Consider the following 57,359-nt stretch of genomic DNA (forward strand, 5'->3'; position numbering starts at 1 on the left):
TGGGTTCACCCTCCCTCTTTTGTGGGAGCGGGCTTGCTCGCGAAGAGGCCGGCCCAGGCAACTTCTCACCCTCAGGCACACTCAAACCTTGGCCAAACCCAAGGATGCCCAACCATGAAAGCCCTCACCCTAAGCCTGCTCTGCCTCACCGCCCTCGCCTCCCAGGCTCACGCCTCCAGTCCCGACGCCTGGGCCGCCTACGACAAAACCGTACTCGCCAGTTGCACCAAGGCCAGCGGCCTCAAAGAAGCCAAACCGGTCGGCACCCCCGCGCAATTCGATGACCGCGTCGGCTATACCGCCGTGCTGCTGCAAGGCCAATACCCGCAAAAACACATGAAAGGCCAGCAAGGCACCGAGCTGTGCCTGTACAGCAAAACGTCGAAAACCGCCTTCGTCACCGAGTGGGACTCGGTCCGTCCGACCGCGAAGCCTTGAGGGCTGGCGCACAACTTGCTTCGATCAGCCTCAGCCTGGCGACTTTACGTCGCCGTTTCACACTCTGATTGAAGATTGATCGTGCAATGAATACGACGTTTTCCTGCGTCGGTTGCGGCAAATGCTGCACCGACCACCATGTGCCTCTGACCCTCGCCGAAGCCCGCATGTGGGCGGCGGATGGCGGTCAGGTGATCGTGCTGGTGGAGGCCTTTCTCGGCAACGGCCTGGGCCTGCCGGCGCAGCAGCGTGAACACGCCGAACGGCGTTCCGCGGTAGTGCGCAGCGGTACCACCGAGGCCCACGTGGCAATCACCTTCGCCGCCTACAACGTCGGCCGCTGCCGGAATCTTGACGAAGACAACCTGTGCCGGATTTACGAACGCCGGCCGTTGGTGTGCAGGATTTATCCGGCAGAAATCAATCCGCACATCCCGCTCAATCCTGCGGCCAAGGATTGCCCGCCCGAGTCGTGGCAACAGGGGCCGCTGCTGATTGTCGGCGAGGAGTTGGTCGATCAGGAACTGCTGGAGCTGATCCAGCGTTCGCGTCAGGCCGATCGCGATGACATCCGGATCAAGGATGCGATCTGCGCCGCCCTGGGGATTCGCACCACAGCGCTCAAGGGCGATGGGTTTACCGCATATTTGCCGGAAATGGGCGCGTTTGCGGCCTTGATCGATCAGGTTTCAGCACAGCCTCTGAACACAGAATCCAGTGAATGGCTGTTTCATTTGTCCGGGGATGATGTTGCCGGGCAGTTGCTCGCAGCCGGGGCACAGGTGGTGACGGAGCCGGCGCAGACATATGCGTTTATTTCGCTGCGGGCGGCTTGATCCGAATCTCGTACTGCCTGAAGTGGCGCTTTCGGGAGCAAGCCCCCTCCCACAGGAATCTGAGTTGTACACAGAATAAATGATCACCCCATACACCTGTGGGAGGGGGCTTGCTCCCGAAGGGGCCGGGACAGGCTGCATCAATCTCGAACCTGCCGCCGCCCCCAAAACTCCCGCGCCAGCAACCGCAAATCCCCCGCCAACCCCGCCACATCCTCGGAATTGCGCTGACTCTGTCGCCCCTCATCCACCGTCAATTCCGACGCCGTGCGAATGCTGACGATGTTGCGGTTGATGTCTTCGCTCACCGCACTCTGCTGCTCCACCGCCGCGGCAATCTGCAGGCTCATCTCGGTGATCCGCTCGACCCGCTCGCTGATCCCGTCCAGTGCCCGCGCCGCGCGCTGTGCCTGTTCGACGCTGTTATCCACATGCTCGCTGCTCTGCTGCATCACCCGCACCGCATCGCGCGCGCCGTTTTGCAGGGTGCTGATCATCCGCTGAATCTCGTTGGTCGACTGCTGCGTACGTTGCGCCAGCCCGCGCACCTCATCCGCCACCACGGCAAAACCACGCCCGGCATCGCCAGCGCGCGCCGCTTCGATCGCCGCATTGAGCGCCAGCAGATTGGTCTGCTCGGCGATGCTGCGGATCACCTCCAGCACCCCGGAAATCTCGCTGCTGTGGCCTTCGAGCTGATGAATCACCTCGGTCGCCCGCCGTAATTCCTCGGCCAGACGCAACACCGCGCTGCGACTCTCGCCCACCAGCCAATGCCCCTCGCGCGTTTCCGTGCCGGCCATGTCCGCCGCCACCGAGGCCTGCTGCGCATGGCTGGCAACCTGCGCGACACTCGCGGCCATCTGATGAATCGCTGCCGCCACCTGATCGGTTTCGGCCTGCTGGGCCAGCGAACTGCTGTGGCTGCTTTGCAGATGATCAACCAATTGGGCCGCATGCCCGGCCAACTGCTGCGACGCATCCCCCATGCGCCCGACCACCGCGCCGACCTGCGCTTCGAGCATCTGCAGGGCGAACTCGATCTGGCCGATTTCATCGCGGCGCCCGGTGTAAATGCTCTGGCTCAACGGATTGTCCGCAACCTGCCGCGCCCGCTCGGTCAGGCGTTCCAGCGGCCGCAGGATCCAGCGCACGCCCAACGCACAAACACCGCTGCCAACGACAAATGCCGCCCCATCGATCCACGCCGACTCCGGGCGCAACCAGGCCTCGATCCCCAACACCAGACCCAGCAACGTACTGCCCAACGCCGTGATCCTGCCGCGCAGACCGAGATGCGGCAGCCGAAGCACCGGACGCTCGTCGCGCAACTGCGCATATGCTCGCTCCGCCGCGGCTACGAGCCGAGCATCAGGCCGGGTGCGCACCGACTGATACTCCACCGCCACACCGTTCTGCGTAACCGGCGTGACATACGCGCTGACCCAATAATGATCGCCATTCTTGCAACGATTCTTCACCAAACCCATCCACGAACGCCCGCTCTTGAGCGTCTGCCACATATGGGCAAACGCCTGCGCCGGCATGTCCGGGTGACGCAACAAGTTGTGTGGCGTGCCGAGCAATTCGTCGCGGCTATAACCGCTGATCCGGATGAAATCGTCGTTGGCGTAGGTGATCGCGCTGGTCAGATCGGTGGTCGAAAGAATGTTCGCATCGTGCGCCACATCGACGTTACGGCCGGTGACCGGGAGATTGATCTTCATGGAATAGCGCGCTCGTTTTATTGGAAGAGTCGGCAGGGCTGCTGACTCTAAGCGCACCAATTGGTCAAATATTGATCTGGCTCAGGATCTGAGCACTTAGCCATCACTGCGCCGGAAAATCGCAGTCGATGGCTGAAGGCGGGATGAAACTCAGCGCTTGCCCATCGACCGACGGGTCCCCGGCGGCGCCATGCCCGGGGTCTTGGTGTGGCCATTCTTGGCGCCGTTCTTGTACCACGGCTGATTCGAACCCTTGGCCGCCGCCAGTTCACCCGGTTTGAACGGGAACTTGAAAGCCGCAATCTCGGGTTTGCTCTCGCTGGCGTCAGCCAGTTCAGCCGGGACATCGCTCACAGCGTCGTCAACCGGCGGTTGGGTCGGGGAAGTCATAAAAGCTCCGCAAAGCAAAAAGTCGGGCCCGAACAGTGAGCCGCGAAGGCGCGCAGTATACCTGCGCGCCCAGACTCGGCACCTGAAGATTTGCACCGCTCGCCGAACGGTTTACAGGTAAGTGATGGTGACAATGCCTTTATCGCTCGACGTCTTCAGCGCTTGATAGGTCATGGAAAACGGCAGCGACTGATGGCTGCAAGCATTGCGATAGGTGTCCACATCGACCTGCAGACCCGGTTTGATTTCAACCTGCCGGGAAACATCGGCGCCCAACGCCCCGGCACGCTCCACCGCACAACCGGAGTCGACAATCTGCCCGGTGAAACGGATCTCGCCGGAAGTCGATTGCGGCGCGGCACAGACTGCCAATGGAAGCAAAACAAGCACACTCGCCAAAGCGGTTTTCAGATTCATTGCACGACACTCCCGAAGAGGCCCGCTCAATTTGACGGCCGGGCTGTACAACGTTTATCCGCGGGTGGGGGCGGATCTTTAGGAGCGTAGATGTTGCGAGGCACAAACGTTCCGATTTAGAGATATTGGGTGGTGGAATTGGGGGGATGGTCACGGTTTTGAATGGCGGTGGCTGGACTGCCGTCATCGCCAGCAGGCTGGCTCCTACAGTTGGAATGGGTGTGGTCAGGTGGAGAGTGGTCGGCTGTCAGGCCGCCTTCGCGAGCAAGCTCACTCCTACAGTTGGAATGGGTTCGGTCAGGTGGAGAGGGGTCGGCTGTCAGGCCGCCTTCGCGAGCAAGCCCGCTCCCACAGTGGAATTGGGTGAGTCAGATAGAGATTGGTCGGCTGTCAGGCCGCCATAGCGAGCAGGCTGGCTCCCCAAAAGCGCTAAAGCCGAGCGCACGCTCTTCACCACTCAAATGGCCGAGTGTCAGCTCGCCGAAAGCTCTTGATCTTGCCGTGCCGGCCCCGTCGGCAGGCTGAGTGGAGGGATTGATCCGGGGGTGGGAGCGCAGCGACCGTTTGGCGCAGCCAAACACAGCGAGAGGAGGTGCAGCGAAGCAAACCGGAGGCGCTGCGCCCGGATCAATCCCGGAGCGAAGGAACCCGAGCCTAAGCGAGGGCCGAACGTTGGGGCCAAGCCTTTTGCTTACTTTTCGGCGTCTGGAAAAGTGAGCCGCTGTAAGAGCGGAACCATAATAAGCCGTTACCGCAGCAACGGATATGTCCCCCATCAACCCACAACATGGTCGGCCCAGAGGCCGCCAAGCCAAACGAAACTGACAGCGCTGACAGCTAGCCGTCACCCTCCTGACCCCCAAACAAGCTTATAAATACCCAACCTGCCCAAACTCAACCCCTTGGCGCCCCAATCGCATGCGAATCCAGAAACGAACCGCCCTGCTCGCCACCCCGCTGATCATCGTCGCCGCTCTGGGCCTGTGGTACGCCACCAAACCGGCCCAGACCAAACTCGCCGCCCCCACCGCCATCCCGGTCCGGGTTGTGGCAGTCAGCGAAAAGGACGTCCCCCGCTACGTCAGCGGCATCGGTTCGGTTCTCTCATTGCACAGCGTCGTGGTACGCCCGCAGATCGACGGCATTCTGACAAAGATCCTCGTCAAAGAAGGCCAACTGGTCAAAGCAGGCGACCTGCTCGCCAGCATCGACGACCGCTCGATCCGCGCCAGTCTTGATCAGGCCCGCGCACAACTGGGCGAAAGCCAGGCCCAACTGGAAGTCGCCCTGGTCAACCTCAAGCGCTACAAACTGCTCAGCGTCGACGACGGCGTCTCCAAGCAGACCTACGATCAGCAACAGGCGCTGGTCAACCAGTTGAAGGCCACCGCCCAAGGCAACCAGGCCTCGATTGACGCCGCGCAGGTACAACTTTCCTACACCCAGATCCGCTCCCCAGTCACTGGCCGCGTCGGTATTCGCACAGTCGATGAAGGCAATTTCCTGCGCATGACCGACACCCAGGGCCTGTTCACCGTCACCCAGATCGACCCGATCGCCGTCGAGTTCTCGCTGCCGCAACAAATGCTGCCGACCCTGCAAGGTCTGATCAACGACCCGCAGCACGCGCAGGTCAAGGCCTACATCGGCGCCGACACCGACGGCGAAACCGGCAACCTGCTTGGCGAAGGTCATCTGACCCTGATCGACAACCAGATCAACGCCAACACCGGCACCATCCGCGCCAAGGCCGAATTCGACAACGCCAGCCAGAAGCTCTGGCCGGGCCTGCTAGTGACGGTAAAAATTCAGACGGCACTGGATAAGAATGCGCTGGTGGTGCCGCCTACCGTCGTACAACGCGGCCTCGACCAACACTTCGTTTACCGCGTGAACGGCGACAAGGTCGAAGCCGTACAAGTGCAGATGGTTTATCAAGGCAGCGGCCAGGACATCATCAAAGGCGTGAAGGCGGGTGATCAATTAGTCAGTGACGGCCAGTCGCGGCTCAAACCCGGTTCGACCGTGCAGGTGATGACCGAGCCGCCGCAGGTGGTCGAAGCGGAGCCCAAGCCATGAAGGAGCACAAAGGCGTCTCCACATGGTGTATCGACCACCCGGTCGCGACCATTCTGCTGACCTTCGCCCTGGTGCTGCTCGGGGTGATTGCCTTCCCGCGCCTGCCGATTGCGCCACTGCCGGAAGCGGAATTTCCGACGATCCAGGTTTCCGCGCAGTTGCCCGGCGCCAGCCCTGACACCATGGCGTCCTCCGTGGCCACGCCGCTTGAAGTGCAATTCAGCGCCATCCCCGGCATGACCCAGATGACCTCCAGCAGTGCGCTCGGCTCAAGTCTGTTGACCCTGCAATTCACCCTCGACAAAAGCATCGACACCGCCGCCCAGGAAGTTCAGGCAGCGATCAACACTGCCGCCGGCAAACTGCCCAAAGACATGCCGACGCTGCCGACCTGGAAGAAGGTCAACCCGGCCGACAGCCCGGTGCTGATCCTCAGTGTCAGCTCCACACAAATGCCCGGCACCGAACTCAGCGATCTGGTGGAAACCCTGCTCTCGCGTCAGATCAGTCAGATCGACGGTGTAGGCCAGATCAACATCACCGGTCAGCAACGTCCGGCGATCCGCGTGCAAGCCTCGGCCGACAAACTGGCGGCCATCGGCCTGACTCTGGCCGACATTCGCCTGGCGATCCAGCAGACCAGCCTGAACCTCGCCAAAGGTGCGTTGTATGGCGAATCGAGCATCTCCACGCTGTCGACCAACGACCAGTTGTTCCATCCCGAGGACTACAGCCAGCTGATCGTTTCCTACAAGGACGGCGCCCCGGTTCACCTGCGGGATGTCGCCAAAGTCGTCAACGGTTCGGAAGATGCCTACGTGCAAGCCTGGGCCGGAGATCAACCCGGGGTGAACCTGGTGATCTCGCGCCAGCCCGGTGCGAACATCGTCGAAACCGTCGACCGTATTCAAGCGGCGCTGCCGGGCCTGGAAGCCATGCTGCCGGCCTCGGTGCAGGTCAAAGTGCTGATCGACCGCACCCAGACCATTCGCGCGTCGCTGCATGAAGTGGAAATCACCCTGTTGATCGCCATTTTGCTGGTGGTGGCGGTGATGGCGCTGTTCCTGCGCCAACTGTCGGCGACGCTGATTGTCTCGGCGGTACTCGGCGTGTCACTGGTGGCCAGTTTCGCCCTGATGTACATCCTCGGTTTCAGCCTGAACAACCTGACACTGGTGGCGATTGTGGTGGCCGTGGGGTTTGTGGTCGACGATGCGATTGTGGTGGTGGAGAACATCCACCGGCATCTGGAAGCCGGCGACGGCATGCGTGAGGCGGCGGTCAAGGGCGCCGGCGAGATCGGCTTCACCGTGGTCTCGATCAGCTTCTCGCTGGTGGCGGCGTTCATTCCGCTGCTGTTCATGGGCGGTGTGGTCGGGCGGCTGTTCAAGGAATTCGCCCTGACCGCGACTTCGACCATTCTTATTTCGGTAGTGGTATCGCTGACGCTGGCGCCAACTCTGGCCGCGCTGTTCATGCGCAAACCGGTGCATCATGCCCATGACAAACCGGGCTTCAGTGAGCGTCTGCTGGCGTGGTACGAGAAAGGCCTGCGCCGCGCCCTCGCCCATCAGAAACTGATGATCGGCGTGTTCTGCCTGTCCCTCGGATTGGCAATTGCCGGTTACATCTTTATTCCCAAGGGATTCTTCCCGATCCAGGACACCGGGTTCGTGCTCGGCACCACCGAAGCCGCTGCGGATATTTCCTACGGCGACATGGTGAAAAAACACCTGGCGATGGCCGAAATCGTCGCGGCCGACCCGGCAGTCGAAGCGTTTTCCCACTCGGTGGGCGTGTCCGGCAGCAACCAGACCATCGCCAACGGCCGCTTCTGGATCGCCCTGAAAAAACGCGGCGACCGCGACGTCTCGGCCAGCCAGTTCATCGACCGTATCCGTCCGAAACTGATGAAAGTCCCGGGCATCGTCCTGTACCTGCGCGCCGGCCAGGACATCAACCTCAGCTCCGGCCCAAGCCGCGCCCAGTACCAATACGTACTCAAGAGCAATGAAGGCGCGACCCTGGCCACCTGGACCCAGCGCCTGACCGAGAAGCTGCGCAGCATCCCGGCGTTCCGCGACATTTCCAATGACCTGCAACTGGGCGGCAGCATCACCCACATCAGCATCGACCGCAGCGCCGCCGCGCGTTTCGGCCTGACCGCAAGTGATGTCGACGAGGCGCTGTACGATGCGTTCGGCCAGCGCCAGATCAATGAATTCCAGACTCAGGTCAACCAGTACAACGTGATTCTGGAGCTCGATACCAAACAGCGCGGCAAGGCCGAAAGCCTCAACTATTTCTACCTGCGCTCGCCGCTGAGCGGGGAAATGGTGCCGCTGTCGGCGCTGGCGAAATTCGACGCACCGACCATCGGCCCGCTGTCGATTGCCCATGACGGCATGTTCCCCGCCGCCAACCTGTCGTTCAACCTGGCCCCCGGCGTGGCCTTGGGCGACGCGGTGATCCTGCTCAACCAGGCCAAGGCCGAGATCGGCATGCCGACCGCCATCAGCGGCAACTTCCAGGGCGCAGCGCAGGCATTCCAGAGTTCGCTCGCCAGTCAGCCGTGGTTGATTCTCGCGGCGCTGGTGGCGGTGTACATCATTCTCGGCGTGCTTTATGAGAGCTTCGTGCATCCGCTGACGATCATCTCGACCCTGCCGGCGGCCGGGCTCGGTGCAGTGATCATGCTGTGGATCTGCGGTCAGGACTTTTCGATCATGGCGTTGATCGGGCTGGTGCTGCTGATCGGTATCGTCAAAAAGAACGGCATTCTGATGATCGACTTCGCACTGGAAGCCCAGCGCAATCGCGGACTGGCGCCGCAGGATGCGATTTTCGAAGCGTGCCTGACGCGGTTCCGGCCGATCATCATGACCACCCTCGCCGCGCTGCTCGGCGCGTTGCCGCTGATGCTCGGTTACGGCACCGGCGCGGAACTGCGCCAGCCGCTGGGGATCGCGGTGGTGGGCGGCTTGCTGGTCAGCCAGATGCTGACGCTGTTTACCACCCCGGTCATATACTTGTGGCTTGAGCGGCTGTTCCACAGGCCCAAACCAATGCCCACGACGGCACTGGCGACTACAGACTGAGGCAGGGTCATGCGCGTTCTGATTATCGAAGACGAGGAAAAAACCGCGGATTATCTGCACCGCGGTCTGACGGAACAGGGTTACACCGTGGATCTGGCCCGCGACGGCGTCGAGGGCCTGCACCTGGCGCTGGAAAGCGACTACGCGGTGATCGTCCTCGACGTGATGTTGCCGGGCCTCGACGGCTTCGGCGTGCTGCGCGCCTTACGTGCGCGCAAGCAGACCCCGGTGATCATGCTCACCGCCCGCGAGCGCGTCGAAGACCGGATCAGGGGCCTGCGTGACGGCGCCGACGATTACCTCGGCAAGCCGTTTTCCTTTCTGGAGCTGGTAGCGCGCTTGCAGGCGCTGACCCGGCGCAGCGGTGGCCACGAACCGGTGCAGGTAAGCATCGCCGACCTGTGGATCGATCTGATCAGCCGCAAGGCCACCCGCGCCGGCACCCGACTGGATCTGACGGCAAAAGAGTTCTCGCTGCTCAGCGTGCTGGCGCGCCGACAAGGTGAAATCCTCTCGAAAACCGCGATTGCCGAGATGGTCTGGGACATCAATTTCGACAGCGACGCGAACGTCGTCGAAGTCGCGATCAAGCGTCTGCGGGCCAAGCTCGACGGGCCGTTCGACGAGAAACTGCTGCACACCATTCGTGGTATGGGTTATGTGCTGGAGAGCCGTGGTGTCCAGTAACTCGATTGCCCTGCGCCTCAGTGGGATGTTTACGCTGGTGGCGTTGCTGGTGTTTCTGTTGATCGGCGGCGCGCTGTATCAGCAGGTCGACAAGGGCCTGGGCCTGCTGCCGGAAGCCGAGCTGGATGCGCGTTACAGCGTGCTCGAATCCACCGTCGGTCGTTACGGCACGCCCGATCATTGGGTGAAGATCAACAACAAACTCAAGCTGCTGGGCGAGGAAGACAAGCGCATCAGTTTCTGGATCAGCAGCGGTGACCCGCAGTATGAGTTTGGCAACCTGACCCCGCAGATTCGCGAGTTCGCCAACGGCCCATTGGGCATGCGCGACCTGCAATTGCCCGACCAGCCCTATCCGCTGAAAGTGCTGGTCAGCCAGTTTCCGGCCAAGGACCAACGCCCGCCGCTGCGCTTCATGATCGGCATCGACACCGATACGTTTCACCAGACGCAACATCAGTTGCTGATTGCCTTGATCGGTCTGGCGATTATCGGCGTGGCGCTGGCCTCGGCGCTCGGGTACTGGGTGGCACGGATTGGCCTGCAACCGCTGATCAAACTGTCCCACGAGGCGCAGCGTCTGGCGCCGCCATTGCGTTCGGGGCGCTTGCGTCTATCGCCGTTGCCGCCGGAACTGGAACAGTTTGTCGACTCGTTCAACTCGACCCTTGAGCGGGTCGAACAGGCGTACTCACGGCTGGAATCGTTCAACGCCGACGTGGCCCATGAGCTGCGTTCGCCGCTGACCAACCTGATCGGTCAGACCCAGGTCGCGCTGACGCGCGGACGCTCCGCCGAACACTATTTCGAGGTGCTGCAATCCAACCTCGAAGAGCTGGAACGCCTGCGTTCGATCATCAACGACATGCTGTTCCTTGCCAGCGCCGACCAGGGCAGCAAGGCGACCAAACTGACCGAGACCTCGCTGGCGGATGAAGTTGCAACCACGCTGGATTACCTGGATTTCATCCTCGAAGACGCGCAAGTGCAGGTGCATGTGAGTGGTGACGCACAGGTGCGAATCGAGATCGCGCATCTGCGTCGGGCATTGATCAATCTGCTGAGTAACGCGGTGCAGCACACCGAACCAGGCAAGGTGATCGAGGTGCGCATCGAAGTTGAAGACCATCAGGTCAGCATCGGCGTGGCCAACCCCGGATCGCCGATTGCCAGCGAGCACTTGCCGCGTCTGTTCGAGCGCTTCTATCGGGTCGATGCCTCGCGCAGCAACAGCGGCAACAACCATGGGCTGGGGTTGGCGATCGTCAAGGCGATTGCGCTGATGCACGGTGGCGATGTGTTTGTGCGCAGCGACCGGGGGATGAATACGTTCGGCATCCACCTCCCGGTTTAACTGAAAAGCAAAATCACTGTGGCGAGGGAGCTTGCTCCCACTGGGCTGCGAAGCGGCCCCAAAATCAGCCTTCAGATCAATCGCATCCACATTGTTTACGACTGCTGCGCAGCCGAGCGGGAGCAAGCTCCCTCGCCACAGGTTTGTGGTCAGGCAAGTAGCGCGCGGTGAAATCCCACGGGTTATCTTTGCTTGTACTGCAACAGTCATTTATGAAAATCAGGCTGTTTCCCAACGCCCGGCAACCTTATCTTTGCCCGCACCAAACAGCACTTGCCAAGCAAGAAGGTTTTCCAGATGTCCAACAGTATGGGTATTGCCAGCGCTTTCGTTTTGTCCTCATTGATCCTGTCGCCCATGGCGATGGCTGAAGAATCGCAGGCGTTCGTCGCGCAGAATGCCGCGCGCGCTCACGCCTTCGAGCAGTCTCAGGCAGAAGTGATGGTCAAGTCGCAGGACGCCTCGCAAGCCCCTCAGGCCGCCACTTCCCAGGCTCAAGCAGCCGAGAAAGACAGCTGAGTCGCGCACCGCGAAAAATTTCCCTCGACGCGGTTGTTTGGCTCTTCCCGTTCAACCGTCGTCCTTCCAGGCCGCTGCCTTTCAGCGGCCTTTTTTCGTTGTGGTCTGAAAGCGGTTTGGTTCGTCTGTAAAAACAAGAAACATCCCGCACCTCAAGACATTGAAGTGTCAGTTGACCCAAGGAGCTCCATCGCAAGTGCGTTACCCAGTCCGCGTCACCCCGCTGTTCATTGCAATTGCCGCAACGATTGCCCCCGCCGCCCATGCCGACGAAGCCGCCAAGGAAGGTTTCGTCGAAGGCTCGAGCCTCAACCTCAACGCTCGCAACTACTACATGAATCGCAACCGTCTGCAGCAGACGGACGACAACATCGAGTGGGGCCAGGGTTTTCTCGGGATCTTCCAGTCGGGTTACACCGAGGGCACGGTCGGCTTCGGCATCGACGCCCACGCCATGCTCGGGTTGAAGCTCGACGGCGGTGGCGGCACCGATGGCTCGAGCATCCTGCCGGTCAGCGATGGCAATGGCAAAGCGCCAGGCTCGTTCTCGACCGCGGGCGGCACGTTGAAAATGCGTGCGTTCGATACCGAGTTGAAGGCCGGTGACCTGTTCCTCACCAACCCGGTGATTGCCGGCGGTGAGTCGCGCATGCTGCCGCAGACCTTCCGCGGTGTCAGTTTGACCAACCACAGTTTCGACGGCTGGATGTTCGAAGGTGGCCAGGCCAGTTTCACCAAGCCGTACAACCAGAGTGGCCACCAGCGCATCGGTACCTCCTACGGCAAACTCGCCGAAGGTGACGCAAGCCAGCACCTGAACTGGGCCGGCGTGTCCTGGAGCGGCGTCGAAGGGCTGACCAGCAATCTGTACGCTGCCGAGTTGAAGGACATCTGGAACCAGTACTACTACGACCTGGATTACACCTGGCAGTTGAACGATCTGGTCAGCCTCAACCCGGGCCTGCACTTCTATCACACGCAGGACACCGGCGACGCGCTGCTGGGCAACATCGACAACAACACCTACAGCCTGCATTTCACCGTCGGCATCGGCAGCCACAGCATTACTGCCGCGTATCAGCGCGTGAACGGCAACACGCCGTTCGACTACATCAGCCAGGGCGACAGCGTTTACCTCGACAACTCGCAGCAATACTCGGACTTCAACGGCCCGAACGAACGTTCGTGGAAGCTCAAGTACGCCTATGACTTCGCCGGGCTGGGGATGCCGGGTCTGACTTCAGCGGTCTCCTATTCGCGCGGCACCGTGGACTTGACCAAGGTCGATCCGCACAGCAAAGGCTATGCTTCGTGGTACAGCGCCGACGGTCGCAACGCCCAGCATTGGGAACGCGACATCGATCTGAAATACGTGGTGCAGAGCGGCCAGGCGAAAGATCTCGCGGTACGCCTGCAATGGGCGACCAACCGGGGCGGCAACGGTTATGGCGCGATTGATACGGATACCGATGAATACCGGGTGATTGTCGACTACCCGATCAACGTCTTCTAAGATCACCCCTGCGCCACGCTCTTGAATTGAGAGATATACCCTGTGGGAGCGGGCTTGCTCGCGAATGCGCTGCATCAGTCGACAACAATGTTGAATGACACGGCGCATTCGCGAGCAAGCCCGCTCCCACAATGGAATACCGTCACTGACTTGATGCAACTACGCTAATAAGATCCTCTCAACCGACAGCCCCCATCATGATCGCGAGCCGTACCCCACCTGTGGCGGGCAAGACCGGACGCCCCGAATTGCTGCTGATCTGCGGCAGTTCGCTGACTGTGATCGCGATTCTGTGCATCGTCACTTTTCTGCTGATTCGTGAGCACGCCAACGCTCAGGAGTCGGCCACCCGCAGCGCCACCACCATCGCCCAGTTGATCGACGCCGATGTCCTGCGCACGGTCGAGTTGTATGACCTGACCCTGCAAGGCCTGATCGCCGCCGCCCAGCGCGATGACTTGCGCGACGTCACCCCGCAGATCCGCCATCTGGCCCTGTTCGACCGCTCGACCACCGCGCGCTTCAAGGGCGACATCCTCCTGCTCGACAAACATGGCGATGTGGTCGCCGACTCATCGCGGGTCGAACCCAAACCGGGCAACTTCGCCGACCGTGATTATTTCCTCGCCCATGCTTTCAACCGTGACATGGGCATGTTCATCAGCCGCCCGTTCAAGACCCGTTGTGATTGCGACGAAGCCAACCAGTGGCGCATCAGTTTCAGTCGGAGGATATCCTCGGACACCGGTGAGTTCGCTGGCGTGGCGGTGGCGTCGATGAAGCTCGACTACTTCGATCAGTTGTTCAACAGTCTCGACATCGGCAAAGGCAGCACGCTCAATATCATCAACAGCGACGGCGTCCTGCTGGCGCAGAAGCCGTATCTGCAAAGCGACTCCATCGGCAAGAGCTTCGGCAACCGGCCCAACGTGCAACGGATTCTCGGCGACAAGGATGGCAGTGGCAGTTTCTCCAGCACCTCGAGCATGGACCATCAGCAACGGCTCTACACCTATTCGCGGGTCGGCAATCTGCCGCTGACAGTGATGGTTGCGCTCTCCAGTGATGAAGTGTTCGGCACCTGGCGCCGCACGGCGCTGTTGATCAGTGGCGCCACCGGCGTGCTGTGTGTCGGGCTGCTGTGGCTGACCTGGCTGCTGGCCCGTGAGCTGCGCTTGCGCCAGCGCGCCGAACGCGAACTGGCGCAACTGGCCGCCACCGATGCGCTGACCGGCGTGGCCAACCGGCGGATGCTCGATCAGGCGCTACGCCACGAATGGTTCCGCGCCCAGCGTTCGGGCAAGCCGTTGTCAGTGATGATGATCGATGCCGACCACTTCAAGGCGTTCAACGACCGCCACGGGCATCAGGCCGGTGATCAGGCGCTGCGTGAATTGGCCAAGGTGATCACGGCGAACGTGCGACGACCAGGGGATCTGGTCGCCCGTTACGGCGGCGAAGAGTTCTCGGTGATCCTCGCCGAAACCGACAGCAGCGGCGCGCGACAGATTGCCGAACATATCCGCCAGGCGGTCGAGCAGATGCCGAGGGTCGAGGGTGCAGGCGTGGCGATGACCGTCAGTATCGGCATCAGCACCTGGACAACTGCGGTCGAGATGTCGCTGGAGCAATTGTTATTTGCCGCAGACAAGGCCCTGTATCAAGCCAAGGAAGGGGGGCGGAACCGAGTGGTGGTGGCTGGCTGATTTTTGCGGCGATTGAACTGGCCTCTTCGCGAGCAAGCCCGCTCCCACAAGGGAACGCATTCCAAATGTGGGAGCGGGCTTGCTCGCGAAGAGGCCAGAACAGACAACATCAAATTCAGGGCATAAAAAAAGGCCATCCAAGGATGGCCTTCAAAAAACTAGAGAGGTTTTTTACTTACACCGCCGCAACCGGGCGCATGTAAGAGATCGGTGCAGTGCTGGCGTCTTCGAACGTCACGACTTCCCACGCATCTGTCTGCTCAATCAACTTGCGCAGCAGCTGGTTGTTCAGTGCATGACCGGACTTGAAGCCTTTGAACTCACCAATCAGGCTGTTACCCAGCAGGTACAGGTCGCCAATCGCATCGAGGATCTTGTGCTTCACGAATTCGTCTTCGTAGCGAAGGCCGTCTTCGTTCAGTACACCATCGGAATCAACCACGATCGCGTTTTCAACGCTGCCGCCGAGTGCGAGGTTGTGCTTGCGCAGGTACTCGATGTCACTCATGAAACCGAAAGTACGGGCGCGGCTGACTTCTTTTACGAACGAAGTGCTGGAAAAATCCACGCTTGCACTTTGGGTGCGGTCCCGGAAAACCGGGTGATCGAAATCGATCTCGAAGCTCACCTTGAACCCTTCGAAAGGGACGAAAGTGGCGCGCTTGTCGCCGTCTTCCACTGTCACTTCACGCAGGATGCGGATGAATTTCTTGGCGGCGTCCTGCTCTTCCAGGCCAGCCGATTGAATCAGGAATACGAACGGTCCAGCGCTGCCATCCATGATCGGGACTTCGGACGCGGAGAGCTCGACGTAGGCGTTATCGATGCCCAGGCCAGCCATGGCCGAGAGCAAGTGCTCTACCGTGTCCACTTTGACGTCGCCGTTGATCAGCGTCGTCGACATAGTGGTTTCACCAACGTTTTCCGCGCGGGCAGGAATCTGCACCACAGGGTCGAGGTCAGCGCGACAAAACACAATGCCAGTGTCGACAGGCGCAGGCTTGAGGGTCAGGTAGACCTTCTCCCCGGAGTGCAGGCCTACACCTGTGGCACGGATAATATTTTTCAGTGTGCGTTGTTTAATCATGGCTTGGGCCGCTTCAGCGCAAATTGCGAACTGGTATCAACAAAGGCTGGCGATAATAGCAGACCGAGCCTTTGCTGAACACCAATCACCGTCATAGCCCTGATACATTCCATCAATCGGCCTGACGACGCAGGAATGCCGGGATGTCCAGGTAATCCAGATCGTCCTGCGGGTTCATCTTCGCGGCAGTCGCAGCACCGGCCTGAGCCTGGTTGCGCATGACGGTCGGACGGTCCAGGTCACGGTAGTTCACCGCCGGAGCTTCCTGACGCGCAGAAGCCGGTTGTTGAACCTGAGCGGAAGCCATGGAAGTGTGAACGGTGTTGTCGATGACCTTCACAGGCTTCTCGATTTTCGCGCCCAGACCGGTGGCAACCACGGTGACGTGCAGTTCGTCGCGCATGTCCGGATCGATAACGGTACCGACCTTGACCATCGCGTGCTCGGAAGCGAAGGCTTCGATGATGCTACCCACGTCGGAGTACTCACCCAGGGACAGGTCAGGACCGGCGGTGATGTTCACCAGAATGCCGCGTGCGCCTTGCAGGTTCACGTCTTCCAGCAGCGGGTTGCGGATGGCCGCTTCGGTCGCTTCACGTGCACGGTTCGGACCGCTGGCGCAGCCAGTGCCCATCATCGCCATGCCCATTTCGCTCATCACGGTACGCACGTCGGCGAAGTCGACGTTGATCATGCCCGGACGCTTGATGATGTCGGAGATACCACGAACGGCACCGGCCAGTACGTCGTCAGCCTTGGCGAAAGCCGACAGCAGGCTGGCGTCTTTACCGAGGATGGTCAGCAGCTTCTCGTTAGGAATGGTGATCAACGAGTCGACGCTTTCGGAGAGCATGCGGATGCCTTCGTCGGCGATCTGCATACGCTTGCGGCCTTCGAACGGGAACGGACGGGTCACGACCGCAACGGTCAGGATGCCCATTTCCTTGGCCACTTCGGCGATGATCGGCGCAGCACCAGTACCGGTACCACCGCCCATGCCCGTGGTGATGAACACCATGTTGGTGCCGGCCAGCACTTCAGCGATGCGCTCGCGATCTTCCAGCGCAGCCTGACGGCCGACTTCCGGGTTGGCGCCGGCGCCCAGGCCTTTGGTCACACCAGTGCCCAGTTGCAGGATGGTACGCGCGCCGATGTTTTTCAGCGCTTGAGCATCGGTGTTGGCGCAGATGAATTCAACGCCTTCGATGTTGCTCTTGACCATGTGGTTGACAGCGTTGCCGCCGCCACCGCCGACACCGATAACTTTGATTACCGGGCTTGCGGGGATGTTGTCTACGAGTTCGAACATTTTCCCTCTCCTTACATTCTCTAGTTTTTTCGCCTACTGCATTTTTGTTGCGGTGTTGCGGTAAAGCTTTAGAAGTTGCCTTGAACCCACTTCTTCAATCGGTCCAGCAACGGCGCCTGTGGCTCATCGTTGCTGTAGCTGTCGCGGCTGCCGATGCCCGAGAACGAGATCCCGTCGGACTGCTTTTGCAGGCCGTACATCAACAAGCCAACGCCAGTGGAATAAATCGGGTTGCGCACCACGTCATCCAGGCCTTTCACGCCGTGCGGCACGCCCAGACGAACCGGCATGTGGAAGATTTCTTCGGCCAGCTCGGTGGCGCCTTCCATCTTCGAAGTACCGCCGGTCAACACGATGCCCGCCGGGATCAGGTCTTCGTAGCCGCTGCGACGCAGCTCGGCCTGGATCAGGGTGAACAGTTCGTCATAACGCGGCTCGACCACTTCGGCGAGGGCCTGACGCGACAGTTCGCGCGGTGGACGGTCGCCAACGCTCGGCACCTTGATGGTTTCACCGGCACCGGCCAGTTTGGCCAGGGCGCAGGCGTAGCGAATCTTGATCTCTTCGGCGTACTGGGTCGGGGTGCGCAACGCCATGGCGATGTCGTTGGTCACCTGATCACCGGCAATCGGGATCACCGCGGTGTGGCGGATCGCGCCTTCGGTGAAGATCGCGATGTCGGTGGTGCCGCCGCCGATGTCGACCAGGCACACGCCCAGCTCTTTTTCGTCGTCGGTCAGCACCGAGTAGGCCGAGGCCAATTGCTCGAGAATGATGTCGTCGATTTCCAGACCGCAGCGACGCACACATTTTTCAATGTTCTGTGCAGCATTGACGGCGCAGGTGACCACGTGAACCTTGGCTTCCAGACGGACGCCGGACATGCCCAGCGGCTCGCGGACGCCTTCCTGGTTATCGATCACGTAATCCTGCGGCAGGGTGTGCAGCACGCGCTGGTCAGCCGGGATCGCCACGGCCTGGGCGGCGTCGAGTACGCGCTCCAGGTCAGCCGAGCTCACTTCGCGGTCACGAATCGCCACGATGCCGTGGGAGTTCAGGCTGCGGATGTGATTGCCGGCCACGCCGACGAACGCCGAGTGAATGCGGCAGCCCGCCATCAGTTGGGCCTCTTCGATCGCGCGCTGGATCGATTGCACGGTCGACTCGATGTTCACCACCACGCCCTTCTTCAGGCCGCGGGACGGGTGAGTACCGATACCGACGATTTCCAGCGTGCCGTCGTCCGCGACCTCGCCTACCAGCGCCACCACCTTGGAGGTGCCGATATCCAGACCGACGATCATTTTGCCGCTTTGCACGTTTGCCATGGGTCCTGCCTCTTCTTAATTCTTTGCGACAGCGGGTTTGTCTGTCGTCGGCGCTGCAGGTTCCCGCCAGCCAACAGCGAGGCCGTTGGCGTAGCGCAGATCGATGCGCGCAATGTTCGTAATCTGGTCTTTAAGCGTCTTGTCATAGATGGCAATGAAGCGGCGCATCTTTTCCACCAGGTTGCCGCGTCCCAGCAGCAACTCGATGCCGGGGCCGGAACTGCCGGCACCGGTGGTCAGGAACCAGCTGCCACGTTCACGCAATTCCAGGCGCGCGATCGAGAAGCCCAGCGGCCGGAGCATCTGGCTCAGCACCTGATACTGCTGCATCACTTGCTGCTGGGCCCGTTGTGGACCGAACAGCTGTGGCAGGTGTTCGTAGTTCGCCAGTTCCTTTGGCGTAAATGCCTGGCCCTGGTTGTTGAGCAGCGACTCGTCGCCCCAACGGGCCACCGGCAGTTGCTCTTCGAGGCGGATCACCACTTGATCCGGCCACACCCGGCGTACTTCGGCGTGGGCGATCCATGGCATCTGTTCAAGCTCGGTGCGCATCCCGGCCAAGTCGATGGTGAAAAAGCTCGACGCCACGTACGGGGCGATTCGCTGCTGCACCGCCTGCTGGCTGATGTAGCTCAGGTCACCCTGCACGGCGATCTTGGTGATCGGCCGGTCGGCGTACGGCAGCAAGCGCTGCGCACCTTCGTAGGTACCGAACCCGAGCACCACCAGCAGTACCGGCCAGAACAGGCTTTTCAGAAAGCCGAAATTGGCTTTCGGCAGGCGCGCGGACATCGGCTCTTTGGCCACCATTCGGCTGGCACCCCGCGGCACCGGCTTGCGGCCGGGTGCGGGTGGCTGATGTCTGAGCTGAGCGCCTTGCATGGTCTTAACCTCGCGCCTCTGTATGACCGGAGCCTTCAACACTGGCGGCCAGAATGGCCAGAACCAGTTGCTGGAAGTCCAGACCGGCAGCACGGGCCGCCATCGGCACCAGGCTGTGATCGGTCATGCCCGGTGCGGTGTTCACTTCCAGGAACCAGAACTGCCCGTCGGCGTCCTGCATCACGTCCGCCCTGCCCCAACCGGCAATACCCAGCGCCTCACAGGCCTTGGCCGTGAGATCCATGAGTTCCTGTTCCTTGGCGGCATCCAGCCCGCACGGAATGCGGTACTGGGTATCGTTGGCGATGTACTTGGCGTCGTAGTCGTAGAACGTGTGCGGTGTACCCAGGGCGATAGGAGGCAACACCTGGTCACGCAGGGTGGCGATGGTGAACTCCGGACCTTGAATCCATTGCTCAACCAAGACTTGCGAATCGTAGGTACTGGCCGCTTTCCATGCGTCGATCAACTCGGACGCAGAACTCACTTTGGCCATCCCGATACTTGAACCTTCATGCGCCGGTTTGACGATCAAAGGGAAGCCCAGTTCCGTCGCCGCGGAAATACAATCGGCTTCGCTGCACAGCACGGCGTGACGCGGCGTCGGAATCCCGAGACTGTGCCAGACCTGCTTGGTGCGCAGCTTGTCCATCGCCAGTGCCGAGGCAAGGATGCCGCTGCCGGTGTACGGAATGCCGGCGCATTCGAGCAGGCCCTGCATCGAGCCGTCTTCACCGCCACGACCGTGAAGGATGATGAACGCGCGGTCGATCTTTTCGTTCAGCAGACGCTGCAGAAAATCCTCGCCGACGTCGATCCCGAACGCGTCCACGCCAGCGCTTTGCAGCGCGTCGAGCACGGCGTTACCGGATTTCAGCGAAACCTCACGCTCGGCACTCATGCCACCGAACAGCACGGCGACACGGCCGAAGTCTTTCGGCGCAATGGTGGAGAACAGGTTGGCGTAGGCAGCAGTCATTTCAACTTCCCCTCGACCGACGCAGCCACGGCGCCGGCGAACAACTCACTTTTCAACAGTTTTGGTGCGAGACCACCGATATCCCCGGCGCCCTGGCACAGCAGAATGTCGCCGGCACGCAGCAGCGGCTTGACCAGCGGCGCGAGGTCGACACCGCGTTCGATGTAGATCGGGTCGAGCTGACCGCGCTGACGGATGCTGTTGCACAGTTTGCGGCTGTCTGCGCCCGGAATCGGCTCTTCGCCGGCCGGATAGACTTCCATCAGCAGCAGCACGTTGGCGTCGGCCAGTACATTGACGAAATCGTCGTACAGGTCACGGGTGCGGCTGTAGCGATGCGGCTGGTAGACCATCACCAGACGGCGATCCGGCCAGCCACCGCGCACGGCTTTGATCACCGCAGCGACTTCGGTCGGGTGGTGACCGTAGTCGTCGACCAGCATCACATTGCCGCCGTCCACCGGCAGTTCGCCGTAGACCTGGAAGCGTCGGCCGACACCCTGGAACCCGGACAGGCCCTGGACGATGGCTTCGTCGCTGACGCCTTCGTCGCTGGCGATGCAGATGGTCGCCAGCGAGTTGAGCACGTTGTGGTTGCCCGGCATGTTCACGGACACGTCCAGCGGCTCGCGATCCGGGCGCAGCACGGTGAAGAAAGTCTGCATGCCTTGCTGGCGCACATTGATCGCGCGCACGTCGGCGTCTTCGCTGAAGCCGTAGGTCACGGTCGGACGTTTGACCAGCGGCAGGATTTCACGCACCACCGGATCGTCCAGGCACATTACCGCCAAACCGTAGAACGGCAGGTTGTGCAGGAACTCGACGAAGGTTTTCTTCAGCTTGTTGAAGTCACCGTCGTAGGTCGCCATGTGGTCGGCGTCGATGTTGGTGACCACGGCCACCAACGGTTGCAGGTGCAGGAAGCTCGCGTCGCTTTCGTCGGCTTCGGCGATCAGGTAGCGGCTGGTGCCGAGCTGGGCATTGGTGCCCGCGGCATTCAGACGGCCACCGATAACGAAAGTCGGGTCCAGGCCACCGGCGGCGAACACCGAAGCGATCAGGCTGGTGGTGGTGGTTTTGCCGTGGGTACCGGCGACGGCGATGCCGTGGCGATAGCGCATCAGCTCGGCGAGCATTTCGGCACGTGGCACCACCGGAATGCGGCGTTCAAGAGCGGTCGCCACTTCCGGGTTGGAAGTGTTGACAGCACTCGAGACCACCAGCACGTCAGCGGTGGCGGCGTTCTCGGCACGGTGGCCGATATAGATGTGCGCACCGAACGATTCCAGACGCTCGGTCACTGGCGAAGCTTTCAGGTCGGAACCGGACACTTCATAGCCCAGGTTCAACAACACTTCGGCAATCCCGCACATGCCCACGCCGCCGATACCGACGAAGTGGATGCGACGGATGCGGCGCATTTCCGGTTGTGGCATGGCTTTCTGATTCTCAACCATGGGCCACCTCCAGGCAGGTATCGACCACGCTACGGGTGGCATCGGGTTTGGCCAGACGGCGGGCCGCTTGGGCCATTTCTTCGAGTCGTTGCGGTTGCATCAAGACCTCTGTCAGGCGCGCGGCAAGGTCCGCGGCACCAGTCGTTCTTTGCGGCATCACGAAGGCTGCGCCTTCACGGGCCAAATAATCGGCGTTGCGGGTCTGGTGATCGTCGATCGCGTGGGGCAAAGGCACCAGCATCGAGGGCAGACCAACGGCAGCCAGCTCACTGATGGTCAGCGCGCCAGCGCGGCACACCACCAGGTCAGCCCAGCCATAGGCCTGGGCCATGTCTTTGATAAAGGGCTGCACCTGCGCATCCACGCCGGCGGCGCGGTAGCGCTCTGCAGTCACTTCATCGTGGTTTTTGCCGGCCTGATGAAACACTTCCGGACGCAAATCGGCAGGGACTTGCGCCAGGGCTTCAGGCAGCAACTTGTTCAACGGTTCTGCGCCAAGGCTTCCGCCGAGGATCAGCAAACGCGCTTTGCGCCCGGCCAGAGCCGGTCGCGATGTTTCGAGGAACAGCTCGCTGCGCACCGGGTTTCCGGTGGTACGGCGGGTGTCCGACAGAGTAAAGGTGTCGGGGAACGCTTCACACACCCGGGCGGCGAACGGCACCAGCAACCGATTGGCGGTGCCGGCCACAGCGTTCTGCTCGTGAACGATCACCGGCACACCGGCCAGTTTCGCGGCAATCCCGCCCGGGCCAGTCACATAACCACCGAAGCCGACCACGCAGACTGGACGCAGCTGGCGAATCACTGCCCGCGCCTGCCACACCGACTTGAGCAGCATGAACGGTGCCTTGAGCAGCGACAGCTTGCCCTTGCCACGCAATCCGGTGGCGTTGATGCGATGCAGTTCAAGACCTGCAGCCGGCACCAGTTCGTTTTCGATTCCGCGCGGCGTGCCGAGCCAGTGCACGGTGTAGCCGCGCGCCTGAAATTCACGGGCACAGGACAGCGCCGGGAACACGTGGCCGCCGGTGCCGCCGGCCATGATCAATACGTTAGCGCCCATGGTTCGGCTCCTCGGCGAAGTCGCTCTCATGGAACTCCATCTCTTCACTGCCCAGGTGGGTCCGACTCTCCCACTCGATCCTCAGCAACAAGCCGAGGCAGGCACAGCAGATCACCAGGGAACTGCCGCCATAGCTGAGGAACGGCAGGGTCAGGCCCTTGGTCGGCAGCAGACCGACGTTCACCCCGATGTTGATCAGGAACTGACCGATCCACAGGAACGACAGGCCGTAGGCCACATACGCGGCGAAGAACTGCTTGGCTTTCTCGGCCCACAGACCGATGTACATGCCGCGAATACACACGAACACGAACAGCGCCACGGTGCACAGCGAACCCACCGCACCCAGCTCTTCGGCAAGTACGGAGAACACGAAGTCGGTATGCGCTTCAGGCAGGTAGAACTGTTTCTGCACGCTGTTGCCCAGGCCGACGCCCAGCCACTCACCGCGACCGAAGGCAATCAATGCCTGCGACAACTGATAACCGGCGCCGAACTGGTCGGCCCACGGGTCGGCGAAGTTGGTCAGACGCGCCATCCGGTAGGGCTGCATCTGAATCAGCAAGACCACGGCCCCGACTGCGAGTACCACCATCAGCGAGAAGCGGAACAGCCCGACCCCGCCGAGGAACAGCATCGCTGCCGCAGCGCCCATCATTACCACGGTGGCACCGAAGTCCGGCTCCATCAGCAACAGCCCCGCCATCGGCAGCAGCACGATGAACGGCTTGAAGAAGCCCATCCAGCTCTCGCGCACTTCTTTCTGACGACGTACCAGATAACCGGCGAGGTAGATCACCACAAACACCTTGGCGATCTCGGACGGCTGAACGTTAAAGAAGCTGAAACCGATCCAGCGCATCGACCCGTTCACTTCACGGCCGATCCCGGGGACGATCACCATCACCAGCAGACCGAAGGCGCCGATCAGCATCATCCAGCCCAGACGCTGCCAGGTGGCGATCGGAATCATCATGGTAATGATGCAGGCACCCAGGCCCAGCGCCACATAGATCAGGTGGCGAATCATGTAGTACAGCGCGCTGCCCGACTGCGCCGCCGCCACTTCGGTGGAGGCCGAGGCGATCATGATCAGGCCCAGGCCCAGCAGCGCCAGGCAACCGGCGAGCATCGGGAAGTCGAGGTCGATGCCACGGCCGGTGATGATCGGCGACGGGTACGGCTTGATGATATTGCGCAGGCTCATGCCAGATCCTCCACGGCGCGGACGAACTGGTGACCACGGTCTTCGTAATTCTTGAACATGTCGAAACTGGCGCAGGCTGGCGACAGCAGCACCACGTCACCCGGCTGGGCGACCGCGCGGCATTGCTCGACGGCTTCAACCAGCGAACCGGCGCGAATCAGCGGCACCGCGTCGCCGATGGCTGCGCCGATCTTGTCGGAGTCGCGGCCCATCAGGATCACGGCGCGGCAGTTGGCCGCCACTGGATCGCGCAGATCCTTGAACTCGGCACCCTTGCCGTCGCCACCGGCGATCAGCACGACCTTGCCGTCGATGTCCGCGCCCAGGCCTTCGATGGCGGCCAGTGCGGCGCCGACGTTGGTCGCCTTGGAATCGTTGTAGTAACCCACACCGTCGAGATCACGCACCCACTGGCAGCGGTGTTCGAGACCGGCGAAATTGCGCAGGGCATCGAGCATGGCGTCGAACGGCAGGCCGACCGCATGCCCCAGCGCCAGCGCCGCGAGGGCGTTGGCCTGGTTATGCGCGCCGCGCACTTTCAGTTCGCGCACCGGCATCAGGTTCTGGAATTCGAAGGCCAGGTATTTCTCGCCATCTTCTTCGCGCAGGCCAAAAGCCTTGAAATCCGGTTTGTTCAGGCCGAAGGTCCAGCACGGCTGGCCCTCGCCGATCAGCGGACGGCTGAGTGCGTCCTGACGGTTGACCACAAACTGCTTCGCGCCACGGAAGATCCGGTGCTTGGCCAGGTGATAAGCCGGCAGGCCGCTGTAGCGGTCCATGTGGTCTTCGCTGATGTTGAGCACGGTGGCCACTTCAGCGTTGAGCTGGTCAGTGGTTTCCAGCTGGAAGCTCGACAGCTCCATCACGTACAGCTCGACGTCGTCGCTGAGCAACTCCAGCGCTGGCGTACCGAGGTTGCCGCCCACCGCCACGCGTTTGCCGGCCGCAGCCGCCATCTCGCCGACCAGGGTGGTGACGGTGCTTTTCGCGTTGGAACCGGTGATGGCCACGATCGGCGCCCGCGCGTTACGCGCGAACAGCTCGATGTCGCCGGCCATTTTCACACCGCGGGCGGCAGCGGCTTGCAGGGCCGGGGTCGCCAGCGCCAGGCCGGGGCTCACGTAGAGCTCGTCGGCACGGCACAGGAATTCGACGTCCAGCTCGCCACAACGCACTTCCACGTGCGGATAGTCACGCTTGAGCGTGGCCAGTTCCGGTGGATTGTCCCGCGTATCGGCGACGGCAAACGACACACCCCGGTTCGCCAGGAAGCGAACCAGGGACATGCCGCTCTTGCCGAGGCCGACAACGATGCGGAAGTGGTCAGAAGCGATCAGAGACACTCGTTCTACCTCAGCTTCAGGGTGGCAAGGCCGATCAGCACGAGAATCACGGTGATGATCCAGAAACGGACGATCACGCGTGGCTCGGGCCAGCCCTTGAGTTCAAAGTGGTGATGAATCGGTGCCATGCGGAACACTCGGCGACCGGTCATCTTGAAAGAAGCAACCTGGATCACCACCGACAGGGTTTCCATCACGAACACGCCGCCCATGATGAACAGGACGATTTCCTGACGGACGATGACCGCGATGGTGCCCAGTGCCGCGCCGAGCGCCAGCGCACCGACGTCGCCCATGAACACTTGCGCCGGATAGGTGTTGAACCAGAGAAATCCGAGGCCGGCACCGATCAGCGCGCCGCAGAACACGATCAGTTCGCCCGCGCCCGGCACGTAAGGGATCAGCAGGTATTCAGCGAATTTCACGTTACCCGACAGGTAACAGAAGATCCCCAGACCGCCCCCGACCATAACGGTTGGCATGATCGCCAGACCGTCGAGGCCGTCAGTCAGGTTGACCGCGTTGCTCGAACCGACGATCACGAAGTAGGTCAGCACGATGAACCCGGCGCCCAGCGGAATGCTGTAGTCCTTGAGCATCGGCAGGATCAGCGTGGTTTCCACCGGCGTGGTCGCGGTCATATAAAGGAAGATCGCCGCGCCCAGACCGAACACCGACTGCCAGAAATACTTCCAGCGACTTGGCAAGCCACGGGAGTTCTTCTCGATCACTTTGCGGTAATCGTCGACCCAACCGATGGCGCCGAACAGCAGGGTCACCAGCAGCACGACCCACACGTAACGGTTGCTCAGGTCAGCCCACAGCAGGGTGCTGACACCGATGGAAGACAGAATCAGTGCGCCGCCCATGGTCGGCGTACCCGACTTGGACAGGTGCGATTGCGGGCCGTCATTGCGCACGGACTGGCCGATCTGACGGTTCTGCAGGGTGCGGATCATCCACGGGCCATAGCACAGCGACAAAACCAGCGCGGTCAGCACACCGAGGATCCCGCGCAGGGTCAGGTACTGGAAGACCGCGAAGCCTTTGTAGAACTGTTGCAGATACTCCGCTAGCAGCAGCAGCATTAATGTTTCTCCAGACTGGACCCGCACAGAGCCGCAACGATGTTTTCCATCGCTGCACTGCGCGAACCCTTGATCAAAATGGTGGTGTTTGTGTCCTGCTCGGCGTCGAGGGCCTGGATCAGTTCGGCTTGCGTGCCGAAGTGATGCGCCTCTTTGCCGAATGCGTTCACGGCGTGGACCATGTTCGGTCCGACCGCGTAAAGCGCGGAAACCTTGCCCCGGGCATATTCGCCCACGTCGCGGTGCCCCTGCTCCGCCCAATCGCCCAACTCGCCGATATCTCCGAGCACCAGGACGGTGCGGCCGGAAAAGCCGGCGAGTATATCAACGGCAGCGCACATGGAGGTGGGGTTTGCGTTGTAAGTGTCATCGATCACGCGCATGCCGTTCTTCGCCAGTTGCGCGACGGTGCGACCCTTGACCGGTTGTACCGCGCCAAGCCCGGTGGCGATGCCGAACAGCGACACGCCCAGAGCGTGCGCGGCAGCAGCGGCGGCCATGGCGTTGGCGACGTTATGGGTGCCGAGCAGGTTCAGTTGAACGTGCTCCACACCTTCAGGTGTATGCAGGTTGAAGGCCGGGCAACCCCGGGCATCGGTGCTCAGGTCGCTGGCGTAGAAATCTGCCTGAGGATTGCTCAGGGAGAAGGTCAGCACCTTGCGTGCGCCGGCGCGGAGCTTCCAGATGCCAAAGGCCTTGTCATCGAGGTTGAGCACGGCGACGCCATCCGCCGCCAGCCCATCGATGATCTCGCCTTTGGCTTCGACGATTTTTTCCGGCCCGCCGAACTCGCCAACGTGGGCGGTGCCGGCATTGTTGAGGATCGCCACGTGCGGCTTGGTCAGCCCGACGGTGTAGGCGATTTCGCCCAGACGCGAAGCGCCCAGTTCGATCACGGCGGCGGTGTGTTCCGGCGCCAGTTCGAGCAGGGTCAGCGGTGCGCCGAGATCGTTGTTCAGATTGCCACGGGTCGCCAGCACCGGACCGCGAGTACGCAGGATGCTCGCGAGCATTTCCTTGACCGTGGTCTTGCCGCTGGAGCCGGTGATGGCCGCCACTGGCTGAGTGAACGCGGCACGGTTCAACGCCCCCAACTGGCCGAGGGCCTGGCGGGTGTCCTTGACCAGCAGTTGCGGCAGGGTGCTGTCGGGCACTTCACGCTCGACCAGCGCCGCGACCGCGCCTTTGCCGGCGACGTCGTTCAGATAGTCGTGACCATCGAAGCGCGGGCCAGTCAGGGCAATAAACAGTTGGCCAGCGGTGATCGCCCGGCTATCGATGCTGACGCCATCGAAACTGGCATCGCTGCTGATCAGACGTGCGTCGAGCACATTGGTCAGTTCGCTCAACTTCAGGGCCTTAAGCATGAGCCACCTCCCATGCGGTGAGGGCATGATCGGCTTCGACCAGATCGGAGAAAGCGTGACGCTCGCCGTTGATTTCCTGATAGTCCTCATGGCCTTTGCCCGCCAGGACGATCACGTCATCCGCCGAGGCAGCGGCGATCAGCTGGGCGATCGCCTGACCACGACCGGCAACAAAAGTGACTTTATCCACAGCGGTGAAGCCGGCACGGATGTCGTCGAAAATCTGCGCCGGATCTTCCGTACGCGGGTTGTCATCGGTGACCAGCACGCGGTCGGCCAGACGCTCGACCACTTCGGCCATCAGCGGACGCTTGCCACGATCACGATCACCACCGCAGCCGAACAGGCACAGCAACTGGCCTTTGACGTGTGGGCGCAACGCGGTCAGAACTTTTTCCAGCGCATCCGGGGTGTGGGCGTAATCGACCACCACCAGCGGTTGAGTGCCGCCACCCAGACGCTGCATGCGTCCGGCCGGGCCTTCGAGTTTCGGCAGCACCTTGAGAATTTCGTCGAGGGCGTAATCCAGACCGAGCAAGGCGCCGACCGCCGCCAGTACGTTGCTCAGGTTGAAACGACCGAGCAGTGTGCTGCGCAGGTGATGCTCGCCCTGCGGCGTGACCAGCGTGGCGCGCACGCCGTGGTCATCGAACTGCGCTTCACGGCAGAACAGGTAGGCGCTGTTGTCGAGCAGGCTGTAAGTGATCAGGCGCGAATCGCGTTTTTCGGCGGCCAGTTGCCGACCGAAATCGTCGTCGAGGTTGACCACGCGGCACTTCAGGTCATTCCAGGCGAACAGCTTGGCCTTGGCCTCGGCGTACGCCTCCATGGTGCCGTGATAATCCAGGTGATCGCGGGACAAGTTGGTCATTACCGCGACGTCGAATGCCAATGCGGTAACGCGGCCCTGGTCCAGACCGTGTGACGAAACTTCCATGGCCACAGCTTTGGCCCCGGCCTTTTTCAGGTCGCCCAGGGTCGCTTGCACGGCAATCGGATTCGGCGTGGTGTGCAGACCGCTTTCCAGCGCGCCATAAAAGCCGGAGCCCAGCGTACCGACGATGCCGCAGTGCTGACCGAGCAGATCCAGAGCCTGCGCAACCAGTTGGGTCACGCTGGTTTTGCCGTTGGTGCCAGTGACACCGACCAGGTTCAGGTGATGGCTTGGCTCACCATAAAAACGCCCGGCGATATCGGACAGCTGCGAAGCCAGGCCTTTGACCGGGATCAGCGGCACTTCGGTGATCGGCAGCACGGTGGCGCCTTCCACTTCGTAGGCAACCGCCGCCGCGCCGCGCTGCAAGGCATCGGCGATGTGCGCACGGCCATCGAATTTACCGCCCGGCACGGCGAGGAACAGGTCACCGGCGCGTACGTTGCGACTGTCCAGCGCCAATTCACGGATCAGCAGATCGTGGCCGGCGTGGGGGAATATCTTGTTCAGACTAAGAGACATCAGCCGCGCCCTCCATTGGCTTTCAGCGGAACGGCCGGCGTAGCGTTGGCCTGTTGGGTGGTCGGCAGGTTGTCCGGGGTCACGTTCATCAGACGCAGAGTGCCGGACATCACACGGCTGAACACCGGCGCCGAAACCAGACCACCGAAGTAACCGGCCTTGGACGGTTCATCGATCACTACCACGATGGCGTAGCGCGGATCGCTCATCGGCCCGAAACCGGCGAACAGCGAGCGGTAGGAGTTTTCGGCGTAGCCCTTGGTGCCCACCGAAGTCTTACGCGCAGTACCCGACTTGCCGGCCACGTGATACGCCGGCACCTGCGCACGGAACACGCCGCGCGGTGCTTCGATCACTTGCTGCAACATGCCCTGCATGGTTTTCGCGACCGCTTCCGGCAGCACCTGGGTGGTCTGCGGCGGCTTGTCGGTTTTGATCAGGGTCAGTGGTGCGAGACGACCGTTGTTGGCCAGCGCCGAGAACGCGTGAACCAGCTGGATCGCGGTCACGGAAATACCGTAGCCGTACGACAGCGTCGCGGTTTCAGCCTTGCGCCAGTCGCGGTAGTTCGGCAGGTTGCCGACACGCTCGCCCGGGAAGCCGAGACCGGTGTCCTGGCCGAGGCCGACTTTCTGCGCGAGACGGTAAATGGTTTCACCGCCGATATCGAACGCGACCTTACTCATGCCGACGTTACTGGAATTGATCAGGATGCCGGTCATGTCGAGCACCGGACCTTCAGTCTTCGAAACGTCCTTGATGGTGTACTTGCCGATCTGCAGCGAGCCCGGGTACACCTCGACGGTGTCGGTCGGTTTCCAGCGGCCGGATTCGATCGCCGCGCTCATCGAGATCGCTTTCATGGTCGAACCCGGTTCGAACACGTCGATCATCGCGCGGTTACGCATCATCGCTGGCTGCAGGTTGCGACGGTTGTTCGGGTTGTAGGTCGGCTGGTTGACCATGGCGAGAATCTCGCCGGTCTTCACGTCCATGATCACCAGGCTACCGGCCTTGGCGCCGTTCTCGATGATCGCGTTGCGCAGCTCGCGGTTGGCCAGGTATTGCAGACGCAGGTCAATCGACAACGCCAAGGGCTTGCCGGCCTTGGCGTTCTTGGTGACCTGGACATCCTTGATCAGCCGACCGCGCCGATCCTTGATGACCTGCCGTTTGCCCGGCACCCCGGCCAGCCACTCGTCGTAGGCCAGCTCGACGCCTTCGCGCCCGTGATCGTCAATGTCGGTAAAGCCGACCATGTGTGCGGTGACTTCACCGGCCGGATAGAAGCGGCGGAACTCTTCGATGCCGTAGACGCCCGGCACTTTCAGGTCAAGCACGGCCTGGCCCTGCTCGGGGGTCAACCCGCGCACCAGGTAAATGAATTCTTTGTTGGCCTGGGCTTCAAGACGTTCGGCCAAGGCTTTCGGATCCTGCCCCAGCGCAGCGGCGAGTGCTGGCCACTTTTCTTTGGCCAGTTGCATTTCCTTGGCGTTGGCCCACAGCGTGGTCACCGGCGTACTGACGGCCAGGGGCTCGCCGTTACGGTCAGTAATCAGACCACGGTGTGCAGGAATCGGGATATGACGAACACTGCGCGCGTCGCCCTGCCCCTTGAGGAAGTCTCGGTCGATCACTTGCAGGTCGATGATGCGCCAGCAGATCGCGGCCACCATGACACCGAGCAGACCAACGACCAGACGGAAGCGCCACGGAAAGAGTGCCCCTTCGAGTTTCATCATGGCGCCACCATCTTCACGTCAGCCGCGCCAGGGATGTGCATTTTCAGCTGTTCGGTGGCCAGCACTTCGATGCGGCTGTGCGCGGTCCAGGTGCTCTGTTCGAGAATCAGCCGCCCCCACTCGGCCTGCGCCTTGTCGCGCACGCTGAGTTCGTTGTAAAGGGTGTTGAGCAACTGGCGGTTCCAGTGCGCGCTGTAAGACACGCCGATGGCCGACACGAGCACGCCGATAAACAGCAGCAACATGATAAAGCTGCCGCCAGGCAGGGGCTTGGCGAAAAGCTTGCTCACCGCAACTTCTCCGCGACACGCATCACAGCGCTACGGGAACGTGGGTTGGCTTTGAGTTCGGCGTCGGAGGCCGTCTGCGCTTTGCCATGGATTTTGATTTTCGGTTCGAACGCCACGTGGCGCACGGGCAGGTTGCGCGGCAGGTTGTCGGCTTCGCCTTTCACCAGTTTGCGCATGAACAGCTTGACGATGCGGTCTTCCAGCGAGTGGAAGCTGATGACCACCAGACGGCCACCGACCTCCAGAGCCTCCAGCGCGGCTTCGAGGCCGGCCTCCAGATCGCCCAGTTCGTTGTTGACGTGAATACGCAGGCCCTGGAATGCACGGGTCGCCGGGTTCTTGCCCTTCTCCCACGCCGGGTTGGCGACTTTGAGGACCTCGGCCAGATCAGCAGTGCGCTCGAACGGCTTGATGTCGCGGCGCTCGGCCACGGCACGGGCCATGCGGCCGGAGAAACGCTCTTCGCCGTACTCCTTGAACACCCGGGCGATTTCTTCCACCGGCGCGGTGTTGACGAATTCGGCGGCACTGATGCCACGGGACGGGTCCATGCGCATGTCCAGCGGGCCGTCATTGAGGAAACTGAAGCCGCGCTCGGCGTCATCCAGCTGCGGCGAAGACACGCCGAGATCGAGCAGGATACCGCTGACCTTGCCGCTCAGACCTTGCTCGGCAACCACCGAACCCAGCTCGGCAAAGCTGCGCTGCACAACGACAAAGCGGCCGTCTTCGGCCGCTAGCGTTTGCCCGGTGGCAATCGCTTGAGGATCCTTGTCGAATCCGATGAGCCGACCGTCCGTCCCAAGCTGGCTGAGGATCAGCCGACTGTGCCCGCCGCGACCGAACGTACCGTCCAGATAGCAGCCATCAGGACGTACGGCGAGAGCCTCGACGGCTTCGTCAAGCAGTACGGTGATGTGGTTAAAGCCGCTATCAATAGTCACAGGATCAAATCACGCAGTTCGTCAGGCATGGCGCCCGGTTGTTGAATAGCAGCAAGGTCAGCGGCAGACACCGCGTTCCATGCATCCTCGTCCCACAATTGGAACTTGTTCAGTTGGCCCACCAGCATCGCTTTCTTATCAAGCTTTGCGTATTCGCGCAGACGCGGTGGAACCAGAAAACGACCACTGCCATCGAGTTCGAGGTCGACGGCATTACCAATCAATAAACGCTGCAGGCGACGGTTCTCTTCGCGAAGCGAAGGGAGTGCGCGCAACTTGGTTTCAATAATTTCCCACTCGTCGAGCGGGTAGACACACAGGCACGGATCAACGGCATCAATGGTCACGATCAATTGACCGGAACTACGCGAAACGAGCTCGTCACGGTACCGGCTCGGCATGGCGAGACGGCCCTTTGCATCGAGACTGATAGCGTTAGCTCCGCGAAACACGTCAGCGTTTCTCCAATTTTTATCGTTTTGAGCTCAAAAAACCCACTTCATGCCACTTTCCGCCACTTGCGCACACTATAGGAATGCGCCCACCACACCGTCAAGGCGCGGATTAAAGGAAAACCCTTACAGAACGGAGATTTAGGAGCTTAAAAGGAGGGGTAACGACAATTTGGCAGATACTTTCGACCAATAACTTGATGCAGCACTGAAAGCTGCGCTCGGAAGTTAAAGTAATTTGTTAAGAGTAAGATTTTTTCGGTATTACAAAAGCGCTTCTGCTGTTGATTGAAGCAAGGTGGGAAATGGCTATTACCGCATTTGCCGCTGCCGGACTTTAGCGCAGGCCTGCCGATAATAACCAGCCCTGATGCCATTGATTCAAGCAGGGAAAGAAAAAGGTGGAGAGTCGATCTGTAAGCCGGGTTCTGTCTTGAACAGTCATTCGTCTACGATGGCCATCACTGGACATCTTTAGCAACCTACCCGGTCCCAGCGCGGGCCACGCCTTGGGACCCTATTTGGTCTTGCTCCAAGTGGGGTTTACCTAGCCACGAACTGTTGCCAGACGTGCGGTGCGCTCTTACCGCACCTTTTCACCCTTACCGGCGCCGAAGCGCTTAGGCGGTTATTTTCTGTGGCACTTTCCGTAGGCTCACGCCTCCCAGGCATTACCTGGCACTTCGCCCTATGGAGCCCGGACTTTCCTCCCCCCCCTAATTTTCATAGAGGGCAGCGACTGTCCGATCGACTCTCCGCCGCGAAGGTTAACGGCAGAGCGCCCGAAGAACAAGCGCTAATAGCCGTGAAACCTGTCTGCGCGACGGCTTACTCGCCCTTCTGCTGATCCAGTGCGACCTGATAAAGCACGTTTTTGCGCTCACCGGTGATTTGTGCGGCCAGGGCGGCGGCACGCTTGAGCGGCATCTCTTCGAGCAGCAGATTGAGGACGCGCATCGCTTCGCTGCTGACGGCGTCTTCGGACTCCGGTGCAGACCAGCCTGCGACCAGCACCACACACTCGCCCCGCTGCTGATTGCTGTCGGCCTCGACAAACGCACGCAGCTCAGCCAACGGCAACCCTTTAAGCGTTTCGAACGTCTTGGTGATTTCCCGGGCCAGCAATGCCTGACGCTCGCCACCGAACACGGCTTCCATGTCCTGCAGGCATTCGAGAATACGGTGCGGGGCCTCGTAGAAAATCAGCGTGCGCGGCTCTTCCTTGACCGCCTCCAGACGCGCCTTGCGCCCCACCGACTTGGCCGGCAGGAAACCTTCGAAGATGAATCGGTCGGAGGGCAGACCCGCCGCTGACAGTGCTGCAATCAATGCACACGCACCCGGCACCGGCACCACATTGATCCCCGCTGCCCGCGCCTGACGCACCAGGTGATAACCCGGATCGGAGATCAGCGGCGTCCCGGCATCGGAAATCAGCGCGACGTTATCGCCCGCCAGCAAACGGGTAATAAAGCGGCTACCTTCATCACGTTCGTTGTGTTCGTGGCACGCGGCCAACGGCGTCGAAATGCCGAAGTGCTGCATCAACCGCGCCGAGTGCCGCGTATCCTCGGCGGCAATCAGCGCCACTTCGCGGAGGATTTTCAGGGCCCGGGCGCTGATGTCGTCCAGGTTGCCGATGGGCGTCGCCACCACATAAAGCGAGCCAGCAGCGGAATTCAAAGGACCTGGAGCAGTCAAAGCGCACACCTCATGATCGGTAAAAGCCGGCATTGTAGCGCGTCACGAGGCTTGCGATGCGTTCCGGCCGAAGCCGGTTTTGCGCGTCTTTGTGCCGCACAGCAACATTTGCTCCAGCTAAATTGACGGTTTCACACCAGTAACATCGCGCCCCGGCCAGCGCTTGGGTACAATTCCACGCTAATTTGATCGAGTATCAGGAACACTTACATGATCGCTTGCCTGCGGCTGTTCACTGCCCTCTGCCTCGCTGCCTTGCTGGCGGCCTGCGCCAGCTCCCCTTCCTCCAGCCTTGGCGAACTTCCACGGACCCCGGATGCCAGCATCGAGCAACTGCTCGAACAGGCTACCCAGGCCAAGACACCGGAAAAAGCCGCCCTGTTGCGCTTGAGCGCGGCAGACCTGGCTTACCGCCAGGGTAATGCCGGCCAGTCCGCGCAGATCCTGCAACAAGTGCCGATGGAGCAACTCAAGCCAGGCCAGCAGATCTTCGCCAGCACCCTGTCCGCTGAACTGGCGATGACTCGCAATCAGCCGAAAGCCGCGCTGACTGCCCTGAGCCATCCGAGCCTGCAGCATCTGAGCGAAATGCCGGAAGACCAGCAAGTGCGCACCGGCACCGTGCATGCCCGCGCGCTGGAAGCCGATGGCCAGACCCTGGCGGCCGCTCGCGAGCGCGTCTTCATCGCGCCAATGCTCAAAGGCGAAGCCGCGAGCAAGAACCACGAAGCAATCTGGACCCTGATCGCTTCGCTGCCAACCGATCAACTGCAACCCAATACCTCCGACGACCTCGGTGGCTGGATGGGCCTGGCCCTGGCAGTGAAAACCGCCGGCACCCTGGAGCAGCAGCAAGCCGCGATCGATACCTGGCGCGCACAAAACCCGAAACACCCGGCTGCTATCAACCTGCCGCTGCCCCTGACCAAACTCAAGGAGCTGGCCAGCCAGCCCCTGAGCAAAATCGCCCTGCTGCTGCCGCAAGACGGCCCACTGGCCTCGGTCGGCAAGGCCCTGCGTGAAGGCTTCATGGCGGCGCACTATCAAGCGCAACAGGCCGGCCAGAAGCCGCCCGCCATCGAGTTCTACGACAGCTCCAAGCTGACCTCGATGGACGAGTTCTACCGCAAGGCCCAGGCTGATGGCGTGCAACTGGTGGTCGGCCCGCTGGAGAAACCACTGGTCAAACAACTGAGCACTCGTCCGCAACTGCCGATCACCACCCTCGCATTGAACTACAGCGAAGGTGATCAAGGTCCGGCGCAACTGTTCCAGTTCGGCCTGGCGGCTGAAGACGAAGCCCGCGAAGTTTCGCGTCGTGCCCGCGCCGACGGCCTGCACCGCGCGGCGATCATGGTGCCGAAAGGCGAATGGGGCGACCGCGTACTGCGTGCGTTCAGCCAGGACTGGCAAGCCAACGGCGGCAGCATCGTCGCCACCGAGCGTGTCGATCAGCCAGTGCAACTGGCCCAGCAGATCGCCGACATGTTCCAGCTGCGTCAAAGTGAGGCCCGCGCCAAGAGCCTGCAGAATGCTGCCGGCACCAACGTAGCCGCACAGCCTTCGCGTCGTCAGGACATCGAGTTCATCTTCCTCGCCGCCACCCCGCAACAGGCGCAGCAGATCAAGCCGACCCTGAATTTCCAGTACGCGGGTGACGTTCCGGTATACGCGACTTCCCACGTCTACAGCGCCAGCGGCGATGTGAACCAGTACAACGACATGAACGGCGTGCGTTTCTGCGAAACCCCATGGCTGCTCGAAGCCAACGACCCGCTGCGCCAGCAAGTCACCGCACAGTGGCCACAAGCCGCCGGCAGTCTTGGTCGCCTGTACGCGATGGGCGTCGATGCCTACCGTCTGGCACCCCGCCTGGGTCAATTGAAAGCTCTGCCGGACAGCCGCATCGAAGGTCAGTCGGGCAGCCTGGGCATGACCCAGACCCAACGTGTAGTGCGGCAGTTGCCATGGGCGCAGTTCGTCAACGGTCAGGTTCAACGCCTGCCGGACACCCCGCGCTGATGCCCGACAGCTCGCACCTGCAAAGCGGTAAAGATGCCGAGCGCCAAGCGCTCGAGCATCTGCAACACCAGGGTCTGCGCCTGCTGGCGCAGAACTGGTCATGCAAACGGGGCGAGCTTGATCTGGTCATGCTTGATGGCGATACAGTAGTATTCGTCGAAGTCCGCTACAGAAAAAACACTCAATGGGGTGGCGCGCTCGCTAGCATCGATGAGCGCAAACGGCAAAAACTGATTTTCGCCGCACAGTATTTTCTTCAGCGCGAGTCACGCTGGGCCGATTCCCCTTGCCGCTTCGACGTGGTGGCCATCGACAGGCACCCGGATCAATTGAACTGGTTGCAGAATGCGTTCGATGGTTGATTCTCTGCACACCACCCCGGACACTTTCACCGACAATTTTTGCTCTTTGCTTTGCGGGCTGCACATTCACGTGCCGAACAGCCGCGCCACTTAAGGTCACACAGATGGACATGCAATCCCGAATTCGCCAGCTTTTCCAGGCCAGTATCGACACCAAGCAACAGGCGATGGACGTACTTGCACCGCACATCGAGCAAGCCAGCCAGATCATGGTCAACGCCCTGCTCAACGAAGGCAAAATGCTTTCGTGCGGCAACGGTGGCTCTGCCGGCGACGCCCAGCACTTCTCCTCGGAGCTGCTCAACCGCTTCGAACGCGAACGCCCGAGCCTGCCGGCCATTGCCCTGACCACCGACAGTTCGACGATCACCTCGATTGCCAACGACTACAGCTACAACGAAGTGTTCTCCAAGCAGATCCGCGCACTCGGGCAACCGGGCGACGTACTGCTGGCGATTTCGACCAGCGGTAACTCGGCGAACATTATTCAGGCGATCCAGGCCGCACATGATCGCGAAATGATTGTCGTAGCATTGACCGGACGCGATGGCGGCGGCATGGCGTCATTGCTATTGCCCGAGGACGTCGAGATTCGCGTACCGGCCAACGTCACTGCACGTATTCAGGAAGTCCACCTGCTGGCGATCCATTGCCTTTGCGATCTGATCGACAGCCAACTGTTCGGGAGTGAAGAATGACCCCTAATCGCCTTGGCCTGCTGGCCGTGACCCTGTGCCTGGCCATCAGCGGCTGCACCTCGGTGGTGAGCGCCAGTCGAGAAGCGCCAATTGATGATGACCGCGGTACCCGCACGATCGGCAGCAAGATCGATGACTCGCTGATCGAAACCAAAGTCGGCGTTAACGTGGCCAAGGTCGACCCAGGCCTGGACAAGGACTCGCATATTGTCGTCACCAGCTTCAACGGCGTGGTGCTGCTCGCCGGCCAGACGCCGCGCGAAGACCTCAAGGCCAAGGCCGAACAGGCCGCCGCCAACGTCCAGCGCGTGAAGACGGTGCACAACGAGCTGCAAGTGATTGCGCCGTCGAGCTTCCTCGCCCGCCAGAACGATGCCTGGCTGACCACCAAGATCAAGACCCAGATGCTGACCGATGCCAGCATTCCCGGCTCGCGCATCAAGGTCGTGACCGAGAATGGCATCGTCTATCTGCTGGGCCTGCTGACCAAGCAGGAAGCGCAACAGGCGACCAACCTGGTGCAGAGCGTTTCCGGTGTGCAGAAAATCGTGAAGCTGTTCGAATACATCGACTGAGGTGCACTTCTGTAGGAGCTGTCGAGTGAAACGAGGCTGCGATCTTTTGATCGTCAAAAACAAGATCAAAAGATCGCAGCCTTCGGCAGCTCCTACGTAATAAAAAAGGCGACCCTTTCGGATCGCCTTTTTTATTACTTCACCACTTTCAAACTTGGCCGACCGCTTGGGCGCGGCGGCTCGCTGTCCGGTGGCGGCAAGTCGTCATCGGGTTCGATATCGTCTTCGTCATCCATCGGCGACTCGAGATCGAAGACCATGCCCTGACCATTCTCCCGGGCATAGATACCCAGAATCGCACTGATCGGCACATACAGACTGTGCGGAACGCCACCAAAGCGACCCTCGAAGGTCACCACGTCGTTGTCCATGTGCAAGTGACGCACGGCGCTGGGCGAAATGTTCAGGACGATCTGCCCGTCACTGGCAAAACCCTGCGGCACCTGCACCGCCGGGTATTCGGAATTGACCAGCATGTGCGGGGTGCAATCGTTATCCACAATCCACTCGTAGAGCGCGCGGACCAGATAAGGTCGACTGGAGTTCATAGCGGCTCCTTAAGCCTTAGCGCATATCGCGTTCGACGCCAGACAGACTCGCCTGGAAAGCCTCACGCGCAAACTGGCGCTCCATATAATCAAGCAGCGGCTTGGCCGGCCGCGGCAGTTCAATACCCAGAATCGGCAAACGCCAGAGTATTGGCAATAGGCAGCAATCCACCAGACTTTGTTCCTCACTGAGGAAAAACGGCTTGTCGGCAAACAGCGGCGACACGCCCGTCAGGCTTTCACGCAATTCCTTGCGCGCCACGACACGCGCGGCCTCCTTGGTTTTCGGATCAAGAATCAGATCCACAAGACCACACCAGTCACGCTGAATACGGTGAATCAGCAGACGGCTGTTGGCACGCGCCACCGGATAAACCGGCATCAGTGGCGGATGCGGGTAACGCTCATCCAGATATTCCATCACCACGGTCGACTCCCACAACGCCAGGTCGCGATCGACCAGCGTCGGGAGACTGCCGTAAGGGTTCACCTCAATCAGTTTAGGCGGCTGGCGACCAGCTTCCACGTAAATGATTTCGGCGCTGACACCCTTCTCTGCAAGCACGATGCGCACTCGGTGGGAATAGTGGTCGGCGGGGTCGGAGTAACAGGCCAACCGATTGGTCACGCCCATGGCGATCCTCCTCGCTTGTTGAAATTATCGGAACCGGAAAAACGCGCGCGCCCAGAGGGCGCCTCACGCACTGCCTGGCGAACCAGGCGTTGCGTTTTCAGAGGCACCCTTGGGCGCGCGCGATTAACAGCAATGCTTGAAGCGTATCAGTGCACGTCTTTCCAGTATTCACGCTTGAGCAGATAGGCGAACACAAAGAAGAACGCCAGGTACAGCAAGACGTAAGTACCGATGCGCTGATGTTGCAGCTTAACCGGGTTAGCCGAGTAAGCCAGGAAGGTTACCAGATTCTTGACCTTCTCATCGAACTGCTCTTCGTTCAGAGCACCGGTTTTCGGCACGATGGTCAACTGATCGCACGCTTCATGCGTCAGCGGCGTACCGGTCAGCGGATCGTATTGCTTCTTGCCATCCTCGACGATCTGCACTTGCTTGCAGCCCACGACCTGGCGACCTTGCAGGCCGACCAGCACGTTAGGCATGCCGACGTTCGGGAAGACCTTGTTGTTCACGCCCCATGGGCGCGCAGGATCTTCGTAGAACGAGCGCAGATAACCGTAGAGCCAGTCGGTGCCACGCACGCGCGCCACCAGGGTCAGGTCCGGCGGTGCTGCACCGAACCAGGTCTTGGCGTCAGCCGGTTGCATACCGATGTTCATGTGGTCACCGATCTTGGCACCGGTGAAGACGAGTTTTTCCAGCATCATGTCATGCGGGATCCCCAGGTCATCGGCAACGCGCTCGTAACGCTGGAACTTGGCACTGTGGCAACCCATGCAGTAGTTGGCAAAGGTACGCGCACCATCCTGCAGGGCAGCCTTGTCGGAAACGTCGATGTCGACTTTTTCCAGATCCGGACCATGTTCGGCAGCAAAAGACAGCACAGGCAGAGCAGCAAAAATCAGAGCAAAAAATAACTTTTTCATCAGCCAGTCACCCTTTCCGGAACCGGTTTGGTCTTCTCGAGCCTGGTGTAGAAAGGCATCAGAATGAAGTAAGCGAAGTACAGAAAGGTGCAGACCTGCGAGATCAGCGTGCGCTCAGGCGTCGGAGCCAGAACACCGAGAATGCCGAGGATCACGAACGCGACGCAGAACACCAACAGCCAGACTTTGCTCATCCAGCCCTTGTAGCGCATCGATTTCACCGGACTGCGATCAAGCCACGGCAGCACGAACAGCAAGGCAATCGACGCCCCCATGGCGATAACGCCCATGAGCTTGTCCGGGATTGCCCGCAAGATTGCGTAGAACGGTGTGAAGTACCAGACCGGTGCAATGTGCTCTGGAGTCTTGAACGGGTTGGCTTGCTCGAAGTTTGGCTTTTCGAGGAAGTAGCCGCCCATTTCCGGGAAGAAGAACACAATGAAGCAGAAGATGAACAGGAACACCACTACGCCGACGATGTCTTTCACGGTGTAGTAAGGGTGGAAGGCGATGCCGTCCAGCGGGATGCCGTTTTCGTCTTTGTGCTTCTTGATGTCGACGCCATCAGGGTTGTTCGAGCCAACTTCGTGCAGCGCCAGAATGTGCAACACCACCAGACCGAGAATCACGATCGGCAGGGCCACGACGTGCAGGGCGAAGAAGCGGTTCAGGGTGATCCCGGAAATCAGGTAGTCACCACGAATCCACTGGGTCAGGTCGTTGCCGATGACCGGAATCGCACCGAACAGCGAGATGATCACCTGAGCACCCCAGTAGGACATCTGACCCCACGGCAGCAGATAACCCATGAAGGCTTCAGCCATCAGCGCCAGGTAGATCAGCATGCCGAACACCCACACCAGTTCACGGGGTTTCTGATACGAACCGTAGAGCAGGCCACGGAACATGTGCAGATAGACCACGATGAAAAACGCCGAAGCGCCGGTGGAGTGCAGCAGGCGCAGGATCGAGCCGTACTCGACGTCGCGCATGATGTATTCGACGGAAGCGAACGCCTCTTCTGCCGACGGCGTATAGCTCATCGTCAGCCAGACACCGGTGACGATCTGGTTGACCAGCACCAGCAGCGCCAGCGAGCCGAAGAAATAGAAGAAGTTGAAGTTTTTTGGCGCGTAATACTTGCTGAGATGGTCTTCCCACATTTTGGTCGCGGGGAAGCGCGCATCAACCCAATCCATGAACTTGCTCATCACGCTTTCTCCGTATCGACGCCAATGACAATCAGGTCATCGGTCTCATAGGAATGCGGGGGAACTGGCAGGTTCAAAGGCGCAGGTTGCGACTTGTAGACGCGGCCAGCCAGATCGTAGTGGGAACCGTGGCAAGGGCAGAAATAGCCACCGACCCAGTCTTTACCCAGATCCGCAGGTGCCACTTCGGGACGGAAGGTTGGTGAGCAACCCAGGTGAGTGCAGATACCGATCAGCAGCAGAATTTCCGGCTTGATCGAACGCACTTCAGGGTCGACATAGGTAGGTTGCGTGGAGTTTTTGGAAGTCGGATCGGAGAGCTGGCCCTCGATCTTCTTGAGATTCCCCAGGATTTCCGCAGTACGGCGGACAATGAACACCGGCTGGCCGCGCCACTCGGCAATCATCTGCTGTCCTGGCTCGATCTTGCTGACATTCACTTTCACCGGTGCACCGGCGGCTTTCGCCTTGGCACTGGGAAACCATGACCCCACGAACGGGACCGCAGCCCCCACCGCTCCTGCAGCACCCACCACGGATGTGGCTGCTACCAAGAAGCGACGCCGGCCTGCATTCACGCCGTCATTGCTCATTCAGTCCTCTCCCATCAGCTTTTGTGGCCTGTTAAATCAGGCATCTACTAAATAAATCAATGTTACTTATAAAAATTTTGCCGAGATGGTAATGAAAAGCCCCAATTCTGACAAGGGAATTACCCGGAGCTCCCACCCTCAAGCCTTGTAGTATAGGGGGTCTACGAATGTGGCAAGTTGTCACAGCGCAATTCTTTAATAAATCGCAGGCATAAAAAAACGCCCGGTTCCGTGAGGAATCGGGCGTTCTTTTTTGAACGTGGAAACGAATTAACGCTTCGAGTACTGCGGACGCTTACGCGCTTTACGCAGACCAACTTTCTTACGTTCAACTTCACGGGCGTCGCGAGTAACGAAGCCAGCTTTGCGCAGAGCGCTACGCAGGGTTTCGTCGTAGTCCATCAGAGCGCGAGTGATGCCGTGGCGGATTGCGCCAGCCTGACCACTTACACCACCGCCGATCACGGTGACGTAGATGTCGAATTTCTCGACAGTCTCGGTCAGCTCCAGCGGCTGACGAACTACCATGCGGGCAGTTTCGCGGCCGAAGAAGTTATCCAGCGAACGGTTGTTGATGGAGATGTTACCAGTACCCGGACGCAGGAAAACGCGTGCGGTTGCGGTCTTGCGACGGCCAGTGCCGTAATTTTGAGTCGCCGACATAATGAACTATTCCGTTAAATCTTCAGTTCTTGGGGCTGCTGAGCAGTATGAGGGTGTGCAGCGCCCGCATAGACTTTCAGCTTACGGTACATGTCGCGACCCAGTGGGTTTTTAGGCAGCATGCCTTTAACCGCGGTCTCGATCACGCGCTCAGGGGCTTTGGCGATCAGCTTTTCAAAGTTGATCGACTTGATGCCGCCCGGGAAACCGGAGTGGGAGTAGTACATTTTGTCAGTGGTTTTAGCGCCGGTAACACGGATCTGCTCGGCGTTGATTACGACGATGTAGTCGCCAGTGTCAACGTGAGGAGTGTATTCAGGCTTGTGCTTGCCACGCAGACGGCTCGCGATTTCGGTGGCCAGACGACCCAGGGTCTGACCAGCAGCGTCGACGACAAACCAGTCGCGCTTTACTGTTTCCGGTTTAGCAGTAAAAGTTTTCATTCTTTATAGCCTCAGGGGCCGCCTGTAAATAAGACGGCGGATCTTACTGAATAGTGCGTACTTTGACAAGTCAAAGGCAGCCGGATACAGACGCTTTCGGGGGCTCGGGTCGGCGCGTCCGTTCAACGGCAAGATTCTTCGGCGGCGGCGCATCACTTCCACTGCAGAAAGAGGTCGGCAATTATGCAGATTGCGAAAAATTTTTCAACCTGCTTTTATGATTGTTTTGCCCAAGGAGCACCCGATGGACTATCGCCAGCTAGGCCGGACCGACCTGAACGTGAGTGCAATCTGCCTCGGCACCATGACCTGGGGCGAGCAAAACACTGAAGCTGAAGCCTTCGCCCAGATCGAACGGGCCAAGGGAGCCGGGATCAATTTCATCGACACCGCCGAGATGTACCCGGTGCCGCCGAAAGCCGATACCTACGCCACCACCGAACGCTACATCGGCAATTACTTCAAAACTCGCGGCGACCGCGCCGACTGGATCCTCGCCAGCAAGATCGCCGGCCCCGGCAACACCATCGACTACATCCGCGACAAGAACCTGCGCCACAATCGCCAGCACATTACCGCTGCGGTGGATGCCAGCCTTGAGCGCCTGCAGACCGATTACATCGACCTCTACCAACTGCACTGGCCGGAGCGCAGCACCAATTTCTTCGGCCAGTTGGGTTACAAGCACAAGATCGAAGCCAACCTGACGCCGCTCGAAGACACCCTCGAAGCCCTCGACGAACAAGTGAAGGCCGGCAAGATCCGTCACATCGGCCTGTCCAACGAGACGCCGTGGGGCACCATGCGTTTTCTCGCCCTGGCCGAAGCCCGTGGCTGGCCGCGCGCGGTGTCGATCCAGAACCCGTACAACCTGCTCAACCGCAGCTTCGAAATCGGCCTGGCGGAAATCGCCATTCGCGAACAGTGCGGCCTGCTCGCGTACTCGCCGCTGGCGTTCGGCTTCCTGTCCGGCAAGTACGAAGGTGGCGCTCGCCCGCCGAAAGGCCGCCTGAGCCTCTACAGCCGCTTCAGCCGCTACTTCAACCCGCAGTCGGAAGCTGCTTGCAGCCGTTACGTGGCACTGGCCCGGGAACACGGTCTGGATCCGGCGCAGATGGCGCTGGCATTCGTCACCCAGCAACCGTTCGTCACCAGCAACATCATTGGTGCGACCACGCTGGAGCAACTGGACAGCAACATTGCCAGTTTTGATCTGAAACTTTCCGATGAAGTGCTGGCCGGGATTGAGGCGATTCACAAGGATCATCCGAATCCGGCGCCTTGATCGACCGCTAAAAGCTTCGCGAGCAAGCCCGCACCCACAAAGATCACTCCGTACCTGTGGGAGCGGGCTTGCTCGCGAAAGGGCCTGTCAATTCACTGCAAAACTCACAGCGAGCGCGCAATGATCTCCTTCATGATTTCATTGGTGCCGGCATAGATCCGCTGCACGCGCGCATCCGCCCACGCCCGGGCCACCGGGTATTCCCACATGAAGCCGTAGCCGCCATGCAACTGCACGCACTCGTCGAGCACCTTGCATTGCAGGTCGGTGCCCCAGTATTTGGCCATCGCTGCTGTCGGCACGTCGAGCTTGCCCTGCAGATGCAATTCCAGGCACTTGTCGACAAATACTCGACCGATCTGAATTTCCGTGGCCATTTCCGCCAGTTTGAAGCGGGTGTTCTGGAAGTCGGCAATCGCCTTGCCGAACGCCTTGCGATCACGGGTGTAATCGAGCGTCCATTTCAGCGCGGCTTCGGCTGAGGCCAGGCCACCAATCGCCACCGTAAGACGTTCCTGCGGCAATTCCTGCATCAGGTAGGCAAACCCTGCGCCGGCCTGACCCAGCAGGTTTTCTTTCGGTACGCGCACGTCCTGGAAGAACAATTCCGACGTGTCCTGAGCCTTCATTCCGACCTTCTCCAGGCGTTTGCCCTTCTCGAAGCCCGGCGTATTCGCTTCCACCACAAACAGGCTGGTGCCCTTGGCGCCGGCCTTTGGATCGGTCTTGGCGACCACGATCACCAAGTCAGCGAGGAAGCCGTTGGTGATGAAGGTCTTGGAACCGTTGATCACATACTCGTCGCCATCCAGCACTGCGGTGGTCTTGACTCCCTGCAGATCGGAACCGGCGCCCGGCTCAGTCATCGCAATCGCGCTGACCATCTCGCCCGAGACCAGTTTCGGCAGGTACTTGTGCTTCAGCGCTTCACTGCCGTAATGCAGGATGTACGGCGCAACGATGTCCGAATGCAGCGAGAAACCGATACCGGTCAGGCCGAGACGACCGACCTCTTCGATCACCACCGCGCTATACAAAAAGTCCGCGCCCAGGCCGCCATACTCCTCCGGCAGGTGCGAGCAAAGCATCCCCGCCTCTCCTGCCTTGTTCCACAAATTGCGGTCGATGTGGCCTTGTTTCTCCCATTGCGCATGGAACGGCACGGCCTCTTTTTCGAGGAAGGTTCGTACGCTGTCGCGGAACAATTCGTGCTCGGAGCTGAACAAGGTTCTGGGGATCATGCGGCACCTTTCATTCTTGTTGGAGGGATATGACCTTCAGAGACTAAGCCTCACCTCCGATACAGGACACTGGACACATCCGACAAAAAATAAGACGATCCAGCCGTCTGGTGACCACTTTCCCTTATAAAAACAAAACAAAAGTTGAATTATGTCCAAGCAAGTCTCCACGCCCTTGCGGCGCGTCAGCATCCTGGCAATCGACCGGGTTTTCGCCTCCACCCTCATGCAGGCCAAGGATTTTTTCCATCTGGCCAGCCTGCGTTACGGCAAACAACTGGGCCACGGCCTGACTCCGGCGTTCGAAACCCGCCTGGTCAGCCCCGACGGTAAACCGGTGAACAGTTTCAGTGACGTGATGATGCCGGTGGACGGCGCCCTGGAAAACGCCGACGTGATTATCCTCCCGGCGTTCTGGGACGATTTCGATACGCTTTGCGGCCGTTATCCGCAGATCCTGCCATGGCTGCGCGAGCAGCACGCCCGCGGCGCCGTATTGTGCGGCGAAGCCACCGGGGTGTTCTGGCTGGCCGAGGCCGGTCTGCTCAATGGCAAGGAAGCGACCACTTACTGGCGCTTCTTCAATGCCTTTGCCGAGCGCTTCCCCAAGGTGTACCTCAATCAGGACAAGCACCTGACCGACGCCGACAACCTGTATTGCGCCGGCGGCACCACCTCGGCCTGCGACCTCTATATTTACCTGATCGAACGCTTCTGTGGCGCCAACGTCGCCCAAGCCGTGGCCCGCGACATTCTGTATGAAGTGCAGCGCAGTTACTCGCCGGGACGTATCGGTTTCGGCGGCCAGAAGCTGCACCAGGACGTGATCATCCTGCAGATCCAGCACTGGCTCGAAGAGCACTTCGCCGACAAGTTTCGCTTCGAAGACGTGGCCCGCGAGCACGGCATGAGCATCCGCAACTTCATGCGCCGCTTCCAGACCGCCACCGGCGACAAACCGCTGCACTACCTGCAACGCCTGCGCATCGAGACCGCCAAGGGCTTGCTGTCCGGCAGCCGCAAGAGCATCAAGACCATCAGTTATGAGGTCGGCTACGACGATGCGAGCTTCTTTGCGCGGCTGTTCCGCCAGCATACGGAGCTGTCGCCAAACCAGTATCGGCAGCAGTTTCAGCAGGCTGCATAACTCCCTGCCCACGCACAAAACCACTGTGGGAGCGGGCTTGCTCGCGAAAGCGTACTTTCAGTTGGCATCTATTTAGCTGACACACCGCATTCGCGAGCAAGCCCGCTCCCACAGGGGTACTGCGTCGCATAAAAAAAGGCCTGCAATTGCAGGCCCTTTTTCTTTGCCGAAGCTGTTTAAGGCTTGTGCGCCCGCGACAGGAATTCGTGCGATTGCATCTCCAGCAGACGGCTGAGCGTACGCTGGAACTCGAACGTCAGGCGCCCGCCGGTGTACAAGTCTTTCAACTCGACTTCGGCAGAAATGATCAGCTTGACGTTACGGTCGTAGAACTCGTCGACCATGTTGATAAAGCGACGGGCGATGTCGTCGGTGGTGACGCTCATCTGCTCGACGCCACTGAGCAGCACGGCGTGGAAGATCTTGCCCAGCTCAATGTAATCGTTCTGGCTGCGCGGGCCGTCGCACAGTTCGCGGAAGTCGAACCAGGCCACGTCGTCGCAAGTGCGCAGGGCACGGATTTCGCGGTTCTCGATGATCAGCACATCGTTTTCCACCGCGGCGGTGCATTCCGGCGTGAGGGCCTTGAAGCTCTTGCGCAGGCTTTCGTGCGCCGCTTCGTCAAGCGGATAGTGGAACAGCTCCGCTTGTTCGAGGTGACGCAAACGGTAGTCGACGCCGCTGTCGACGTTGACGATTTCGGTGTTCTGCTTGATCAGCGCGATCGCCGGCAGGAAGCGCGCACGTTGCAGGCCATCCTTGTACAGACCGTCTGGAACGATGTTCGAGGTCGCGACCAGGGTCACGCCGTTCTTGAACAGCTCTTCCATCAGCGTGCCGAGGATCATCGCATCGGTGATGTCCGAGACGAAGAATTCATCGAAGCAGATCACTCGCGACTCGGTGGCGAAGCGCTTGGCGATGATGGTCAGCGGGTTTTTCTCGCCGCCGAGGGTTTTCATCTCTTCGTGCACACGCTTCATGAAGCGGTGGAAGTGAGTGCGGGTCTTTTCCTTGAACGGCAGCGCTTCAAAGAAGGTGTCGACCAGGTAAGTCTTGCCGCGGCCCACGCCGCCCCAGAAGTACAGACCCTTGACCGGCGTCTGATCCTTTTTGCCAAACAGCTTGCCCAGCAAACCCGGCTTGTTCTGCTCGGCCGCGATCAGATCGGCGTACAGGCGCTGCAGATGACGCACAGCAGTTTCCTGCGCGGCGTCATGGAAGAAGTCCGGGCGTTTCAGATCAGCTTGGTATCGTTCTAGGGGCGTCATAATTCGTTAGCAAGGCAACAAAAACGGGCCGTCACTGTAGCGACGGCCCGTAGGAATGGCAATCAGCCCTTGGTCGGGCCGCGCCGCGGATTAGTCCTGAACCGGGGTCAGCGCAACGCGCAGAGCCTCGATGGCCGCGTCCCGCGCAGCAGCATCGGCGAACGTCGGGCTGTCGCCAACGCACTCGCCTTCCAGCCACACGCTGAAGCTCAGGTCTTGATTGCGAATGTCCAGCGCCTGACCGGCCTGCAGTTGCTTGGTCACTTGGCCGGCGGTTTTGCCGTCGGCGAAGTTGCGCGACAGCAGCAGTTGCTCGCCATCAGCCGCCAGCAGACGGAAACGGAAGCTGCCGTCGTCTTCACGGAAGCTGACGAAACGTGCGGCTTTCGCGGCCTTCTTCTTGGTGGTCGCAGCAACTTGTACCTGATTGACGAAAGAACGCAGACCGACCGCTTCGCGCAGCTCGTTGAGGAACGGCGTCGCCACCGCACGGGCCTTTTTCGCGCCGTGTTGCAGGATGTCTTCCAGATCCGCCGGGCGCTCGATCAACTGGTGGTAACGCTCGCGGGACTCGCCCAGCTCGTTATCCAGCAACTGGAACAGACGGTTCTTCGCCTCGCCCCAGCCCAGACCACCGAGCAGTTCGCTACGGAACTCGTCAGCCTGCGCCGGTGTGGCGAACGCCTGAAACAGAGTGAACAGGTGCGAGTTGTCCGGATCTTTCGCCTCGCCCGGCGCCTTGGAGTCGGTGACGATCCGCGAGATCGCGTCCTTCATCTCTTTGGCGCTGGAGAACAGCGGGATGGTGTTGTCGTAGCTCTTCGACATCTTGCGCCCATCGAGGCCTGGCAACGTAGCCACGCTTTCCTCGATCAGCGCTTCGGGCATGGTGAAGAACTCCTTGCCCTGGCCGAAAAGATGGTTGAAGCGCTGACCGATGTCGCGGGCCATTTCCACGTGCTGAATCTGATCACGACCGACCGGCACCTTGTGCGCGTTGAACATCAGGATGTCCGCCGCCATCAGCACCGGATAGCTGTAGAGGCCCATGGTGATCCCGGCATCCGGGTCTTCACCGGTCTCGACGTTCTTGTCCACCGAGGCCTTGTAGGCGTGCGCACGGTTGAGCAGGCCCTTGGCCGCGACGCAGGTCAGCAGCCAGGTCAGCTCAGGGATTTCCGGGATGTCGGACTGGCGATAGAAGGTCACACGATCCACATCCAGGCCACCGGCCAGCCAGGTCGCGGCGATTTCCAGACGCGAGCGCTGGATGCGCAGCGGGTCATCGCATTTGATCAGGGCGTGGTAGTCGGCCAGGAAGTAGAACGAATCGGCATTGCTGTCGCGGCTGGCGAGGATCGCCGGGCGAATGGCGCCGGCGTAGTTGCCCAGGTGCGGCGTGCCGGTGGTGGTGATGCCGGTGAGGATACGGGTACGGTTCGTCATGGGTAATCGCTTGTCAGACTGCAATCAATTCGAGAGACGCGGCAGGATCAGATCCTTGAGATCGGTCAGCTTGCCATGAAAAAAGTGTCCGCATTCTGCCACTTTCAGCAGCTCATGGGGGCGCTGGAGTTTTGCCGACCAGTCGTAGACCAGTTGCGGGTCGATCACTTCGTCGGTTTCCGGCTGGATCACGGTCAGCTCGCCGTGCTGTGGCAGTTGATCCTGATCGCCCAGACGCATCACTGCTGGCGCGACCATGAACAGCTGCTTGAGCTGCACGCCTTCGGCTTCGAGACGACCGCCGAGACTTGCTGCAACAAATCCGCCGAAGGAAAAACCGAACAGGGTCAGCGGCAGATCCGGGTGTTTTTCCCGCAGCCAGGCGGCGGCGGCCTGAGCATCGTCGACTTCACCGCTGCCCATGTCGTGCGTACCTTCGCTGGCGCCAACGCCGCGATAGTTGAAGCGCAAGGTAATCAGACCGGCGTCGCGCGCGGTGCGCTGCAGGGTCGAGACGACCTTGTTGAGCATGGTGCCGCCCTGCACCGGGTTGGGATGGCAGATCAGCGCGATGCCGATTGGCTGCTCGTTATCCAGGTACAGCGCTTCAATCTGGCCGACTGGGCCAGCAATCACTACAGGGGTTTCACGCATCAGCAAGGAAGGAACTCCGTGACCTCGAATCGGGTCGACTCGTCTAGCAAATTGTCTGTGCCAATCTATTGCGAGTGAATCGCGGTATACAGCGCAGGTTCGAGCCGTTAACGTAAAGCAAAGCCGTTTATAGAGGAAGGACTCGTGGAACACTCGCTCTTAGTTTGGTTGTTACCGACTCTTGCCCTGGTTGTGGGTGTCGCCATTGGATTCCTGATCGCTCGCGTCGCACCGAATGCCGCGCCGAGCCGCACGCAGCGTCAACTGGATGATATCCAGGAGCGTTTCGACAGCTATCAAAACGAGGTGGTCACCCACTTCAACAGCACCGCGACGCTGGTCAAGAAGCTGACCCAGAGCTATCAGGAAGTGCAGGATCATCTCGCCGAGGGCGCCAACCGCCTGGCCCTGGACGAGCAGACCCGTCAACGCCTGATCGCCGCTTTGCACGCCGATGCCGCCCAGGCACCGCGCGAACGCCTGACGCCGCCGCGCGATCAGGAGCCGCCACGCGACTACGCGCCGAAAAACCCGAACTCGCCGGGCATGCTCGATGAGCACTATGGTTTGAAGAAATAATCGGGTTTCGCGCCCAACAAAAAGCCCCCGGACATTCGGTTGTCCAGGGGCTTTTTTGTATCTGATGATTTGATGGTGATTGGCCCGGCCCCTTCGCGAGCAAGCCCGCTCCCACAGGGTTATGTGTTGAACACAAATTCTGTGAACAACACCCATCCCTGTGGGAGCGGGCTTGCTCGCGAAAAGGCCAGCACGGGCGACCCAAAAAAATGCCCGGTCACAGGACTGGGCATTTCTTCACTCAAGCATTCACTTACGGATACTGCTGCACTGTGCCCGGCTGCGGCTGCGGCTGCTGCTGACCACCATACTGCTGACCCGGAATCGCTTTCAGATTGACCTCGACGCGGCGGTTCTGCGCACGGCCATTGACGTCGCCGTTGCTGGCAATCGGGTTATCCGGGCCGGCACCACGGGCGCTCAGGTTGGCACCGCTGACACCTTGCGACGTCAGGTAGGTCGCCACGCTCTGCGCACGACGCTGGGACAGGTCCATGTTGTGCTGGCGGCTGCCGGTACTGTCGGTGTAGCCGACGATTTCGATCTGGTTCTGGTTGAACTCTTTCAGCGAGTTCGCCAGGTTGTTCAGCGGCTGGTAGAAGCTTGGGGCGATGTTCGCCGAATCGGTGGCGAAGGTGATGTTGCCCGGCATGATCAGCTTGATCTGATCGCCCTGACGCTGCACTTCAACCCCGGTGTTGGCCATGCTGGCGCGCAATTTTTTCTCTTGCTGATCGGCGTAATAGCCGTAGCCGGCGGCCGAAGCACCGACGACAGCTGCGCCGATCAACGCGCCCTTGCCACGGTTGTTGTGGTCGATGGCAGCACCGGCCAAGGCACCGGCCAAAGCGCCGAGGCCGCCGTATTTGGCGGTCTTGCTCACACCGCCGCCATCGGCCTGGCCCTGATTGTCATACGGGTTGGGCGAGGCGCAGCCGGCCAACATGGCCACAGCGGTAGCAACAATAATCAAACGAGGCGTGGTGAACATGAAGAGCTCCTGGTTTTCGCATTCTGTGTGGCAGCGGCCCTAGGCAATAGACCTGTGCGGGCGTTGGATCATGACAATGCACAAAAATTCCGCTGCACACTCGTGACAAAATGTTTAGGCGCGCACGAACGGGTTTTCCCGCATTTCATCCCCAAGACGCGTATCCGGGCCATGCCCGGCAACCACGATTGCGTCTTCGTCGAGCGTGTACAGCCGCTGCTTGATTGATCGCACGATGGTCGCCTGATCGCCGCCCCACAAATCCGTGCGTCCTACGCCACGACGAAACAACGTGTCGCCGGCAATCAACAGCTTAGCCTCGGAAAACCAAAAGCTCATGGAACCGGGTGTATGTCCCGGCGTATGCAGCGCCACACCGCAGCCGCAAGCCAGTTCTTCATCGTCGCTCAACCAGCGATCCGGCGATGGCACCGGGGTGTACGGCACGCCGAACATCTGGCATTGCATCTCGAGGTTGTCCCACAGGAACTGATCCTCTTTGTGCAGATGCAGCGTTGCGCCGGTTCTCTCTTTCATCTGTCCGGAGGCGAGAAAATGATCAAGATGCGCATGAGTGTGGATAATGCTGACCACTTTCAGACCCAGTGCATCGAGGCGCGCCATGATCAGATCGGGATTGCCGCCCGGGTCGACGACGATGGCTTTTTTCGTCAGCGGATCGCCGATGATCGTGCAGTTGCACTGGAGCGGGCCGACGGGGAAGGTTTCGCGGATGAGCGCAGGTGCTGTAACAGTCATGAGGCAATCCTGTTCAATATTCGACGGCGGTGGAAACCGCTGATGCCGAAGATTTTACCGGCACTAGATCATTAACCCCAGCGCCTTGGCCCGCGCCACCGCCTGCGTACGCCGCTCAACCCCCAACTTGCTGTTGATATGGCTGGCATGGGTTTTCACGGTATGCAGCGAAATGAACAGCTGTTCGCTGATTTCCTGATTGGAACAGCCTTGAGCAATCAAGCGCAGCACCGCCAGCTCCCGGCTGCTGAGTTGTTCAGCAGCGGCGGACTCAACCACTGGCCGAGTCGCCACCAGCGGAAAATGCGCCAGTAACGGCTGTCCTGCCAGCGCTGGTGAGTTGTGCAATTGGCTGCGTAACCAGTCCGGATATTCTCTGATCAGCGCGTCAAACGGCTGTATCACGCCGCCCGCCGCTGCTTCCAGCGCCTGACTCAATGCCTTGCGCGCCTCCGGTTCGCGGCCGGTGCCCAGCAACAAGGCGACCTTCTGCGCCAGCGCCATGACACATAGCAACTGGCGTCCGGTTTGCTGACCGTTTTCCAGCAGCACGTTCAGTCGCCCTTCGGCGAGCATCGGCTGGCCTTTGATCACATCAAGCAACGCCTGCTGCAGTTCGACGTGCAGCGGCAACTGAGGATGAAATTCCGGTGGCGCCGCTGCACGCTCGCCGGTATAGGTCTGACCAAGACGCGCCAGCCATGCCTCGGCCAGATCGGTACGGCCCTGCGCCAGCCACAGTTCGCATTTGACCAGGGTGATCATCGCCAGATAGTAGATCGGCGGCACGTCCCAGATGTGCATCAGGCGCTCGGCTTCAGCGAGTTCGGCGAAGGCCTTGGCAAACTCGCCGGCGCTGCCGTCCAGACGGGCGATCACGCAGTGACCGATCAATACGCTGATATCGCGGCAGGCCCGCGCTTCGGCCAGACCGCTCAGCAATCGGGCCCGGGCCTGCTGCGGTTGCAGGCGCATCGACAGCAGAAAACCTTCATACAGCGTCAGCCGCGCACGCACCGCGTACAGACGTTGCGCCGACAGCCCGCGCAGACGATCAAGCCCCTGGTGCACTTCATCGAGCGCACGCAGGATTTCTCCGCGCGACTGCAACACCCGCGCACGATCGTAATGCGCCAGCGCTTCAAACAACGGGTTGCCGACCCGCTGCGCCAGCTCAAGCGACTCGCGATTCAGGCCCCGCGCACGCCACAGGTCACCGTCGGCAATCGCCAGGTTGGACAGGGTCGACAGGCACATCAGGCGCTGCCCGTAGCGCTTGGCCGGCAGGCTTTCCAGCGCTTCGCTGCAATACTCGATGGTCTGCTCGCGATGGCCTCGCCCGCGGGCGATGATGCCCTTGAGCGCCAGCCATTGGGCCAACATCGATTTCTGTGCGGTGGCCGAAGGTGCCGGCAGAAAACGGCTGAGATGACTGGCGAGTTCTTCGGCCGCATCAAGCTGACAGGCCAGCCCCAGCGCCCAGCTGTACAGCACGATCAAGCGTGGCGTGCTGATCAGCAGGCTGTCGGGCAAGTCCATTTTCCAGCGCAGCAGCATGCCGACGTTCTGCTCGGCGAGCAGTTGTTCCTCGGACAGGTTCTGCACCAGATTGGCCGCCACATCCAGATGCCCGGCGCGCAAGGCCTGTTCGACCGCTTCGTCGAGCAGGCCTTGCGCATTGAACCAGCGACAGGCGCGCAGGTGTAACGTCGCGGCGGGCACCAACGGTCGAGCAACGGGCCGGCTGCGCAGCAGATCGGAAAACAAATGGTGATAGCGATACCAGTGACCGTGTTCGTCCAACGGCACCAGAAACACTTGATGAGCCAACAGAAACCGCAGAATTTCGGCGCTGTCGTGGGCTTCGCGCACCGCGTCGCATAGCTCGCTGCAAAAGCGCTCCTGAGGAGCGGTGTCGTAGAGAAACGCCTGCACCTCGGCGGGCAGGCAGTCGATGACTTCTTCCAGCAGGTAGTCGCGGATCAGCCCTTCCCCGCCGTTCAGCGCTTGCGGCAACGCGGCCTCGCTACCGGCTTCGGATGCCGCCAGCAACCAGAAACGCAGCCCGGCCACCCACCCCTCGCTGCGCTGGATCAGGTTTTCCAGCGCCTCGCCACGCAATGAACTGCTGTGTCGGTCGAGCAGTGTCAGCGCCTCATCGTGGGTCAGGCGCAGATCCTGTTCATGCAGTTCCAGCAGTTGCCGCGACAGGCGCAGGCGCGCCAGATGCCAGTCAGGGCGCTGGCGACTGGTGACCATGACCAGCAAGCCGTCAGGCAAATGATTGAGGAAAAACTGCAGGCAACGATCGAGCACCGGCCCTTGGGCGAGATGGTAATCATCGAGCACCAGCAGCAACGGCGCGGTGGGTTGCAGTTGCAGCGCCAACTCGTCGAGCAAGCCGTCGAGCCATTCTTCGAACGCAAACGGCTGATGGCGCTGACGCATCTTCAACAGGCCGAGCGCGCGACTGCCCAGATCCGGAAAGTAGTCCTGCAGCCCTTCCAGCAAGCGCTCGAGAAAGCGCCCCGGATCGTTATCCCGCGGGCTCAATCCCAGCCACAGGCTTTGCCAGTGCGCTGGCAGGCTTTGACAGAACTCCACCGCCAGCGAGCTCTTGCCGAAGCCGGCGGGGGCGCAAACCAGCAACAGACGTCCACCGAGCCCGGCGCTCAGGCGTTCACACAGACGCGGTCGCAACACATAGCCGTCGGGCAGTGGCGGACGAAAAAAACGTCCGTCCAGTGTCGCGACGGCAACGCTTGCAGGACCCGGAAGCGGGGACAGATCAGTCATGGCCGGCTCTTGTTTGAATGGCTGTTGGCGGCGTAGCAGATGTCCGCAGCCTAGCCTTAAACGTAGCGGTTATGAAGGTTGCTGCTACAAATGGCTACAAAAAGGTTCAGCCAATTACGCCGGGCAAAAAAACGCCCCGAACCAGTCGGGGCGTTTTTTCGAGGATGCGGCCTCGGGTCAAAGCTTAGCGGATACCGTCCTGGCCCAGGTTGCCTGGCTGGAATTCGCTCTTGGTGGCAGAGAACCCGAAGTCATACGCCTGCTTCTCTTCGTTCTTCATGCCCAGCGCCAGGTAGCGGCCCGATTGCAGGTCGTACAGGGCTTCCAGCGCGTACCACGGCACTTGCTTGTCGTAGTAGTCCTCGGCATGCGCCTCGGCCACACGCCACAGCTGACCGCGACCGTCGTAGTGGTCGATGACCGCTGCCTGCCAGGTGTCTTCGTCGATGTAGAAGTCACGTTTGGCATAGATATGGCGCTGACCCGGTTTCAGGGTGGCGACCACGTGCCAGACACGACGCAACTCGTAACGGGTCAGGTCCTGGTTGATGTGACCGGCCTTGATGATGTCGGTGTACTTCAGGTTTGGCGAATCGATCTTGTAGCTGTTGGAGGCAATATAGATCTCTTTCTTGCCATCCAGCGCCCAGTCGTAGCGATCCGGTGCACCGTTGTACATGTCGAGGTTGTCGGAAGTACGCAGACCGTCCGCCGCAGTACCCGGGCCGTCATAGGACACTTGCGGTGCCTGACGGACACGGCGCTGGCCAGTGGCATAGACCCAGGCCTTGCGCGGTTCTTTCACCTGATCGAGGGTTTCGTGCACCAGCAGCACGGTACCGGCCAGACGTGCCGGCGCAGTCACTTTCTGCTTGAAGTAGAACAGGATGTTGCCAGGGTTGGCCGGATCGTAGTCCTTCATCTTGTCGCGGAACACGAACTGGTCCTGGAAGTACACCAGGCTGAACGAGCCGTTGGTTTGCGGAGTTGCCTGGGTCACCAGACGGGTCACGCTGCCACCGCGATAGCGAGTGATGTGATTCCAGATCACCTCCAGACCGCTTTTAGGAATCGGGAACGGCACGGCGGTGTCGAAGTTTTCCAGACCGTTGCCGCCGGCGACCAGATTGGTGGTCGTGGCGTTCTTCTTGATCGCGGCGAATACATCATCCGGCACGGTCGAACCGCGATGGGACGGATACACCGGCATCTTGAAGGTGTCCGGGTAACGTTTGAACATCGCGTACTGGCCCGGAGCAAGCTTGGCCTTGTACTGCTCGACGTTCTGCGCGGTGATGGTAAACAGTGGTTTTTCACCGGCGTACGGGTCTGACAGGAAGCCCTTGCTGTCGACCGTGCCGGCATTCTTCGGCAGCGGTTTCCAGGCCGGGATCGAACCGTCGGCGTTGCCGGCCATTTCGGCGCCCATCGGCGTCAGGCTTTTGCCGAGCTTGTCGGCTTCGGCAGCAGGCACTGCCGCCATGACGCCGGTCGCCAGCAGCGAAAGCCCCAGAACACCCGCGTGGAACAGACTCTTTGTTATTTTCATATGTGTGTTCGTCCTGAAAAAACTGTGCTTAGAAGTTCACGCCAACGCTGAGTGCAACGAAGTCGCGATCATCCACCGTGCTGTAGCGACCACCAAAGAAGTTGGTGTAGTTCAGACTCGCGGTGTAGGTGTTCTGATATTCGGCATCCAGCCCGAGGCTGACGGCCTTGCGACCTTCCTCGAAGTTGCCGCCAGGGCCAGGCGAGTAACCTTTGACGTCATGGGACCAGGCCACGTTCGGCTTGAGGTTCACGCCGGCGAACACGTCGCTGTAATCCCAGATTGCCCGACCGCGATAGCCCCACGAGGTCGCGGTGGTGAAACCGTCGTTGTTGCAGTTGCTGGCCACGTTGCTGTTCGAAGCCCCGGCCCCCGCGCCATTGATGGTCGAGGTGTTGAGGATTTGCGAGCAGGTGTTGAGGCCGCCAGTCGACGGCAGTTCACCCGGACCGAACACCGGATCACGGCCGTAACGGGCTTCGGATTTGCTTTCCAGACCACCAACGT

At 60.6% G+C, this 57,359-nt stretch carries 52 protein-coding genes, 1 other RNA gene and 1 pseudogene (1 of these 54 running past the window's edge); 16 read left to right on the forward strand and 38 right to left on the reverse strand.

Annotated elements, in window-relative coordinates:
* Positions 1-114 precede the first annotated feature (114 nt).
* Together NTD85_RS22550 and NTD85_RS22555 are read left to right on the forward strand one after the other, a co-directional pair.
* Complete coding sequence (locus NTD85_RS22550) at positions 115-438, forward strand: hypothetical protein (RefSeq protein WP_262143260.1); 324 nt, start codon at positions 115-117, stop codon at positions 436-438.
* An 86-nt stretch (positions 439-524) separates the two neighbouring features.
* Positions 525-1,274, forward strand: a complete 750-nt coding sequence (locus NTD85_RS22555; protein ID WP_262143261.1) for a YkgJ family cysteine cluster protein — start codon at positions 525-527, stop codon at positions 1,272-1,274.
* 140 nt (positions 1,275-1,414) lie between these two features.
* Here the strand turns inward: NTD85_RS22555 and NTD85_RS22560 are convergent, their stop codons facing one another.
* The 4 genes and pseudogenes from NTD85_RS22560 to NTD85_RS22570 form a co-directional block, all read right to left on the reverse strand.
* Complete coding sequence (locus NTD85_RS22560; RefSeq protein WP_410017546.1) at positions 1,415-2,521, reverse strand: methyl-accepting chemotaxis protein; 1,107 nt, start codon at positions 2,519-2,521, stop codon at positions 1,415-1,417.
* A gap of 198 nt (positions 2,522-2,719) precedes the next feature.
* Positions 2,720-3,001, reverse strand: a pseudogene (locus tag NTD85_RS27815) (PAS domain-containing protein); the annotation flags it as partial.
* Between the two features lie 150 nt (positions 3,002-3,151).
* Positions 3,152-3,391, reverse strand: a complete 240-nt coding sequence (locus tag NTD85_RS22565; protein WP_003228000.1) for a hypothetical protein — start codon at positions 3,389-3,391, stop codon at positions 3,152-3,154.
* 111 nt (positions 3,392-3,502) lie between these two features.
* Positions 3,503-3,808, reverse strand: coding sequence for a type 1 fimbrial protein (locus NTD85_RS22570; RefSeq protein WP_262143263.1), 306 nt, complete (start codon positions 3,806-3,808; stop codon positions 3,503-3,505).
* Between the two features lie 918 nt (positions 3,809-4,726).
* Here NTD85_RS22570 and NTD85_RS22575 point away from each other — a divergent pair.
* From NTD85_RS22575 to NTD85_RS22605, 7 genes are all read left to right on the forward strand, one after another.
* Positions 4,727-5,887, forward strand: a complete 1,161-nt coding sequence (locus NTD85_RS22575; protein ID WP_262143264.1) for an efflux RND transporter periplasmic adaptor subunit — start codon at positions 4,727-4,729, stop codon at positions 5,885-5,887.
* Complete coding sequence (locus tag NTD85_RS22580; protein WP_262143265.1) at positions 5,884-8,985, forward strand: multidrug efflux RND transporter permease subunit; 3,102 nt, start codon at positions 5,884-5,886, stop codon at positions 8,983-8,985. Before NTD85_RS22575 ends, NTD85_RS22580 begins: the two co-directional genes overlap by 4 nt.
* A gap of 9 nt (positions 8,986-8,994) precedes the next feature.
* Positions 8,995-9,672, forward strand: coding sequence for a heavy metal response regulator transcription factor (locus NTD85_RS22585; protein WP_003228008.1), 678 nt, complete (start codon positions 8,995-8,997; stop codon positions 9,670-9,672).
* Entirely contained in the window at positions 9,662-11,026 is a 1,365-nt protein-coding gene (locus NTD85_RS22590; RefSeq protein WP_262143266.1) for a heavy metal sensor histidine kinase, read from the forward strand. Before NTD85_RS22585 ends, NTD85_RS22590 begins: the two co-directional genes overlap by 11 nt.
* Positions 11,027-11,323: 297 nt before the next feature.
* Positions 11,324-11,545, forward strand: a complete 222-nt coding sequence (locus NTD85_RS22595; protein WP_103521034.1) for a hypothetical protein — start codon at positions 11,324-11,326, stop codon at positions 11,543-11,545.
* Between the two features lie 196 nt (positions 11,546-11,741).
* Positions 11,742-13,058, forward strand: a complete 1,317-nt coding sequence (locus NTD85_RS22600) for an OprD family porin (RefSeq protein ID WP_262143267.1) — start codon at positions 11,742-11,744, stop codon at positions 13,056-13,058.
* A 197-nt stretch (positions 13,059-13,255) separates the two neighbouring features.
* Positions 13,256-14,764 (forward strand): sensor domain-containing diguanylate cyclase, encoded by a 1,509-nt coding sequence (locus NTD85_RS22605; protein ID WP_262143268.1) that lies wholly within the window; start codon positions 13,256-13,258, stop codon positions 14,762-14,764.
* 175 nt (positions 14,765-14,939) lie between these two features.
* Here the strand turns inward: NTD85_RS22605 and lpxC are convergent, their stop codons facing one another.
* The 18 genes from lpxC to rsmI all read right to left on the reverse strand — a co-directional run bounded on the left by lpxC (position 14,940) and on the right by rsmI (position 34,492).
* Positions 14,940-15,851, reverse strand: a complete 912-nt coding sequence (gene lpxC / locus NTD85_RS22610; protein ID WP_007961638.1) for a UDP-3-O-acyl-N-acetylglucosamine deacetylase — start codon at positions 15,849-15,851, stop codon at positions 14,940-14,942.
* Positions 15,852-15,963: 112 nt separating this feature from the next.
* Positions 15,964-17,160 carry a cell division protein FtsZ gene (gene ftsZ / locus NTD85_RS22615; RefSeq protein WP_262143269.1) on the reverse strand — a complete coding sequence of 399 codons (1,197 nt, stop codon included), beginning with the start codon at positions 17,158-17,160 and terminating at the stop codon, positions 15,964-15,966.
* A 68-nt stretch (positions 17,161-17,228) separates the two neighbouring features.
* Complete coding sequence (gene ftsA / locus NTD85_RS22620; protein ID WP_003228014.1) at positions 17,229-18,488, reverse strand: cell division protein FtsA; 1,260 nt, start codon at positions 18,486-18,488, stop codon at positions 17,229-17,231.
* Between the two features lie 15 nt (positions 18,489-18,503).
* Positions 18,504-19,370, reverse strand: a complete 867-nt coding sequence (locus tag NTD85_RS22625) for a cell division protein FtsQ/DivIB (protein WP_003228015.1) — start codon at positions 19,368-19,370, stop codon at positions 18,504-18,506.
* Between the two features lie 4 nt (positions 19,371-19,374).
* A complete protein-coding gene (locus NTD85_RS22630; RefSeq protein ID WP_086791637.1) occupies positions 19,375-20,349 on the reverse strand; it encodes a D-alanine--D-alanine ligase in 975 nt (324 codons plus the stop codon).
* A complete protein-coding gene (gene murC / locus NTD85_RS22635; RefSeq protein WP_201136629.1) occupies positions 20,346-21,806 on the reverse strand; it encodes a UDP-N-acetylmuramate--L-alanine ligase in 1,461 nt (486 codons plus the stop codon). Before murC ends, NTD85_RS22630 begins: the two co-directional genes overlap by 4 nt.
* Positions 21,799-22,869 (reverse strand): undecaprenyldiphospho-muramoylpentapeptide beta-N-acetylglucosaminyltransferase, encoded by a 1,071-nt coding sequence (murG, locus tag NTD85_RS22640; protein WP_003228017.1) that lies wholly within the window; start codon positions 22,867-22,869, stop codon positions 21,799-21,801. Before murG ends, murC begins: the two co-directional genes overlap by 8 nt.
* Entirely contained in the window at positions 22,859-24,076 is a 1,218-nt protein-coding gene (gene ftsW / locus NTD85_RS22645; RefSeq protein WP_003228018.1) for a putative lipid II flippase FtsW, read from the reverse strand. The genes murG and ftsW overlap by 11 nt, the downstream gene beginning before the upstream one ends.
* The gene (murD, locus tag NTD85_RS22650; RefSeq protein WP_045122625.1) at positions 24,073-25,419 is read right to left on the reverse strand and encodes a UDP-N-acetylmuramoyl-L-alanine--D-glutamate ligase; all 1,347 of its coding nucleotides are present in this window, start codon (positions 25,417-25,419) and stop codon (positions 24,073-24,075) included. The genes ftsW and murD overlap by 4 nt, the downstream gene beginning before the upstream one ends.
* Before the next feature lie 5 nt (positions 25,420-25,424).
* Positions 25,425-26,507, reverse strand: a complete 1,083-nt coding sequence (gene mraY, locus NTD85_RS22655) for a phospho-N-acetylmuramoyl-pentapeptide-transferase (RefSeq protein ID WP_007961631.1) — start codon at positions 26,505-26,507, stop codon at positions 25,425-25,427.
* On the reverse strand, positions 26,507-27,874 hold the full coding sequence (murF, locus tag NTD85_RS22660; protein ID WP_262143270.1) for a UDP-N-acetylmuramoyl-tripeptide--D-alanyl-D-alanine ligase: 1,368 nt from the start codon (positions 27,872-27,874) through the stop codon (positions 26,507-26,509). The genes mraY and murF overlap by 1 nt, the downstream gene beginning before the upstream one ends.
* Positions 27,867-29,330 (reverse strand): UDP-N-acetylmuramoyl-L-alanyl-D-glutamate--2,6-diaminopimelate ligase, encoded by a 1,464-nt coding sequence (locus tag NTD85_RS22665; RefSeq protein ID WP_262143271.1) that lies wholly within the window; start codon positions 29,328-29,330, stop codon positions 27,867-27,869. The genes murF and NTD85_RS22665 overlap by 8 nt, the downstream gene beginning before the upstream one ends.
* Positions 29,330-31,069 carry a peptidoglycan D,D-transpeptidase FtsI family protein gene (locus tag NTD85_RS22670; protein ID WP_198286827.1) on the reverse strand — a complete coding sequence of 580 codons (1,740 nt, stop codon included), beginning with the start codon at positions 31,067-31,069 and terminating at the stop codon, positions 29,330-29,332. The genes NTD85_RS22665 and NTD85_RS22670 overlap by 1 nt, the downstream gene beginning before the upstream one ends.
* The gene (gene ftsL, locus NTD85_RS22675; protein WP_003228022.1) at positions 31,069-31,362 is read right to left on the reverse strand and encodes a cell division protein FtsL; all 294 of its coding nucleotides are present in this window, start codon (positions 31,360-31,362) and stop codon (positions 31,069-31,071) included. The genes NTD85_RS22670 and ftsL overlap by 1 nt, the downstream gene beginning before the upstream one ends.
* Positions 31,359-32,306, reverse strand: coding sequence for a 16S rRNA (cytosine(1402)-N(4))-methyltransferase RsmH (gene rsmH / locus NTD85_RS22680; protein WP_003228024.1), 948 nt, complete (start codon positions 32,304-32,306; stop codon positions 31,359-31,361). Before rsmH ends, ftsL begins: the two co-directional genes overlap by 4 nt.
* The gene (mraZ, locus tag NTD85_RS22685) at positions 32,303-32,758 is read right to left on the reverse strand and encodes a division/cell wall cluster transcriptional repressor MraZ (RefSeq protein ID WP_003228026.1); all 456 of its coding nucleotides are present in this window, start codon (positions 32,756-32,758) and stop codon (positions 32,303-32,305) included. The genes rsmH and mraZ overlap by 4 nt, the downstream gene beginning before the upstream one ends.
* A 401-nt stretch (positions 32,759-33,159) precedes the next feature.
* Positions 33,160-33,513: RNase P RNA component class A (gene rnpB, locus NTD85_RS22690), an RNA gene on the reverse strand.
* Positions 33,514-33,586: 73 nt separating this feature from the next.
* Positions 33,587-34,492: a 16S rRNA (cytidine(1402)-2'-O)-methyltransferase gene (rsmI, locus tag NTD85_RS22695; RefSeq protein ID WP_080593268.1), complete on the reverse strand. Its 906-nt coding sequence runs from the start codon at positions 34,490-34,492 to the stop codon at positions 33,587-33,589.
* 177 nt (positions 34,493-34,669) lie between these two features.
* On the opposite strand from rsmI, the gene NTD85_RS22700 reads away from it, so the two are divergent.
* The 4 genes from NTD85_RS22700 to NTD85_RS22715 all read left to right on the forward strand — a co-directional run bounded on the left by NTD85_RS22700 (position 34,670) and on the right by NTD85_RS22715 (position 38,116).
* Positions 34,670-36,481, forward strand: coding sequence for a penicillin-binding protein activator (locus NTD85_RS22700; RefSeq protein WP_262143272.1), 1,812 nt, complete (start codon positions 34,670-34,672; stop codon positions 36,479-36,481).
* Positions 36,481-36,843: a YraN family protein gene (locus tag NTD85_RS22705; RefSeq protein WP_025109296.1), complete on the forward strand. Its 363-nt coding sequence runs from the start codon at positions 36,481-36,483 to the stop codon at positions 36,841-36,843. The genes NTD85_RS22700 and NTD85_RS22705 overlap by 1 nt, the downstream gene beginning before the upstream one ends.
* A 104-nt stretch (positions 36,844-36,947) precedes the next feature.
* Positions 36,948-37,541, forward strand: a complete 594-nt coding sequence (locus NTD85_RS22710) for a phosphoheptose isomerase (protein ID WP_003228045.1) — start codon at positions 36,948-36,950, stop codon at positions 37,539-37,541.
* Positions 37,538-38,116, forward strand: coding sequence for a BON domain-containing protein (locus NTD85_RS22715; protein ID WP_262143273.1), 579 nt, complete (start codon positions 37,538-37,540; stop codon positions 38,114-38,116). The genes NTD85_RS22710 and NTD85_RS22715 overlap by 4 nt, the downstream gene beginning before the upstream one ends.
* 134 nt (positions 38,117-38,250) lie before the next feature.
* Here NTD85_RS22715 and NTD85_RS22720 read toward each other — a convergent pair whose 3' ends face one another.
* From NTD85_RS22720 to rplM, 7 genes are all read right to left on the reverse strand, one after another.
* Positions 38,251-38,664 (reverse strand): ClpXP protease specificity-enhancing factor, encoded by a 414-nt coding sequence (locus NTD85_RS22720; protein WP_003228047.1) that lies wholly within the window; start codon positions 38,662-38,664, stop codon positions 38,251-38,253.
* 16 nt (positions 38,665-38,680) lie between these two features.
* A complete protein-coding gene (locus NTD85_RS22725) occupies positions 38,681-39,298 on the reverse strand; it encodes a glutathione S-transferase N-terminal domain-containing protein (RefSeq protein WP_003228048.1) in 618 nt (205 codons plus the stop codon).
* Between the two features lie 146 nt (positions 39,299-39,444).
* Positions 39,445-40,224 carry a cytochrome c1 gene (locus tag NTD85_RS22730; RefSeq protein ID WP_003228049.1) on the reverse strand — a complete coding sequence of 260 codons (780 nt, stop codon included), beginning with the start codon at positions 40,222-40,224 and terminating at the stop codon, positions 39,445-39,447.
* Entirely contained in the window at positions 40,224-41,435 is a 1,212-nt protein-coding gene (locus tag NTD85_RS22735; protein WP_003228050.1) for a cytochrome b, read from the reverse strand. The genes NTD85_RS22730 and NTD85_RS22735 overlap by 1 nt, the downstream gene beginning before the upstream one ends.
* Positions 41,435-42,028, reverse strand: coding sequence for a ubiquinol-cytochrome c reductase iron-sulfur subunit (petA, locus tag NTD85_RS22740; protein WP_003228055.1), 594 nt, complete (start codon positions 42,026-42,028; stop codon positions 41,435-41,437). Before petA ends, NTD85_RS22735 begins: the two co-directional genes overlap by 1 nt.
* Positions 42,029-42,298: 270 nt before the next feature.
* On the reverse strand, positions 42,299-42,691 hold the full coding sequence (rpsI, locus tag NTD85_RS22745; protein WP_003228056.1) for a 30S ribosomal protein S9: 393 nt from the start codon (positions 42,689-42,691) through the stop codon (positions 42,299-42,301).
* 14 nt (positions 42,692-42,705) lie between these two features.
* Complete coding sequence (gene rplM, locus NTD85_RS22750) at positions 42,706-43,134, reverse strand: 50S ribosomal protein L13 (RefSeq protein ID WP_003228062.1); 429 nt, start codon at positions 43,132-43,134, stop codon at positions 42,706-42,708.
* A 244-nt stretch (positions 43,135-43,378) separates the two neighbouring features.
* Here rplM and NTD85_RS22755 point away from each other — a divergent pair, with 244 nt between their 5' ends.
* A complete protein-coding gene (locus NTD85_RS22755; protein ID WP_262143274.1) occupies positions 43,379-44,419 on the forward strand; it encodes an NADP(H)-dependent aldo-keto reductase in 1,041 nt (346 codons plus the stop codon).
* A gap of 104 nt (positions 44,420-44,523) precedes the next feature.
* On the opposite strand, the gene NTD85_RS22760 is transcribed toward NTD85_RS22755, so the two are convergent.
* Positions 44,524-45,660, reverse strand: a complete 1,137-nt coding sequence (locus NTD85_RS22760; protein WP_262143275.1) for an acyl-CoA dehydrogenase family protein — start codon at positions 45,658-45,660, stop codon at positions 44,524-44,526.
* A 250-nt stretch (positions 45,661-45,910) separates the two neighbouring features.
* Here NTD85_RS22760 and NTD85_RS22765 point away from each other — a divergent pair, with 250 nt between their 5' ends.
* Positions 45,911-46,807 carry a GlxA family transcriptional regulator gene (locus NTD85_RS22765; RefSeq protein WP_177434775.1) on the forward strand — a complete coding sequence of 299 codons (897 nt, stop codon included), beginning with the start codon at positions 45,911-45,913 and terminating at the stop codon, positions 46,805-46,807.
* Positions 46,808-46,983: 176 nt separating this feature from the next.
* Here the strand turns inward: NTD85_RS22765 and zapE are convergent, their stop codons facing one another.
* The 3 genes from zapE to NTD85_RS22780 form a co-directional block, all read right to left on the reverse strand.
* Complete coding sequence (zapE, locus tag NTD85_RS22770; RefSeq protein WP_262143276.1) at positions 46,984-48,078, reverse strand: cell division protein ZapE; 1,095 nt, start codon at positions 48,076-48,078, stop codon at positions 46,984-46,986.
* Between the two features lie 90 nt (positions 48,079-48,168).
* Positions 48,169-49,524: a tryptophan--tRNA ligase gene (locus tag NTD85_RS22775; RefSeq protein WP_262143277.1), complete on the reverse strand. Its 1,356-nt coding sequence runs from the start codon at positions 49,522-49,524 to the stop codon at positions 48,169-48,171.
* Positions 49,525-49,548: 24 nt separating this feature from the next.
* The gene (locus NTD85_RS22780) at positions 49,549-50,178 is read right to left on the reverse strand and encodes an alpha/beta hydrolase (RefSeq protein WP_262143289.1); all 630 of its coding nucleotides are present in this window, start codon (positions 50,176-50,178) and stop codon (positions 49,549-49,551) included.
* A gap of 144 nt (positions 50,179-50,322) precedes the next feature.
* Between NTD85_RS22780 and NTD85_RS22785 the strand changes: the two genes are divergently transcribed.
* Positions 50,323-50,757 (forward strand): YhcB family protein, encoded by a 435-nt coding sequence (locus NTD85_RS22785; RefSeq protein WP_262143278.1) that lies wholly within the window; start codon positions 50,323-50,325, stop codon positions 50,755-50,757.
* 253 nt (positions 50,758-51,010) lie between these two features.
* Here the strand turns inward: NTD85_RS22785 and NTD85_RS22790 are convergent, their stop codons facing one another.
* From NTD85_RS22790 to NTD85_RS22810, 5 genes are all read right to left on the reverse strand, one after another.
* A complete protein-coding gene (locus NTD85_RS22790; protein WP_262143279.1) occupies positions 51,011-51,748 on the reverse strand; it encodes an OmpA family protein in 738 nt (245 codons plus the stop codon).
* A gap of 114 nt (positions 51,749-51,862) precedes the next feature.
* Positions 51,863-52,507 carry an MBL fold metallo-hydrolase gene (locus tag NTD85_RS22795; RefSeq protein ID WP_262143280.1) on the reverse strand — a complete coding sequence of 215 codons (645 nt, stop codon included), beginning with the start codon at positions 52,505-52,507 and terminating at the stop codon, positions 51,863-51,865.
* Between the two features lie 63 nt (positions 52,508-52,570).
* Entirely contained in the window at positions 52,571-55,303 is a 2,733-nt protein-coding gene (locus NTD85_RS22800) for a LuxR C-terminal-related transcriptional regulator (RefSeq protein WP_262143281.1), read from the reverse strand.
* Positions 55,304-55,487: 184 nt separating this feature from the next.
* Positions 55,488-56,852, reverse strand: coding sequence for a DUF1329 domain-containing protein (locus NTD85_RS22805; RefSeq protein WP_262143282.1), 1,365 nt, complete (start codon positions 56,850-56,852; stop codon positions 55,488-55,490).
* A 28-nt stretch (positions 56,853-56,880) separates the two neighbouring features.
* Positions 56,881-57,359, reverse strand: partial view of a DUF1302 domain-containing protein gene (locus tag NTD85_RS22810; protein ID WP_262143283.1) — the end only. Its footprint extends 1,411 nt past the window's final position; only the last 479 of its 1,890 coding nucleotides appear in the window; its start codon lies beyond the right edge, outside the window — the gene reads right to left on this strand; the stop codon is at positions 56,881-56,883.

The sequence above is a fragment of the Pseudomonas sp. 13B_3.2_Bac1 genome, from assembly GCF_025466205.1.
GTDB lineage: Bacteria > Pseudomonadota > Gammaproteobacteria > Pseudomonadales > Pseudomonadaceae > Aquipseudomonas > Aquipseudomonas fluorescens_H.

Bases quoted from the DNA above. Each gene is read 5' to 3' on its own strand.
- NTD85_RS22730 (WP_003228049.1), bottom strand. From the start codon at position 40,224: ATGAAAAAGTTATTTTTTGCTCTGATTTTTGCTGCTCTGCCTGTGCTG.
- NTD85_RS22775 (WP_262143277.1), bottom strand. From the start codon at position 49,524: ATGACGAACCGTACCCGTATCCTCACCGGCATCACCACCACCGGCACG.
- NTD85_RS22670 (WP_198286827.1), bottom strand. From the start codon at position 31,069: ATGAAACTCGAAGGGGCACTCTTTCCGTGGCGCTTCCGTCTGGTCGTT.
- NTD85_RS22585 (WP_003228008.1), top strand. From the start codon at position 8,995: ATGCGCGTTCTGATTATCGAAGACGAGGAAAAAACCGCGGATTATCTG.
- ftsA (WP_003228014.1), bottom strand. From the start codon at position 18,488: ATGGCAAACGTGCAAAGCGGCAAAATGATCGTCGGTCTGGATATCGGC.
- NTD85_RS22665 (WP_262143271.1), bottom strand. From the start codon at position 29,330: ATGTCTCTTAGTCTGAACAAGATATTCCCCCACGCCGGCCACGATCTG.
- NTD85_RS22595 (WP_103521034.1), top strand. From the start codon at position 11,324: ATGTCCAACAGTATGGGTATTGCCAGCGCTTTCGTTTTGTCCTCATTG.
- NTD85_RS22630 (WP_086791637.1), bottom strand. From the start codon at position 20,349: ATGACTGCTGCCTACGCCAACCTGTTCTCCACCATTGCGCCGAAAGAC.
- NTD85_RS22790 (WP_262143279.1), bottom strand. From the start codon at position 51,748: ATGTTCACCACGCCTCGTTTGATTATTGTTGCTACCGCTGTGGCCATG.
- NTD85_RS22780 (WP_262143289.1), bottom strand. From the start codon at position 50,178: ATGCGTGAAACCCCTGTAGTGATTGCTGGCCCAGTCGGCCAGATTGAA.
- petA (WP_003228055.1), bottom strand. From the start codon at position 42,028: ATGAGCAATGACGGCGTGAATGCAGGCCGGCGTCGCTTCTTGGTAGCA.
- murG (WP_003228017.1), bottom strand. From the start codon at position 22,869: ATGGGCGCTAACGTATTGATCATGGCCGGCGGCACCGGCGGCCACGTG.
- NTD85_RS22575 (WP_262143264.1), top strand. From the start codon at position 4,727: ATGCGAATCCAGAAACGAACCGCCCTGCTCGCCACCCCGCTGATCATC.
- murF (WP_262143270.1), bottom strand. From the start codon at position 27,874: ATGCTTAAGGCCCTGAAGTTGAGCGAACTGACCAATGTGCTCGACGCA.
- NTD85_RS22800 (WP_262143281.1), bottom strand. From the start codon at position 55,303: ATGACTGATCTGTCCCCGCTTCCGGGTCCTGCAAGCGTTGCCGTCGCG.
- NTD85_RS22555 (WP_262143261.1), top strand. From the start codon at position 525: ATGAATACGACGTTTTCCTGCGTCGGTTGCGGCAAATGCTGCACCGAC.
- NTD85_RS22755 (WP_262143274.1), top strand. From the start codon at position 43,379: ATGGACTATCGCCAGCTAGGCCGGACCGACCTGAACGTGAGTGCAATC.
- NTD85_RS22805 (WP_262143282.1), bottom strand. From the start codon at position 56,852: ATGAAAATAACAAAGAGTCTGTTCCACGCGGGTGTTCTGGGGCTTTCG.
- NTD85_RS22700 (WP_262143272.1), top strand. From the start codon at position 34,670: ATGATCGCTTGCCTGCGGCTGTTCACTGCCCTCTGCCTCGCTGCCTTG.
- NTD85_RS22760 (WP_262143275.1), bottom strand. From the start codon at position 45,660: ATGATCCCCAGAACCTTGTTCAGCTCCGAGCACGAATTGTTCCGCGAC.
- NTD85_RS22625 (WP_003228015.1), bottom strand. From the start codon at position 19,370: ATGCAAGGCGCTCAGCTCAGACATCAGCCACCCGCACCCGGCCGCAAG.
- NTD85_RS22570 (WP_262143263.1), bottom strand. From the start codon at position 3,808: ATGAATCTGAAAACCGCTTTGGCGAGTGTGCTTGTTTTGCTTCCATTG.
- rpsI (WP_003228056.1), bottom strand. From the start codon at position 42,691: ATGTCGGCGACTCAAAATTACGGCACTGGCCGTCGCAAGACCGCAACC.
- ftsW (WP_003228018.1), bottom strand. From the start codon at position 24,076: ATGAGCCTGCGCAATATCATCAAGCCGTACCCGTCGCCGATCATCACC.
- zapE (WP_262143276.1), bottom strand. From the start codon at position 48,078: ATGACGCCCCTAGAACGATACCAAGCTGATCTGAAACGCCCGGACTTC.
- rsmI (WP_080593268.1), bottom strand. From the start codon at position 34,492: ATGCCGGCTTTTACCGATCATGAGGTGTGCGCTTTGACTGCTCCAGGT.
- NTD85_RS22710 (WP_003228045.1), top strand. From the start codon at position 36,948: ATGGACATGCAATCCCGAATTCGCCAGCTTTTCCAGGCCAGTATCGAC.
- ftsZ (WP_262143269.1), bottom strand. From the start codon at position 17,160: ATGTTCGAACTCGTAGACAACATCCCCGCAAGCCCGGTAATCAAAGTT.
- murC (WP_201136629.1), bottom strand. From the start codon at position 21,806: ATGGTTGAGAATCAGAAAGCCATGCCACAACCGGAAATGCGCCGCATC.
- NTD85_RS22565 (WP_003228000.1), bottom strand. From the start codon at position 3,391: ATGACTTCCCCGACCCAACCGCCGGTTGACGACGCTGTGAGCGATGTC.
- NTD85_RS22580 (WP_262143265.1), top strand. From the start codon at position 5,884: ATGAAGGAGCACAAAGGCGTCTCCACATGGTGTATCGACCACCCGGTC.
- NTD85_RS22735 (WP_003228050.1), bottom strand. From the start codon at position 41,435: ATGAGCAAGTTCATGGATTGGGTTGATGCGCGCTTCCCCGCGACCAAA.
- NTD85_RS22605 (WP_262143268.1), top strand. From the start codon at position 13,256: ATGATCGCGAGCCGTACCCCACCTGTGGCGGGCAAGACCGGACGCCCC.
- NTD85_RS22550 (WP_262143260.1), top strand. From the start codon at position 115: ATGAAAGCCCTCACCCTAAGCCTGCTCTGCCTCACCGCCCTCGCCTCC.
- mraY (WP_007961631.1), bottom strand. From the start codon at position 26,507: ATGCTGCTGCTGCTAGCGGAGTATCTGCAACAGTTCTACAAAGGCTTC.
- NTD85_RS22725 (WP_003228048.1), bottom strand. From the start codon at position 39,298: ATGGGCGTGACCAATCGGTTGGCCTGTTACTCCGACCCCGCCGACCAC.
- NTD85_RS22705 (WP_025109296.1), top strand. From the start codon at position 36,481: ATGCCCGACAGCTCGCACCTGCAAAGCGGTAAAGATGCCGAGCGCCAA.
- NTD85_RS22795 (WP_262143280.1), bottom strand. From the start codon at position 52,507: ATGACTGTTACAGCACCTGCGCTCATCCGCGAAACCTTCCCCGTCGGC.
- rplM (WP_003228062.1), bottom strand. From the start codon at position 43,134: ATGAAAACTTTTACTGCTAAACCGGAAACAGTAAAGCGCGACTGGTTT.
- NTD85_RS22720 (WP_003228047.1), bottom strand. From the start codon at position 38,664: ATGAACTCCAGTCGACCTTATCTGGTCCGCGCGCTCTACGAGTGGATT.
- lpxC (WP_007961638.1), bottom strand. From the start codon at position 15,851: ATGATTAAACAACGCACACTGAAAAATATTATCCGTGCCACAGGTGTA.
- NTD85_RS22715 (WP_262143273.1), top strand. From the start codon at position 37,538: ATGACCCCTAATCGCCTTGGCCTGCTGGCCGTGACCCTGTGCCTGGCC.